The sequence below is a fragment of the Streptomyces albidochromogenes genome (genome assembly GCF_005981925.1).
Taxonomy (GTDB): Bacteria; Actinomycetota; Actinomycetes; order Streptomycetales; family Streptomycetaceae; genus Streptomyces; species Streptomyces albidochromogenes.
In genome coordinates this window covers 1-56,158 of record NZ_VBVX01000002.1, presented here as the reverse complement: position 1 = coordinate 56,158, position 56,158 = coordinate 1, and the positions used below count along the sequence as shown (strand labels likewise).

Annotated in this window: 50 protein-coding genes and 1 tRNA gene (1 of these 51 cut by a window edge); 18 read left to right on the top strand and 33 right to left on the bottom strand. The window is 71.3% G+C overall.

Going from position 1 to position 56,158, the window contains the following annotated elements:
- Positions 1 to 165: the 3' portion of a LacI family DNA-binding transcriptional regulator gene (locus tag E2E34_RS00655; RefSeq protein WP_244315450.1), read on the top strand. Its footprint begins 807 nt before the window's first position; the window shows 165 of its 972 coding nt (coding positions 808–972); its start codon lies off the left edge, out of view; the stop codon is at positions 163 to 165.
- Between the two features lie 71 nt (positions 166 to 236).
- On the opposite strand, the gene prcA is transcribed toward E2E34_RS00655, so the two are convergent.
- The 5 genes from prcA to arc all read right to left on the bottom strand — a co-directional run bounded on the left by prcA (position 237) and on the right by arc (position 5,898).
- Positions 237 to 983 carry a proteasome subunit alpha gene (prcA, locus tag E2E34_RS00650; protein ID WP_138899918.1) on the bottom strand — a complete coding sequence of 249 codons (747 nt, stop codon included), beginning with the start codon at positions 981 to 983 and terminating at the stop codon, positions 237 to 239.
- 53 nt (positions 984 to 1,036) lie between these two features.
- Positions 1,037 to 1,882 carry a proteasome subunit beta gene (gene prcB / locus E2E34_RS00645; RefSeq protein ID WP_138899917.1) on the bottom strand — a complete coding sequence of 282 codons (846 nt, stop codon included), beginning with the start codon at positions 1,880 to 1,882 and terminating at the stop codon, positions 1,037 to 1,039.
- A gap of 147 nt (positions 1,883 to 2,029) precedes the next feature.
- Entirely contained in the window at positions 2,030 to 2,248 is a 219-nt protein-coding gene (locus E2E34_RS00635) for a ubiquitin-like protein Pup (RefSeq protein ID WP_069929576.1), read from the bottom strand.
- Positions 2,249 to 2,373: 125 nt separating this feature from the next.
- Positions 2,374 to 3,885, bottom strand: coding sequence for a depupylase/deamidase Dop (gene dop, locus E2E34_RS00630; protein ID WP_341870200.1), 1,512 nt, complete (start codon positions 3,883 to 3,885; stop codon positions 2,374 to 2,376).
- 246 nt (positions 3,886 to 4,131) lie between these two features.
- Positions 4,132 to 5,898, bottom strand: a complete 1,767-nt coding sequence (gene arc / locus E2E34_RS00625) for a proteasome ATPase (protein ID WP_138899916.1) — start codon at positions 5,896 to 5,898, stop codon at positions 4,132 to 4,134.
- A gap of 241 nt (positions 5,899 to 6,139) precedes the next feature.
- Here arc and E2E34_RS00615 point away from each other — a divergent pair, with 241 nt between their 5' ends.
- Positions 6,140 to 6,460, top strand: coding sequence for a ferredoxin (locus E2E34_RS00615; RefSeq protein ID WP_138895647.1), 321 nt, complete (start codon positions 6,140 to 6,142; stop codon positions 6,458 to 6,460).
- A 4-nt stretch (positions 6,461 to 6,464) separates the two neighbouring features.
- Here the strand turns inward: E2E34_RS00615 and E2E34_RS00610 are convergent, their stop codons facing one another.
- From E2E34_RS00610 to E2E34_RS00600, 3 genes are all read right to left on the bottom strand, one after another.
- Positions 6,465 to 7,037 (bottom strand): hypothetical protein, encoded by a 573-nt coding sequence (locus E2E34_RS00610; protein ID WP_138899915.1) that lies wholly within the window; start codon positions 7,035 to 7,037, stop codon positions 6,465 to 6,467.
- A gap of 176 nt (positions 7,038 to 7,213) precedes the next feature.
- Entirely contained in the window at positions 7,214 to 8,122 is a 909-nt protein-coding gene (locus E2E34_RS00605; protein ID WP_138894557.1) for a tRNA (adenine-N1)-methyltransferase, read from the bottom strand.
- Between the two features lie 68 nt (positions 8,123 to 8,190).
- The gene (locus E2E34_RS00600) at positions 8,191 to 9,414 is read right to left on the bottom strand and encodes a site-2 protease family protein (RefSeq protein ID WP_138899914.1); all 1,224 of its coding nucleotides are present in this window, start codon (positions 9,412 to 9,414) and stop codon (positions 8,191 to 8,193) included.
- A 166-nt stretch (positions 9,415 to 9,580) separates the two neighbouring features.
- Between E2E34_RS00600 and E2E34_RS00595 the strand changes: the two genes are divergently transcribed.
- The gene (locus tag E2E34_RS00595; protein WP_138899913.1) at positions 9,581 to 10,474 is read left to right on the top strand and encodes a RecB family exonuclease; all 894 of its coding nucleotides are present in this window, start codon (positions 9,581 to 9,583) and stop codon (positions 10,472 to 10,474) included.
- 14 nt (positions 10,475 to 10,488) lie between these two features.
- Positions 10,489 to 11,160 (top strand): response regulator, encoded by a 672-nt coding sequence (locus tag E2E34_RS00590; RefSeq protein WP_138894555.1) that lies wholly within the window; start codon positions 10,489 to 10,491, stop codon positions 11,158 to 11,160.
- A 77-nt stretch (positions 11,161 to 11,237) separates the two neighbouring features.
- On the opposite strand, the gene E2E34_RS00585 is transcribed toward E2E34_RS00590, so the two are convergent.
- From E2E34_RS00585 to metH, 4 genes are all read right to left on the bottom strand, one after another.
- Positions 11,238 to 12,827 (bottom strand): ABC transporter substrate-binding protein, encoded by a 1,590-nt coding sequence (locus E2E34_RS00585; protein ID WP_138899912.1) that lies wholly within the window; start codon positions 12,825 to 12,827, stop codon positions 11,238 to 11,240.
- Between the two features lie 71 nt (positions 12,828 to 12,898).
- The gene (locus E2E34_RS00580) at positions 12,899 to 14,500 is read right to left on the bottom strand and encodes an ABC transporter substrate-binding protein (RefSeq protein ID WP_138899911.1); all 1,602 of its coding nucleotides are present in this window, start codon (positions 14,498 to 14,500) and stop codon (positions 12,899 to 12,901) included.
- Positions 14,501 to 14,998: 498 nt separating this feature from the next.
- Complete coding sequence (locus E2E34_RS00575; RefSeq protein WP_138899910.1) at positions 14,999 to 15,700, bottom strand: HAD family hydrolase; 702 nt, start codon at positions 15,698 to 15,700, stop codon at positions 14,999 to 15,001.
- 98 nt (positions 15,701 to 15,798) lie between these two features.
- Positions 15,799 to 19,314 carry a methionine synthase gene (gene metH, locus E2E34_RS00570; RefSeq protein WP_138899909.1) on the bottom strand — a complete coding sequence of 1,172 codons (3,516 nt, stop codon included), beginning with the start codon at positions 19,312 to 19,314 and terminating at the stop codon, positions 15,799 to 15,801.
- 239 nt (positions 19,315 to 19,553) lie between these two features.
- Between metH and E2E34_RS00565 the strand changes: the two genes are divergently transcribed.
- The 5 genes from E2E34_RS00565 to E2E34_RS00545 all read left to right on the top strand — a co-directional run bounded on the left by E2E34_RS00565 (position 19,554) and on the right by E2E34_RS00545 (position 25,735).
- Positions 19,554 to 20,318, top strand: a complete 765-nt coding sequence (locus E2E34_RS00565; RefSeq protein ID WP_138899908.1) for an IclR family transcriptional regulator — start codon at positions 19,554 to 19,556, stop codon at positions 20,316 to 20,318.
- A gap of 244 nt (positions 20,319 to 20,562) precedes the next feature.
- Entirely contained in the window at positions 20,563 to 21,351 is a 789-nt protein-coding gene (locus tag E2E34_RS00560; RefSeq protein ID WP_138899907.1) for an MIP/aquaporin family protein, read from the top strand.
- Positions 21,352 to 21,392: 41 nt separating this feature from the next.
- Positions 21,393 to 22,919, top strand: a complete 1,527-nt coding sequence (glpK, locus tag E2E34_RS00555; RefSeq protein WP_138899906.1) for a glycerol kinase GlpK — start codon at positions 21,393 to 21,395, stop codon at positions 22,917 to 22,919.
- Between the two features lie 15 nt (positions 22,920 to 22,934).
- A complete protein-coding gene (locus tag E2E34_RS00550) occupies positions 22,935 to 24,548 on the top strand; it encodes a glycerol-3-phosphate dehydrogenase/oxidase (protein WP_138899905.1) in 1,614 nt (537 codons plus the stop codon).
- 188 nt (positions 24,549 to 24,736) lie between these two features.
- A complete protein-coding gene (locus E2E34_RS00545; RefSeq protein WP_138899904.1) occupies positions 24,737 to 25,735 on the top strand; it encodes a PAC2 family protein in 999 nt (332 codons plus the stop codon).
- A gap of 138 nt (positions 25,736 to 25,873) precedes the next feature.
- Here E2E34_RS00545 and mshC read toward each other — a convergent pair whose 3' ends face one another.
- The 4 genes from mshC to E2E34_RS00525 form a co-directional block, all read right to left on the bottom strand.
- A complete protein-coding gene (gene mshC, locus E2E34_RS00540; RefSeq protein ID WP_138899903.1) occupies positions 25,874 to 27,103 on the bottom strand; it encodes a cysteine--1-D-myo-inosityl 2-amino-2-deoxy-alpha-D-glucopyranoside ligase in 1,230 nt (409 codons plus the stop codon).
- Between the two features lie 92 nt (positions 27,104 to 27,195).
- A complete protein-coding gene (locus E2E34_RS00535; RefSeq protein ID WP_138899902.1) occupies positions 27,196 to 28,035 on the bottom strand; it encodes an SCO1664 family protein in 840 nt (279 codons plus the stop codon).
- Positions 27,999 to 28,589, bottom strand: coding sequence for a DUF3090 domain-containing protein (locus E2E34_RS00530; protein ID WP_138894543.1), 591 nt, complete (start codon positions 28,587 to 28,589; stop codon positions 27,999 to 28,001). The genes E2E34_RS00535 and E2E34_RS00530 overlap by 37 nt, the downstream gene beginning before the upstream one ends.
- A gap of 107 nt (positions 28,590 to 28,696) precedes the next feature.
- Positions 28,697 to 29,383, bottom strand: coding sequence for a histidine phosphatase family protein (locus E2E34_RS00525; protein ID WP_138899901.1), 687 nt, complete (start codon positions 29,381 to 29,383; stop codon positions 28,697 to 28,699).
- A gap of 59 nt (positions 29,384 to 29,442) precedes the next feature.
- On the opposite strand from E2E34_RS00525, the gene E2E34_RS00520 reads away from it, so the two are divergent.
- On the top strand, positions 29,443 to 30,435 hold the full coding sequence (locus E2E34_RS00520; protein WP_138899900.1) for a magnesium and cobalt transport protein CorA: 993 nt from the start codon (positions 29,443 to 29,445) through the stop codon (positions 30,433 to 30,435).
- 170 nt (positions 30,436 to 30,605) lie between these two features.
- Here E2E34_RS00520 and E2E34_RS00510 read toward each other — a convergent pair whose 3' ends face one another.
- Together E2E34_RS00510 and E2E34_RS00505 are read right to left on the bottom strand one after the other, a co-directional pair.
- The gene (locus tag E2E34_RS00510) at positions 30,606 to 31,394 is read right to left on the bottom strand and encodes a ferritin-like domain-containing protein (RefSeq protein WP_138899899.1); all 789 of its coding nucleotides are present in this window, start codon (positions 31,392 to 31,394) and stop codon (positions 30,606 to 30,608) included.
- Between the two features lie 242 nt (positions 31,395 to 31,636).
- Positions 31,637 to 32,686, bottom strand: coding sequence for an LLM class F420-dependent oxidoreductase (locus E2E34_RS00505; RefSeq protein ID WP_138899898.1), 1,050 nt, complete (start codon positions 32,684 to 32,686; stop codon positions 31,637 to 31,639).
- A 143-nt stretch (positions 32,687 to 32,829) separates the two neighbouring features.
- Here E2E34_RS00505 and E2E34_RS00500 point away from each other — a divergent pair, with 143 nt between their 5' ends.
- Positions 32,830 to 33,813 (top strand): aldo/keto reductase, encoded by a 984-nt coding sequence (locus E2E34_RS00500; RefSeq protein WP_138899897.1) that lies wholly within the window; start codon positions 32,830 to 32,832, stop codon positions 33,811 to 33,813.
- On the top strand, positions 33,810 to 36,323 hold the full coding sequence (locus E2E34_RS00495; RefSeq protein WP_138899896.1) for an ATP-dependent DNA helicase: 2,514 nt from the start codon (positions 33,810 to 33,812) through the stop codon (positions 36,321 to 36,323). The genes E2E34_RS00500 and E2E34_RS00495 overlap by 4 nt, the downstream gene beginning before the upstream one ends.
- A 52-nt stretch (positions 36,324 to 36,375) precedes the next feature.
- On the opposite strand, the gene E2E34_RS00490 is transcribed toward E2E34_RS00495, so the two are convergent.
- On the bottom strand, positions 36,376 to 37,071 hold the full coding sequence (locus E2E34_RS00490; protein ID WP_138899895.1) for a hypothetical protein: 696 nt from the start codon (positions 37,069 to 37,071) through the stop codon (positions 36,376 to 36,378).
- Between the two features lie 47 nt (positions 37,072 to 37,118).
- Here E2E34_RS00490 and E2E34_RS00485 point away from each other — a divergent pair, with 47 nt between their 5' ends.
- Positions 37,119 to 37,307, top strand: a complete 189-nt coding sequence (locus E2E34_RS00485; protein WP_018535088.1) for a DUF5703 family protein — start codon at positions 37,119 to 37,121, stop codon at positions 37,305 to 37,307.
- A gap of 72 nt (positions 37,308 to 37,379) precedes the next feature.
- Here the strand turns inward: E2E34_RS00485 and E2E34_RS00480 are convergent, their stop codons facing one another.
- The 3 genes from E2E34_RS00480 to E2E34_RS00470 form a co-directional block, all read right to left on the bottom strand.
- Complete coding sequence (locus tag E2E34_RS00480) at positions 37,380 to 38,198, bottom strand: chaplin (RefSeq protein ID WP_138899894.1); 819 nt, start codon at positions 38,196 to 38,198, stop codon at positions 37,380 to 37,382.
- A gap of 145 nt (positions 38,199 to 38,343) precedes the next feature.
- Positions 38,344 to 38,577 (bottom strand): chaplin ChpH, encoded by a 234-nt coding sequence (chpH, locus tag E2E34_RS00475; protein WP_138896169.1) that lies wholly within the window; start codon positions 38,575 to 38,577, stop codon positions 38,344 to 38,346.
- A 179-nt stretch (positions 38,578 to 38,756) separates the two neighbouring features.
- Complete coding sequence (locus E2E34_RS00470; RefSeq protein ID WP_138899893.1) at positions 38,757 to 40,091, bottom strand: M20/M25/M40 family metallo-hydrolase; 1,335 nt, start codon at positions 40,089 to 40,091, stop codon at positions 38,757 to 38,759.
- A 137-nt stretch (positions 40,092 to 40,228) separates the two neighbouring features.
- On the opposite strand from E2E34_RS00470, the gene E2E34_RS00465 reads away from it, so the two are divergent.
- Positions 40,229 to 40,316, top strand: a tRNA-Leu gene (locus tag E2E34_RS00465).
- Positions 40,317 to 40,355: 39 nt separating this feature from the next.
- Here the strand turns inward: E2E34_RS00465 and E2E34_RS00460 are convergent.
- From E2E34_RS00460 to E2E34_RS00445, 4 genes are read right to left on the bottom strand one after another with little or no spacing between them, the layout of a single operon-like run.
- Entirely contained in the window at positions 40,356 to 40,988 is a 633-nt protein-coding gene (locus E2E34_RS00460) for an MBL fold metallo-hydrolase (RefSeq protein ID WP_138899892.1), read from the bottom strand.
- Complete coding sequence (locus tag E2E34_RS00455; RefSeq protein ID WP_138899891.1) at positions 40,985 to 42,073, bottom strand: S-(hydroxymethyl)mycothiol dehydrogenase; 1,089 nt, start codon at positions 42,071 to 42,073, stop codon at positions 40,985 to 40,987. Before E2E34_RS00455 ends, E2E34_RS00460 begins: the two co-directional genes overlap by 4 nt.
- A gap of 58 nt (positions 42,074 to 42,131) precedes the next feature.
- On the bottom strand, positions 42,132 to 43,781 hold the full coding sequence (locus E2E34_RS00450) for an amidohydrolase (protein ID WP_138899890.1): 1,650 nt from the start codon (positions 43,779 to 43,781) through the stop codon (positions 42,132 to 42,134).
- A 38-nt stretch (positions 43,782 to 43,819) separates the two neighbouring features.
- Positions 43,820 to 45,295 carry an APC family permease gene (locus E2E34_RS00445; protein WP_138899889.1) on the bottom strand — a complete coding sequence of 492 codons (1,476 nt, stop codon included), beginning with the start codon at positions 45,293 to 45,295 and terminating at the stop codon, positions 43,820 to 43,822.
- Between the two features lie 100 nt (positions 45,296 to 45,395).
- Here E2E34_RS00445 and E2E34_RS00440 point away from each other — a divergent pair, with 100 nt between their 5' ends.
- Positions 45,396 to 46,154 carry a TetR/AcrR family transcriptional regulator gene (locus tag E2E34_RS00440; protein WP_138899888.1) on the top strand — a complete coding sequence of 253 codons (759 nt, stop codon included), beginning with the start codon at positions 45,396 to 45,398 and terminating at the stop codon, positions 46,152 to 46,154.
- Between the two features lie 124 nt (positions 46,155 to 46,278).
- Here E2E34_RS00440 and E2E34_RS00435 read toward each other — a convergent pair whose 3' ends face one another.
- The 3 genes from E2E34_RS00435 to E2E34_RS00425 form a co-directional block, all read right to left on the bottom strand.
- Positions 46,279 to 47,739, bottom strand: a complete 1,461-nt coding sequence (locus E2E34_RS00435; RefSeq protein ID WP_138899887.1) for an amino acid permease — start codon at positions 47,737 to 47,739, stop codon at positions 46,279 to 46,281.
- Entirely contained in the window at positions 47,736 to 48,473 is a 738-nt protein-coding gene (locus tag E2E34_RS00430; RefSeq protein WP_138899886.1) for a FadR/GntR family transcriptional regulator, read from the bottom strand. Before E2E34_RS00430 ends, E2E34_RS00435 begins: the two co-directional genes overlap by 4 nt.
- A gap of 98 nt (positions 48,474 to 48,571) precedes the next feature.
- Positions 48,572 to 49,273, bottom strand: coding sequence for a FadR/GntR family transcriptional regulator (locus E2E34_RS00425; RefSeq protein WP_138899885.1), 702 nt, complete (start codon positions 49,271 to 49,273; stop codon positions 48,572 to 48,574).
- Between the two features lie 136 nt (positions 49,274 to 49,409).
- Here E2E34_RS00425 and E2E34_RS00420 point away from each other — a divergent pair, with 136 nt between their 5' ends.
- Both E2E34_RS00420 and E2E34_RS00415 read left to right on the top strand, forming a co-directional pair.
- A complete protein-coding gene (locus E2E34_RS00420; RefSeq protein WP_138899884.1) occupies positions 49,410 to 49,928 on the top strand; it encodes a gluconokinase in 519 nt (172 codons plus the stop codon).
- Between the two features lie 7 nt (positions 49,929 to 49,935).
- Positions 49,936 to 51,333, top strand: coding sequence for a GntT/GntP/DsdX family permease (locus E2E34_RS00415; protein WP_138899883.1), 1,398 nt, complete (start codon positions 49,936 to 49,938; stop codon positions 51,331 to 51,333).
- On the opposite strand, the gene E2E34_RS00410 is transcribed toward E2E34_RS00415, so the two are convergent.
- From E2E34_RS00410 to E2E34_RS00395, 4 genes are all read right to left on the bottom strand, one after another.
- Entirely contained in the window at positions 51,319 to 51,966 is a 648-nt protein-coding gene (locus E2E34_RS00410) for a cytochrome b/b6 domain-containing protein (protein WP_208765104.1), read from the bottom strand. The genes E2E34_RS00415 and E2E34_RS00410 overlap by 15 nt on opposite strands.
- Complete coding sequence (locus E2E34_RS00405; RefSeq protein WP_138899933.1) at positions 51,950 to 52,615, bottom strand: molybdopterin-dependent oxidoreductase; 666 nt, start codon at positions 52,613 to 52,615, stop codon at positions 51,950 to 51,952. The genes E2E34_RS00410 and E2E34_RS00405 overlap by 17 nt, the downstream gene beginning before the upstream one ends.
- Before the next feature lie 131 nt (positions 52,616 to 52,746).
- Positions 52,747 to 54,300, bottom strand: coding sequence for an APC family permease (locus tag E2E34_RS00400; protein ID WP_138899932.1), 1,554 nt, complete (start codon positions 54,298 to 54,300; stop codon positions 52,747 to 52,749).
- Between the two features lie 59 nt (positions 54,301 to 54,359).
- Positions 54,360 to 55,310: a hypothetical protein gene (locus E2E34_RS00395; RefSeq protein WP_138899882.1), complete on the bottom strand. Its 951-nt coding sequence runs from the start codon at positions 55,308 to 55,310 to the stop codon at positions 54,360 to 54,362.
- 246 nt (positions 55,311 to 55,556) lie between these two features.
- On the opposite strand from E2E34_RS00395, the gene E2E34_RS00390 reads away from it, so the two are divergent.
- A complete protein-coding gene (locus E2E34_RS00390; protein ID WP_138899881.1) occupies positions 55,557 to 55,985 on the top strand; it encodes an ASCH domain-containing protein in 429 nt (142 codons plus the stop codon).
- The last annotated feature ends 173 nt before the right edge of the window (positions 55,986 to 56,158 follow it).

Below are 56,158 nucleotides of genomic sequence, written 5' to 3'. Positions count from 1 at the left end.
CTCGCGACCGCCGTGGAGCCGGAGCTCACGACCGTACGACTGCCCGCCGAGCGGGTCGGCGAGCGGGGCATGGCGGCGCTGCTCGCCGTACTGGACGGACGGCCGCCCGCGAGCGGCGACATCCCCGTGGAGCTGATGGTCCGCGGTTCCACCGCGCCCGCCTGACGCACCGTCGGTCATGCCGGTGCCCCGGACCGCTGGCGCGGGCCGGGGCACCGGACATGGCGGCGCGGTCGCTACTCCTCGGTGTCCGACGGGGTGTCGGTGGGCGTGGCCGCGTCGCCGTCCGCCTCCAGCAGGCGGGCGAGCTGACGGCCGACGATCCGCTTGAACTTCCGCTCCTGCGGGCGCGTGCGGTCGAGGACCGCCACCTCGAGCCGCTCGGCGGGGATCTCCCGCTCGGTGCCGTTGGTGTCCCGGGACAGGGCCTGCACGGCGAGCTTGAGCGCCTCCGCCAGCGTCATCCCGTCCCGGTGGCGCTGGTCGAGAAAGCTGCTGATCTGCTCCGCGTTGCCGCCGACCGCGACCGAGCCGTGTTCGTCGACGATCGAGCCGTCGTGGGGCAGCCGGTAGATCTGGTCGCCCTCGGGGCGGGCCCCGACCTCGGCGACGACCAGCTCCACCTCGTACGGCTTCTCGGCGTTGCTGGAGAAGATCGTTCCCAGCGTCTGCGCGTAAACGTTGGCGAGGCCACGGGCCGTCACATCTTCGCGGTCGTAGGTGTATCCGCGCAGATCGGCGTACCGGACGCCACCGATGCGCAGGTTCTCGTACTCGTTGTACTTGCCGGCGGCGGCGAAGCCGATCCGGTCGTAGATCTCGCTGAACTTGTGCAGCGCGCGGGACGGGTTCTCGCCGACGAATACGATGCCGTCGGCGTACTGCAGCACGACAAGGCTGCGACCGCGGGCGATGCCCTTCCGGGCGTATTCCGCCCGGTCGGCCATGGCCTGCTGGGGTGAGACATAGAACGGCGTCGACACCGGCTATCCGTCCCTTTCTGTCGTTGTCACGTTGATTCCGAGGACAGGAGCCGTCAGAGGAGCGCGGCCCGGGGACCGTCGGGCTGTTCCAGCCGCCGCTCCAGGATGGAGCGGGCGAGCTCCGAGGACTCCGCCTCGGTGAGCCGCCGGAAGCCCTCTTCGGTGATCACGGTGACGATCGGGTAGATCCGGCGGGCCACGTCCGGGCCGCCGGTCGCCGAGTCGTCGTCGGCGGCGTCGTACAGCGCCTGGACGACCAGCGTGGTGGTCTGCTGTTCCGTCAGGTCGTCGCGGTAGAGCTTCTTCATCGAGCCGCGGGCGAAGATGGAGCCGGAGCCCGTCGCCGCGTAGCCCTGCTCCTCGGAGCGGCCGCCCGTCACGTCGTACGAGAAGATGCGGCCCTTCTCGCGGTCGACGTCCCAGCCCGCGAAGAGCGGGACGACGGCCAGGCCCTGCATCGCCATGCCGAGGTTGCTGCGGATCATCGTCGAGAGCCGGTTCGCCTTGCCCTCCAGGGAGAGCTGGGCGCCTTCCACCTTCTCGAAGTGCTCGAGCTCCAGCTGGAAGAGCCTGACCATCTCCACCGCCAGGCCGGCGGTCCCGGCGATGCCCACCGCCGAGTACTCGTCGGCGGGGAACACCTTCTCGATGTCACGCTGCGCGATCATGTTGCCCATGGTGGCCCGCCGGTCGCCGGCGAGCACCACGCCGCCGGGGAACGCGGCGGCGACGATCGTCGTGCCGTGCGGAGCCTCGATGACGCCCTTGACCGGCGGCATGACGCGCCTTCCCGGCAGCATCTCGGGCGCATGGTCGCCCAGGAAGTCCATGAACGACGACGAGCCCGGCGTCAGGAAGGCTGCCGGCAGACGCCCGGTGCTACGAGGGTTGGCTTCCACGCGTTTCCTTCCGGATAGGCGGCGGCCCGCCGCTGGGAGGCCGGGCCGATCTTGCGAACTGTGCAGGGACGATACCCCTACGGCGGCCGGTCATCCGTCCCGGTGTGCCGGACCTCGGTCCACGGCCACCGGGACGGACAACCGGCTCTACTCGCCGCCCTTTTGGACGAAGGAGCGCACGAAGTCCTCCGCGTTCTCCTCGAGCACGTCGTCGATTTCGTCGAGTACCGAGTCGACGTCGTCCGACAGCTTCTCCTGACGCTCCTTGAGGTCCTCGGAAGCCTGCGCGTCCTGCGCGGTCTCCTCGGCCTCCCCGGTGGAACGCGTCGCCTTCTGCTGTCCGCCGTCGGTGTCCTTGGTCGCCATCTCTACCTCACCCCGCTCGCTCGGTTCGATGTCCTTGATCAGACCCTACAAGCGGGGTCTGACATCCGCGCCGTACTTTCACAACGCGTGGGGACCATCTCGATGATTCCCACCCGGCGCCCCTTTCAGCCGCCCGAAAGCACGCGGACCAGGTCTTCCGCCGTCCTGCACCGGTCGAGGAGCTCCTTGACGTGATTACGTGTACCGCGCAACGGTTCCAGCGTGGGCACGCGCTGGAGCGAGTCCCGGCCCGGCAGATCGAAGATCACCGAGTCCCAGGAGGCCGCCGCGACGTCGTCCGCGTACTGCTCCAGGCAGCGGCCGCGGAAATACGCCCTGGTGTCCTCAGGCGGCTTCGTCGAGGCCCGCAGCACCGTGTCCTCGTCCAGCAGCCGCTTCATCTTCCCGCGGGCCGCCAGACGGTTGTACAGGCCCTTCTCGGGGCGAACGTCGGCGTACTGGAGGTCCACGAGATGGAGCCTGGGGGCGTCCCAGTCCAGGCTGTCGCGCCTGCGGTAGCCCTCCAGGAGCTCCCGCTTGGCGATCCAGTCCAGCTCCCCCGACAGGCTCATCGGGTCGTTCTCCAGGCGGTTCAGCACGTCCTCCCAGCGCCCCAGGACGTCCTTGGTCTGGTCGTCCGCGTCGACGCCGAACCGCTCCTCGACGTATTTGCGCGCCAGTTCGAAGTACTCCATCTGCAGCTGGACAGCGGTGAGTGTCCGGCCGCTGCGCAGGGTGATCAGCCGCTGAAGCGACGGGTCGTGCGAGACCTGGTGCAGGGTGCGCACCGGCTGGTCGATCGCCAGGTCGACATTGATGAAGCCGTCCTCGATCATGGACAGCACCAGGGACGTCGTGCCCAGCTTGAGGTACGTCGAGATCTCGGAGAGGTTCGCGTCGCCGATGATGACGTGCAGCCTGCGGTACTTCTCCGCGTCGGAGTGCGGCTCGTCCCGGGTGTTGATGATGGGGCGCTTGAGCGTGGTCTCCAGGCCGACCTCGACCTCGAAATAGTCCGCGCGCTGGCTGATCTGGAAGCCGTGCTCGTGGCCGTCCTGGCCGATGCCCACCCGGCCGGCGCCCGTGACGACCTGCCGGGACACGAAGAACGGCGTCAGGTGGCGCACGATGTCCGAGAAGGGGGTCTCCCGCTTCATCAGGTAGTTCTCGTGCGTGCCGTAGGACGCGCCCTTGTTGTCGGTGTTGTTCTTGTAGAGGTGGATCGGCTGGGCGCCGGGCAGCTGGGCCGCCCGCTCCGCGGCCTCAGCCATGATCCGCTCGCCGGCCTTGTCCCACAGGACCGCGTCCAGTGGGTTGGTCACCTCCGGGGAGCTGTACTCGGGGTGCGCGTGGTCGACGTACAGCCGCGCGCCGTTCGTGAGGATGACATTGGCCAGGCCGATGTCCTCATCGGTGAGCTGACTGTTGTCGGCGGCCTCCCGGGCGAGGTCGAAGCCTCGCGCGTCCCGCAGCGGATTCTCCTCCTCGAAGTCCCAGCGGGCGCGGCGCGCCCGGTGCATCGCCGCCGCGTAGGCGTTGACGATCTGGGACGAGGTGAGCATGGCATTGGCGTTGGGATGGCCGGGGACGGAGATCCCGTACTCCGTCTCGATGCCCATTACTCGCCGTACGGTCATGCGGCCCTCCTTGCCCGGCGTCGCCCCCGGACGGGGGCGGCACTCAAGTACCGCTTCTTCTCCGGTGCGTGTGCGGTGCCCGGCCCCGCACTGCGCGACTCGGCGGTACCGAAGAGCCTAGAACGCCTCTGCGCTGGTGGGGAGATCAATTCCGTCATTGCTCTGGTGTGGTCGGTGTGGCGGCCGGGGTGGCTGGAAAGCAGCCGGCTGCGGATGCCCGGGGGGCACCCGCAGCCGGTCTGCGATCTAGAGGTACTGACCGGTGTTTGCCACCGTGTCGATGGAGCGACCGGTGTCCGCGCCCTGCTTTCCGGTGACGAGCGTACGGATGAATACAATCCGTTCGCCCTTCTTTCCGGAGATTCGAGCCCAGTCGTCCGGGTTGGTGGTGTTCGGCAGGTCCTCGTTCTCCTTGAACTCGTCCACGCATGCCTGGAGGAGGTGGGAGACCCGCAGACCCTTCTGGTTCTGGTCGAGGAAGGCCTTGATGGCCATCTTCTTGGCCCGGTCGACGATGTTCTGGATCATCGCGCCGGAATTGAAGTCCTTGAAGTAAAGGACTTCCTTGTCGCCGTTCGCGTACGTGACCTCGAGGAAGCGATTCTCCTCGGACTCGGCGTACATCTGCTCGACGACCGACTGGATCATGCCGTGGACCGCGGCCTCCCTGGAGCCGGTGTGCTCGGCCAGGTCGTCCGCGTGCAGCGGCAGGGTGGAGCGGAGGTACTTCGCGAAGATGTCCTTCGCCGCCTCCGCGTCCGGACGCTCGATCTTGATCTTGACGTCGAGCCGGCCGGGCCGCAGGATCGCGGGGTCGATCATGTCCTCGCGGTTGGAGGCGCCGATGACGATGACGTTCTCCAGGCCCTCCACACCGTCGATCTCGGCGAGCAGCTGCGGAACGATGGTGTTCTCCACGTCCGAGCTGACACCCGAGCCACGGGTGCGGAAGAGCGACTCCATCTCGTCGAAGAAGACGATGACGGGAGTGCCCTCGCTCGCCTTCTCCCGGGCACGCTGGAAGACGAGGCGGATGTGCCGCTCGGTCTCACCGACGTACTTGTTGAGGAGCTCGGGGCCCTTGATGTTGAGGAAGTAGCTCTTCCCCGCGGGCTGGCCGGTCACCTCGGCGACCTTCTTGGCAAGGGAGTTGGCGACGGCCTTCGCGATCAGCGTCTTGCCGCAGCCGGGCGGACCGTAGAGCAGGATGCCCTTCGGCGGCCGCAGTTCGTGCTCCTTGAAGAGGTCGGGGTAGAGGTACGGAAGCTCGACCGCGTCACGGATCATCTCGATCTGGCCGCCCAGACCGCCGATCTTGTCGTAGTCGACGTCCGGGACCTCTTCGAGGACGAGCTCCTCGACCTCGCTCTTCGGGATGACTTCGTAGACGTAGCCGGACCTGGGTTCGAGCAGCAGGGCGTCGCCGGGGCGGATGGTGACGTCCAGCAGCGGCTCGGCGAGCCGCACCACCCGTTCCTCGTCGGTGTGCCCCTGCACCAGGGCGCGCTCGCCGTCCTCAAGGATCTCCTTGAGGGTGACGATCTCCCCGGCACGCTCGTACGCCATGGCCTCGACCACGTTGAGGGCCTCGTTGAGCATGACCTCCTGGCCACGCCGGAGCTCTTCGAGCTCCACGCTGGGGCTGACGTTCACCCGTAGCTTGCGGCCACCGGTGAAGATGTCGGCCGTGCCGTCCTCGTTCGCCGTGAGGAAGACACCGAAGCCGGCCGGCGGCTGCGCGAGCCGGTCGACTTCCTCCTTGAGGGCCACGATCTGGTCGCGGGCCTCACGGAGCGTATTGGCGAGCCGCTCGTTCTGAGCGGACACGCCGGCCAAGTTGGTCTGCAGCTCGACGATCCGCTCTTCGAGAATCCTCGTATGACGCGGAGAGTCGGCGAGCTTGCGGCGCAGGACGGCGATTTCCTGCTCGAGATAGGCAACCTGGCCGGCGGGGTCCTCAGACCCTCGCCCCGGCCGGATGCCGCGGTTGATGTCGTCGTCGTGGGCTGCCACGGTCCTCACCTCCTCCAAGGGGAGCTGGACGCTTCCTGACCCTACCTGGGCGGGTGCGGGTTGAAACCCCTAGATCACAAAGACTGCGGGGTGTGTCCGATCTTCACCCTTGCGTACTCCCTCACACCAGGGGAATACCCACCCATCAACATCGGAAAGCGGCCGGTTGTATCGTCGAAGTGTTCAACACCCGTCAGGGCTGGCTCCAATTGCTACAACCGCGCAGGAAACGGCAGGAGATATGACCGTGCAGCAGAAGGCTCCCACCGACGACGGCGCACAGACCGGCGACCCGCTCGAGGTGTGGATCGACCAGGACCTCTGCACCGGCGACGGCATCTGCGTCCAGTACGCCCCCGACGTCTTCGAGCTCGACATCGACGGGCTGGCGTACGTGAAGAGCCCCGGCGACGAGCTGCTGCAGAGCCCCGGCGCCACAACGCCCGTGCCGCTGCCGCTTCTCCGGGACGTGGTCGACTCGGCCAAGGAGTGCCCGGGCGACTGCATCCACGTACGCCGTGTCGCGGACCAGGTCGAGGTCTACGGCCCCGACGCGGAGTGACCGCTCACATACTGCGCGCGTCCGGCAGTACGGTCCGGGCGAACTTGCCGCCCCGCCACTGCCACTTGACCGTCTCCCGCCGGTCCGGGCAGCAGCGCGGCACCTCCGGCGAGGAGTAGCCGAGCAGCGTGGCCCGGACCGCGCCGCCGCGTACCGCGAAATCGGTGACGCCCGCCCCGTCGGCCGGGTCCACCAGCGTCGCCACCACCCGCGACGACGGCCCGGTGAGTACGAAGACCCCGCTCGGCGGGGTGCCGATGCCCGACACGCAGCGCACGACCGCCACGGTCTCGGGCCGGCCGTCGCCGTCCAGGTCGCCGGAGCCCTTCTCCACCACGGCGGGCTTCTCTCCGCGGCAGTCCAGCGGGTACGCCGCGCCCGACGCGTCGGGGGCGGGGGCCGCGGCTGCCTTCACCTGCCCGGCAACCGCCGCGGGCGTCTGGGAGGCGGTGGCCGCCTCGGGCTGGAGCAGGCCGGCCGCGGCGACGACCGCGGCCATGGCGGCGGCGGTGGCGAGCCAGTGCACCGGGCGGGGCCGGGCGTGCGCGAGGTCCAGGGCGGCGGCGGAGGTCTGCACGCGGGGTGTCTCCTGGGGCTGTACCGGTGGGGTGGCGAGCATCGTGCCACACGTCACAGTCCGGCGGAACCTCGGGGTCCGTACCGGTGGGGCAAACATCCGGTAACGGAAAAGCGCCGCCGCCGAGTTCCCCGGTCGGTCGGGGAACTCGGCGGCGGCGCTGGCTCGTTGCCGGTTCAGCCCCGGGAGGCGGAACCGCTCTCGCTGCCGGGACCCGTGTAGTCCTCGCCGTACGCGCCCTTGGCGGGGCGGCGGCGGCGCAGCGGGGGCTCCACCCCGTCCGCCAGGCGGCGGGCGGTGAGGAGGAAGCCGGTGTGGCCGATCATCCGATGGTCGGGGCGCACGGCCAGGCCCTCGACGTGCCAGTTGCGGATCATCGACTCCCAGGCGGTCGGCTCCGCGAAGCAGCCGATCTCCCGGATGGACTCGACGGTGCGCGCCAGCTGGGTGGTGGTGGCCACGTAGCAGCAGAGGATGCCGCCGGGCACGAGCGCCTTGCGGACGACCTCGAGGCACTCCCAGGGCGCGAGCATGTCCAGGATCACCCGATCGACGTCGGTGTCGGTCAGGTTGTCCTGGAGGTCGCCGACGGTGAGCTGCCAGGCGGGGTGCGGACCGCCGAAGTAGCGCTCCACGTTCTGCGTGGCGATCTCGGCGAAGTCCTCGCGGCGCTCGTAGGAGTGCAGCATGCCCTGGTCGCCGATGGCGCGCAGCAGGAAGCTGCTCAGCGAGCCGGATCCGACCCCCGCCTCGACGACGCGGGCGCCGGCGAAGATGTCGGCGAAGGCCAGGATCTGGCCCGCGTCCTTGGGGTAGACCACGGCGGCGCCGCGGGGCATGGACAGGACATAGTCGGGGAGCAGGGGGCGCAGCGCGAGGTAGGCGACGTTTCCCGTGGTACGGACAACACTGCCCTCGGGAGCACCGATCAGCTCGTCGTGGGGGAAGGAACCCTTGTGGGTGTGGAAATTCTTCCCGGCCTCGAGCGTGAACGTGTAGTGGCGTCCCTTGGGGTCGGTGAGCTGGACCTGGTCCCCGACCTGGAAGGGGCCGCGACGGCGGGCGGCACCGGTCGGTTCGGACATGTGACCAGCCTACCGGTCTTTCGGGGGCCCGATTCGCCGCGGTACGCCGTCGGAGGGGGCGCGGGCGTCTACTGCGGGCGGGCCATGGCCGACACGAAGGCGCGCTCCACGTCGGCGGTGGACAGCACGCCGTAGATCTCGCCGGTCTCCTCGACCACCAGGTACTCCGTCGCGGGGGCGGCCCGCAGACGCTCCAGCAGGGCCTCGCCCGCCAGCTCGGCCGCGATCTTCATGTCCTCGGTGAGGTCCTGGGCGAGTCCGCTCACCGCGACCCACGGCCTGCGGTGCTCCGGTACGCCGACGATCGCCGTCTCGCGGACCACGCCGGTGGGCTCCCCCTGGCCGTCGACGACGACCAGGGCGCGGGCCCCGGCCGCGTTGGCACGGCGCAGGGCCTCGGACAGCGGGGTGGCGGACTCGACGGGGACGGCGCGGCGGGTGAGTGTACGGGCGCGCAGGTCGGGGAGGTGCTCGCGCAGCCGGGCCATGCGCAGGCTGTTGCCGGCGCCGGTCCAGATGATGGCGGCGAGGATGGCGGCGAGCAGGGCGTCGGTGACGGTCTCCATGCCGCCGATGTCCTCGGTGGAGTTGCCGAGGGCGCCGGTGTGGGTGAGCAGCGGGAGGCCGATGAGGACGGCGACGGCGAGCGCCCGGCCGACCCAGGCGGCGGCGATGGTGCCGCTCATCGGCTTGCCGGTGATCTTCCACACGACGGCCCGGAGCATCCGGCCGCCGTCCAGCGGGAGGCCCGGCAGCAGGTTGAAGGCCGCCACGATGAGGTTGGAGATCATCAGGCCGGCCAGCAGGACGCCGGGCACCGTGCCGGGCTCCACGATCCGCATGCCGGCGTAGAAGACGCCGCCCAGGACGAGCGAGAGCAGCGGGCCGACGAAGGCGAGGACGAACTCGCGCCCCGGGGTCTCGGACTCCTTCTCGATCTCCGAGACCCCGCCGAAGAACTGGAGCTGGATGCGGCGCACCGGCAGCTTGAAGCGGAGCGCGGCGACGGTGTGGGCCAGCTCGTGGACCAGCACGGAGGCGTAGAAGGCGACGGCGAAGAAGAGGGAGACCAGGTAGCGGAGGTTGCCCAACTCCGGCAGGACGCGGTCGAGCTGGCCGCCGAAGACCCAGGTGATGAGGGCGGCGACGAGGAACCAGCTGGGGGCGACGTAGACCGGCACGCCGAACGGGCGGCCCATGAGGAGGCCGCCGCCCGGCTCGCGCGGGCGCTGCGGCTTGCCGCCGCTCCCGCCGCTCTCGCCGCGCTTGTCGCGCTCGCCGCTCTCGTTCACAGGGGCCCTTCGTTCGCAGGCGTCCTCGCGCCGCGTCCGCCGGCCACGCAGCGCGAGAGGGGTCTGCCGTCGATGGTATGCGGACTGCCCCGCCGGGCTCCGCCTCGGCTCCCCTTTTGCGGCCATTGATGCCGGGTCTGTCAGTGCGGGGTCTTAGGGTCGTGGCATGACTACGAGTTCCGGTCGGGCCGACGCTGCCCAGCGCCCCACGTCGCTCTCCCCCTCGCGGGCGAGCGATTTCATGCAGTGCCCGCTGCTCTACCGGTTCCGGGTGATCGACAAGCTGCCGGAGAAGCCGAGCGAGGCGGCGACCCGGGGCACGCTGGTGCACGCCGTGCTGGAGCGGCTCTTCGACGTACCGGCGACGGAGCGCACGGCGGGGCGGGCGAGGGCGCTGGTGCCCGGTCAGTGGAACCGGCTGCTGGAGTCGAAGCCGCAGCTCACAGAGCTGTTCGCGGAGGATCCGGAGGGTGAGCGGCTGTCCCGCTGGCTGGTGGAGGCCGAGGAGCTGGTCGAGCGGTGGTTCACGCTGGAGGACCCGACGCGGCTGGAGCCGGCCGAGCGGGAGCTCTTCGTCGAGACGGAGCTGGAGTCGGGACTGCGGCTGCGCGGCATCATCGACCGGGTGGACGTGGCGCCCTCCGGTGAGGTGCGGATCGTCGACTACAAGACGGGCAAGGCGCCCCGGGCCGAGTACGCCGATGGCGCGCTGTTCCAGATGAAGTTCTACGCGCTGGTGATCTGGCGGTGGAAGGGCGTGGTGCCGCGCCGGCTCCAGCTGGTCTACCTCGGCAGTGGCGACGTGCTGACGTACGACCCGGTCGAGGCGGACCTGGAGCGGGTGGAGCGCAAGCTGCTCGCCCTGTGGGAGGCCATCAAGGAAGCCACCGAGACGGGTGAGTGGCGCCCGCGCCCGACGAAGCTCTGCGGCTGGTGCGACCACCGGGCGGTGTGCCCGGAATTCGGCGGCACTCCCCCGGCGTACCCGCTGCCCGTGCAGCTGACGGTGCGCCCGGCCGATTCGGCCGAGGGCGGCCAGGGCAGAATGGACGCGGTCTAGAGAAGGAGTCCTCCGTGGCTATCCGCGTCCTACTGGTCGACGACCAGCCCCTGCTGCGCACCGGCTTCCGGATGATTCTGGAGGCCGAGCAGGATCTCGCGGTCGTCGGTGAGGCCGGAGACGGTCTCCAGGCGCTCGACCAGGTGCGGGCGCTCCAGCCCGATGTCGTCCTGATGGACATCCGGATGCCCCGGATGGACGGTGTGGAGGCGACGCGTCAGATCACCGGCCCCGGCAAGGACGGCCCGGCGAAGGTGCTCGTGCTGACGACGTTCGACCTCGACGAGTACGTCGTGGAGGCGCTGCGCGCCGGGGCCAGCGGCTTCCTGCTGAAGGACGCGCCCGCCACCGAGCTGGTGCAGGCGATCCGGGTGGTCGCGGCGGGCGAGGCGATGCTGGCGCCGAGCATCACGCGCCGGCTGCTCGACAAGTACGCCGACCACCTGCCGTCGGGCGAGGAGCAGGTGCCGGACACGCTGCACACCCTCACCGAGCGCGAGGTGGAGGTGCTGAAGCTGGTGGCCCGCGGGCTGTCCAACGCGGAGATCGCCGCCGACCTCTTCGTGAGCGAGACGACCGTGAAGACGCACGTGGGGCATGTGCTGACGAAGCTCGGGCTGCGCGACCGCGTGCAGGCCGCGGTGTACGCGTACGAGAGCGGCCTGGTCAGGCCGGGCGCCCAGTAACACCCGCACGGCGTGAAGCCGGGCCCGGCCCGGAGGGGCTGGGCCCGGCTTCACGCGTTTCGGCCGACGGCGTGGGCTCAGCCCTTGCTGATCTCCCAGAACCGGAAGACGGTCGACGCGTCCAGGGTCCACTCCAGGCCCGAGATGTCGTCGTACGCCACGGCGTACTGCTTGCCCTGCCACAGCGGGATGATCGGCACCTCGTCGGCGACGATGTCCTGGAGCTTGTTGAAGTCCTCCTCCGCCATGGGACGGTCGGTCGCGGCGGCGGTGTCGGGGATGATCCCCTCGGTGATCCTGCGGTTCTCGTAGTTGTTGGCGAGGACGTTGTCCTTGCCGAAGAACGGCAGGGTGAAGTTGTCCGGGTCCGGGTAGTCGGGGACCCAGCCCTTCACGTACACGCCGTACTTGCCGGCCGCGATGTTCCGCTCGTACTCGTTGATCTCGACCGACTCGACCGTCGCGTCGAACAGCCCGCTCTTGTTGAGCTGCTTGGCTATCGCCTTGAACTCCTCGACGGTGGCGGGGCCGTAGCGGCTGGGCGTGGCCCAGAGGGTGAGCTTCACCTTGTCCGTGATGCCCGCGCCGCGCAGGGCCCGCTGGGCCTTGGCGGGCTGCGGGCTGCCGCCGTAGGTGTCGAAGAACGCGGTGTTGTGGGCGCCGATGCCGCTCGGGATGATCGAGTACAGCGGGGTGGCGGTGGACTGGTAGACGTCCCGCACCAGGGCGTCGCGGTCGATGAGGAACGCCATGGCCTTGCGCACGGCGGGCTTGCCGACGACCGGGTCGTTCACGTTGAAGACCAGGTGCTGGACCTCGGCGCTGGAGCCCTCGACGACCTCGATGCCCTTCTCGCGGTGGGCGGTGGAGGTCTCCAGGTCGGCGATGTCGTCGGCCGTGAGTCCTCGGTAGGCGACGTCGACGTCGCGCTCCTTGAGGGAGGCGGCCAGCGCCTTCTGGTCGCCGTGGAAGAACTTCATGGTGACGCCGTCGTTCTTCGTCTCGGCGGTGCCCTGGTAGTTCTCGTTGACCGAGAAGGACGCGTCGGCCCGGCCGAAGGAATCGAGCTTGTACGGGCCCGAGCCGACCGCCTTGTTGTCCGTGCGCAGCTTGTCGAAGGCGTACTCGCGGTGGTCGACGATGGAGCCGGCGCCCGAGGCGATCTTGCTCGGGAAGGTGGCGTCCGGCACCTTGAGGCGGAAGACGATGTTCTTCGCGTCCGGCGTCTCGATCCTGTCGATGGAACCGAGCATGACCGCGGCGGGGCCGGCCTTGTCGTTGATCTTCAGCGAGCGTTCGAAGGAGTACTTGACGTCCTTCGTGGTCAGCTCGTTGCCGTTGCTGAACTTCAGACCGTCGCGCAGGGTGCAGCGGAAGACCGTGCTGCCGCCCTTGTCGAAGTCGCAGGTCTTCGCGGCCTCGGGCTGCGGGGAGGTGCTGCCCTTGGGGAAGCTCAGCAGCGACTGGAAGACGTTGTTGAACAGCAGCCAGGAGCCCGGGTCGTAACCCGATGCCGGGTCGGTGGCCAGCACCTCGTCCGACATTCCGATGACCACACCGCCCTCAGTGCCCCCCGGGCCGCCCTCTTCGGTGCCACAACCGCTGAGCAGCCCCGCCGCCAGTCCCGCCGCGAGCGGGGCCGTCAGCCACTGGTTACGCCTTTTCACGGATCCTTGCCTCACAGATTCAATGAATTACCCACCGGCGGCGCGGTCTTCGCCGCCGGATACTGCCGGCGTCAGGAGACGCCGCGGCCCAGCTCCCACAACTGCAGGTCGGCCGAGGAGTTGATGGCCCACTCGACGCCGGTGATGTCGTCGCGCGCGGCGACGTACTGCTTGCCCTGCCACAGCGGCAGCACCGGCACGTCGTTGGCGACGATCTCCTGGATGCGCTCGAACGGCCCGGCGGCCGAGGCCCGGTCGGCCGCGCGGCGCGACTCGGGGATGAGCTTGTTCCTGGCTTCGCTGCTCACGTACGGGGAATTGAGGAAGTTGTCCTTGTCCAGGAACGGCGCCACGTAGTTGTCGGCGTCCGGGAAGTCCGGGAACCAGCCCATGCCGTAGACGGCGTACTCGCCGCGCTTCTGGCTGTCACGGAACTTCGACCACTCGGTTCCCTCGATGTCGACGTCGAAGAGGCTCGTGGCGTTGAGCTGCTCCTGGAGCACCTCGAACTCCTTCTTCGTCGCCGGGCCGTAGTGGTCGGTCGTGTAGTTCAGCGTCAGCTTCACCGGCGTGGTGATGCCGGCCGCCTTGAGGATGCCGGCGGCCTTGGGCCGGTTCGGCTCGCCGTACTTGTTGAAGAACGCGTTCTGGTGCCCGGTGATGGTGTTCGGGATGAGCGAGTACAGCGGCTCGGCCGTGGCGGGGTAGACCTTGCTCGCGAGGTCCCCGCGGTCGACGACGGCGGCCAGCGCCTGGCGCACCGCCTTGCTCTTGACGGTGGAGTCGTCGGTGTCGAAGCCGAGGTAGCGGATCTCCAGGCCGGGCATCTCGACGAGGTCGATGCCCTCGGCCGGGTTCTCCGACAGGTCCTTGATCTGCTCGGGCTGGAGGGTGCGCGTCATCATGCTGATGTCGCCGTCCTTCAGCGCCTTCTCCATCGACTCGGTGTCGGTGAAGGACCGCAGCTCGATCTTGTCGTTGCGGAGCTTCAAGTCGCCCTTGTACTCGGGGTTCTTGGTGAAGACGGCCTTGACGACCCGGTCGCCCTCGGTCTCGGTCTCCAGCGTGTACGGGCCCGAGCCGTCGGCGGCGAAGCCGTCCCGGAGCCTGTCGGCCTCGTACGTGTCGGAGTCGACGATGGCCGCGGCCGGCGTGGCGATCTTGTACGGGAACGTGGCGTCCGGCGTCTTGAGGTGGAAGACGATCTCGTGGTCGCCGTTGGTCTCGATGGTGTCGATGTTCGACAGCAGCGCGACCGGACCGTTGTTGTTCTTGATCTTCAGGACGCGCTCGACGGAGAACTTCACGTCCTCCGCGGTGAGGGCGTCGCCGTCGGCGAACTTCAGCCCGCTGCGCAGGGTGCAGCGGTAGCTCTCGTTCTGGGTGTCCGTGAAGCCGCACTTGGAGGCCGCGTCCGGCACCGGCTCACCGCCGCCGCGCGGGACGTGCATCAGCATCTGGACGGTCTGTCGCAGAACGTTCCAGGCGCCGGCGTCGTAGGCGAACGCCGGGTCGAAGGGCGCGGGAGCGTCCTTCGTCGCCACGAACTGGTCCGTGGTGCCCACGACGATGGCGTCACCGCCCTTCCCGCCGACGTCCACGCCGCCGCAGGCGGCCAGCGCGGGCGCGAGCAGGCCGATCACGGCCGGCAGCACCAAAGTCTTGCGGTTCATCCTGGACGTTCTCCCTCATCCGGCACTGAGTTTTCAGCGGTGTACGGGATACTCCGCCGCGCCGCCCGGTCGGGGCGGAGCGATCGGGCCGGGATCAGAGCGATCGGTTCTGTGGTACCAGCAACTGGTTGAGCGCTGGAGCACATGGGGGTGCGGCGAAGTTCTCGAGTTGAGATTAGTGGGAATCACCCGAGGGGCCGGACCGGGCCGCTGCCCACCGTTACCGCTCGGTGATCATGGAACCGGGCGGCTCGGCGCGGTGGGGCGGGAATGTTTCGTACACCACTCCACCAATCAGGACACAAAGGCGTCAAACAAGGGCGCACGGAAGCCCTTTGACGCCAAGGAGCACCCCTGCGGGCAGCACGGAGCGTGACCAAGGTCACCATATGAATAGTTTTGATCGAGTGTGCATTTCTATTTCCGTGTGTCACGGAAAATGCACGGTCCAATGCCGAGAGTTTCCGCCTGATAGCGAAAGCACGCTCGGTGAACGGATCAGTTCGGCCGGGTGATCAGAGTCGTCAGAAAAGCGAGATCGACTTCTTCGAGCGACCCCACGACCACCCGGCCGCGCGCGGGCGCGATCGGGGCCACGGACGGCACCGCCACCACCCGGCAGCCGGCGGCCTCGGCGGCCGCCACCCCGGTCGCGGTGTCCTCGACGACCGCGCATCTCCAGGGATCGGCGCCGAGCCGGGCCGCGGCGTGCAGGTACGGGTCGGGGTGAGGCTTGGTACGGGGCACCTCGTCGCCCGCCACGGTGAGCGTGAACATGTCGCGGCCCAGCGTCTCCAGGACCCGGTCGATGATGCGCCGGTGCGAGGCGGAGACCAGCGCGGTGGGCACCTCGTGCGCCGCGAGCTCGGCGAGCAGCCGGGCCGCCCCCGGCATCAGCGGCACGCCGCGACCGATGCGCTTCTCGAAGCGGTCGTTCAGCAGCACCGTGAGCTCGGGCAGCGTGATGTCCGCGCCGGTCACCTCGATGAGATAGCCCGCGCTGCGCGTCATCGGCCCGCCGACCACCACGTCGCGCCACGCCTCGTCCAGCACATGGCCCAGGTCCGCGAAGACCTCTGCCTCGACCTCCCACCAGAAGCCCTCGGTGTCCACGAGGGTGCCGTCCATGTCGAGGAAGACGGCCTGCAGTGCGGAGCCTTCGGCCGTACGGGTACTGGGCGCGGGGACGGTACTGGTCATCCGGGCACACCTCCTGAAGGGACGAGAAGGCCGGCCGTCTCCCCAGGGGGGAGGCGACCGGCCTGCGCTGGACCGACCAGTGTACGACTCGTCCGGGTCTAGCGCGCGTTGAAGTACTTCGCCTCGGGGTGGTGGATGACGATCGCGTCGGTGGACTGCTCCGGGTGCAGCTGGAACTCCTCCGACAGGTGGACGCCGATCCTCTCCGGCTGGAGGAGGTCCGCGATCTTCGCCCGGTCCTCCAGGTCGGGGCAGGCGCCGTAACCGAGGGAGAAGCGCGCGCCCCGGTACTTCAGGGCGAACATGTCCTCCATCGCCTCGGGGTCCTCGCCGCCGAAGCCGAGCTCGGAGCGGACCCGGGCGTGCCAGTACTCGGCGAGGGTCTCGGCCAACTGCACCGACAGCCCGTGCAGTTCGAGGTAGTCGCGGTAGGAGTTGGCCTCGAAGAGCCTGGCGGTCTCCTCGCCGATGCGGGAGCCGACCGTGACCACCTGGAGGCCGACCACATCGGGCTCGCCGGCCTCCTCCGGGCGGAAGAAGTCGGCCAGGCACAGCCGGCGGCCGCGCCGCTGGCGGGGGAAGGTGAAGCGGGTGCGCTCGGAACCGTCCTCGCCCAGCAGGATCAGGTCGTCGCCCTTGGAGTGGCAGGGGAAGTACCCGTAGACGACGGCCGCTTCGAGGAGGTTGTTGGACTGCAGGTGGTCGAGCCAGCCGCGCAGGCGCGGACGGCCCTCAGTCTCCACCAGCTCCTCGTAGGTGGGCCCGTCGCCGTTGCGGACCTGCTTGAGGCCCCACTGCCCCTTGAAGAGCGCGCCCTCGTCGAGCCAGGGCGCGTACTCCTTGAGCTGAATGCCCTTCACCACCCGGGTGCCCCAGAAGGGCGGGGTGGGGACCGGGTTGTCGGTCGCGACGTCGGAGCGCACGGAACCCTCCGGCTCCTCGACCTCCAGGACGGCCGTGTCCTTCTTCGCCACACGGCGCTGCTTGAGCTCGGGAAGGGCCGCGCCGGGCACGCCGCGCTTGACGCCGATGAGGGCGTCCATCAGGCGCAGTCCCTCGAACGCGTCGCGGGCGTAGCGGACCTCGCCCTCGTAGATCTCGTGCAGGTCCTGCTCCACGTACGCCCGGGTCAGTGCCGCGCCGCCGAGGATGACCGGGAAGTCCGCGGCCATCTTGCGCTGGTTGAGCTCCTGAAGGTTCTCCTTCATGATCACTGTGGACTTGACGAGCAGGCCGGACATGCCGATGACGTCGGCCTTGTGCTCCTCGGCGGCCTCCAGGATCGCGGAGACGGGCTGCTTGATGCCGAGGTTGACGACCGTGTAGCCGTTGTTGGACAGGATGATGTCGACGAGGTTCTTGCCGATGTCGTGGACGTCGCCGCGGACGGTGGCGAGCACGATGGTGCCCTTGCCCTCGTCGTCCGTCTTCTCCATGTGCGGCTCCAGATGAGCCACCGCCGTCTTCATCACCTCGGCGGACTGGAGCACGAACGGCAGCTGCATCTGGCCGGAGCCGAACAGCTCACCGACGACCTTCATGCCCGCCAGGAGGGTGTCGTTGACGATGTCCAGGGCAGGGCGGCTCTGGAGGGCCTCGTCGAGGTCGGCCTCCAGGCCGTTCTTCTCGCCGTCGATGATGCGGCGCTGCAGGCGCTCGTCGAGCGGGAGGGCCATCAGTTCCTCGGCGCGGCCGGCCTTCATCGACTTCATGTTGACGCCCTCGAAGAGGGCCATGAGCTTCTGGAGCGGGTCGTAGCCCTCGGCGCGCCGGTCGTAGATCAGGTCGAGCGCGACCTTGACCTGCTCCTCCTCCAGGCGGGCGATCGGCAGGATCTTCGAGGCGTGCACGATCGCCGAGTCCAGGCCGGCCTTGACGCACTCGTCGAGGAAGACGGAGTTCAGGACGACACGGGCGGCCGGGTTGAGGCCGAAGGAGATGTTGGACAGGCCCAGGGTGGTCTGCACGTCTGGGTGACGCCGCTTGAGTTCGCGGATCGACTCGATCGTGGCGATGCCGTCCTTGCGGGACTCCTCCTGGCCGGTGCAGATGGTGAAGGTCAGGCAGTCGATGAGGATGTCCGACTCGTCGATGCCCCAGGTGCCGGTCAGGTCCTCGATCAGCCGCTCGGCGATGGCGACCTTGTGCTCGACGGTACGGGCCTGGCCCTCCTCGTCGATGGTCAGCGCGATCAGGGCGGCGCCGTGCTCCTTGGCGAGCGCGGTGACCTTGGCGAAGCGGGACTCCGGGCCGTCGCCGTCCTCGTAGTTGACGGAGTTGATGACCGCGCGGCCGCCGAGCTTCTCCAGACCCGCCTGGATGACGGCCAGCTCGGTGGAGTCCAGCACGATGGGAAGGGTGGAGGCGGTGGCGAAACGGCCGGCCAGTTCGGCCATGTCGGCCACGCCGTCGCGGCCCACGTAGTCGACGCACAGGTCGAGCATGTGCGCGCCCTCGCGGATCTGGTCGCGGGCCATCTCCACGCAGTCGTCCCAGCGGGCTTCGAGCATGGCCTCGCGGAACTTCTTGCTGCCGTTCGCGTTGGTCCGCTCGCCGATCGCCATGTAGGCGGTGTCCTGGCGGAAGGGGACCGACTGGTAGAGGGAGGCGGCGCCCGGCTCGGGGCGCGGCTCGCGCTGCGCCGGGGTGAGGTCGCGGGTGCGCTCGACGACGGCGCGCAGGTGCTCGGGCGTCGTGCCGCAGCAGCCGCCGATGAGGGACAGGCCGTAGTCGTGGACGAACGTCTCCTGGGCGTCGGCGAGGCCGACGGGACCGAGCGGGAAGTGGGCGCCGTCCTTGGTGAGCACGGGAAGGCCCGCGTTCGGCATGCACATCAGCGGCGTACGCGAGTGGCGGGCCAGGTAGCGCAGGTGCTCGCTCATCTCGTCCGGACCGGTCGAGCAGTTCAGACCGAGCAGGTCGATGCCCAGCGGTTCCAGGGCGGTCAGGGCGGCGCCGATCTCGGAGCCGAGCAGCATGACGCCGGTCGTCTCGAAGGCGAGCGAACAGATCAGCGGCACCTGGATGCCCAGGGCATCCATCGCCCGGCGTGCGCCGATCAGGCTCGACTTCGTCTGCAGCAGGTCCTGGGTGGTCTCCACGATCAGGGCGTCGGCGCCGCCGGCGAGCAGGCCCTCGGCGTTCTGCTGGTAGCCGTCCCGCAGGACGTCGTACGCGATGTGGCCGAGCGAGGGCAGCTTGGTGCCGGGGCCGATCGAGCCCAGGACCCAGCGCTGGCGGCCGTCCTTGGCGCCGAACTCGTCGGCGACCTCGCGGGCGATGCGCGCGCCGGACTCCGACAGCTCGAAGATGCGGTCGGCGATCTCGTACTCATTGGCCGCCGAGTGGTTCGCGCCGAAGGTGTTCGTCTCGACGCAGTCGACGCCGACGGCGAAGTACTCCTCGTGGACCGAGCGCACGATGTCGGGCCGGGTGATGTTGAGGATCTCGTTGCAGCCTTCGAGGTTCTCGAAGTCCTCGAGGGTGGGGTCCTGCGCCTGGAGCATGGTGCCCATCGCCCCGTCGGCGACCACGACCCGGCTGGCGAGTGCTTCGCGGAGGGCGTCGGCGCGGCTGCTGTGGCTGGCAGGCGTGGGGGTCGGCAACGAGGCCATGGATCTGCTCCCTGGAGTGCGACGGCTGTCGGCTTTGCGCCCTCCCGGCGGACGGCGCACCTGGCCAGCGTAGCCGCGACCCCGCCTGCGGCGTGAAGGCGTCCCACGAGGCGGACGGTGGCGCGTGCGGGCCGTGTTCTGATGGCTCACGGTCGCCGGGCGGGCCTCGGACGGTGACACCCAGTCGGCATGAGCCGATAGTGTTCAGCATTGTCGAACCGAGGTGGAGGTGGCCGAGCGTGGCGAAGAACATCCAGTCGCTCGAGCGGGCGGCGGCGATGCTGCGCCTGCTCGCCGGGGGCGAGCGCAGGCTCGGCCTGTCCGAGGTGGCCTCGTCCCTCGGTCTTGCCAAGGGTACGGCGCACGGCATCCTGCGCACCCTCCAGGCGGAGGGTTTCGTCGAACAGGACCCGGCGTCGGGCCGCTATCAGCTGGGCGCCGAGCTGCTGCGCCTGGGCAGCACGTATCTGGACGTGCACGAGCTGCGGGCCCGCGCGCTGGTGTGGACCGACGACCTGGCCCGCTCCAGCGGCGAGAGCGTCTATCTGGGCGTGCTCCATCAGCAGGGCGTCCTAATCGTTCACCACGTCTTCCGCCCGGACGACAGCCGGCAGGTGCTGGAGGTCGGGGCGATGCAGCCGCTGCACTCCTCCGCGCTGGGCAAGGTGCTGTCGGCGTACGACCCCGTGGCGCACAACGAGGTCGTCGAGAACGAGCGCAAGTCCTTCACCCCGCACACCGTCACGGACGCGGTGGACTTCGAGGCGGTGCTCGACCTGACCCGCGCGCGCGGCTGGGCCGCCGACGTGGAGGAGACCTGGGACGGGGTGGCCTCGATCGCCGCCCCCATCCACGACCGCCGGCGGATGCCGGTCGGCGCGGTCGGCATCACCGGCGCCGTCGAGCGGATCCGTGAGGGCGGGGACCTGCGCACCGACCTGGTGGCGGCCGTACGGGACTGCGCCCGCGCGGTGTCGCGGGACCTGGGCGCCAGCCGCTTCTGAGGCGGACTCCGCCGCCTCCTGGGAGGCTGGTAACGATCGGGATACCGGTCACGGAACTCTTGACGCGCGTCTTAACCGAGGGCAAAACTGCCGTTCATCGGTCGGCAATGCCGAACACCTACCGGCAATACGCGCTAGAGTGTGGCAACGCCAAGGGACCGGTCAGGCCCTCACCGAGGGCGCGGACCATCCGGAGGGACCCGGGGTTCGCCTTTCCCCTGGACGAAGGACAAAGGAGTCGCGGGTGTCCAGCTCCGACATCTTCATCGGCGAGATCATTGGTACCGCCGTACTCATCCTGCTCGGCGGTGGCGTCGTGGCCGCCGTCGTGCTCAAGCGCTCCAAGGCGCAGAACGCCGGCTGGCTCGCCATCACCTTCGGGTGGGGCTTCGCCGTCATGACGGCCGTCTACATGACCGGCACGCTGTCCGGCGCCCACCTCAACCCGGCTGTCACGGTCGGTATCGCGATCAAGGACGGCGACTGGAGCAACGCTCCGGTCTACTTCGCCGGCCAGATACTCGGCGCCATGATCGGCGCCGCCCTGGTCTGGATCGCGTACTACGGCCAGTTCCAGGCCCATCTCACGGACCCGGAGATCCTCGCGGAGCAGCCGGCCGAAGAGGGCATGGTCGACCAGAAGGCCGCCCCCAAGGCCGGCCCCGTCCTCGGCGTCTTCTCCACCGGTCCCGAGGTGCGCAACGTCTGGCAGAACCTCGCCACCGAGATCATCGGCACCGTCGTGCTCGTTCTCGCGGTGCTCACCCAGGGCCTCAACGACAGCGGCAAGGGCCTCGGCGTGCTCGGCGCGCTGATCACCGCCTTCGTCGTCGTCGGCATCGGCCTCTCCCTCGGCGGCCCGACCGGCTACGCGATCAACCCGGCCCGTGACCTCGGGCCGCGCATCGTGCACGCCCTGCTCCCGCTGCCGAACAAGGGCGGCTCCGACTGGGGCTACGCCTGGATCCCGGTTGTAGGCCCGCTGGTCGGCGGAGCGCTCGCCGCGGGTATCTACAACATCGCGTTCGCCTGAGCCGACCGGCCGACCCTCCAACAGACCTCCGGGAGCACACCGTGACCGACGCACACACCACCGGCCCGTTCATCGCGGCCATCGACCAGGGCACCACCTCCAGCCGCTGCATCGTCTTCGACAAGGACGGCCGGATCGTCTCGGTCGACCAGAAGGAGCACGAGCAGATCTTCCCGAAGCCGGGATGGGTCGAGCACGACGCGGGCGAGATCTGGACCAACGTCCAGGAAGTCGTCGCCGGCGCGATCAGCAAGGCGGGCATCACGCCCGCCGACGTCAAGGCGATCGGCATCACCAATCAGCGCGAGACCACGCTGATGTGGGACAAGAACACCGGTGAGCCCGTCCACAACGCCATCGTGTGGCAGGACACCCGCACCGACGCCCTCTGCAAGGAGCTCGGCCGCAACGTCGGCCAGGACCGCTTCCGCCGCGAGACCGGCCTGCCGCTCGCGTCGTACTTCGCGGGCCCCAAGGTCCGCTGGCTGCTCGACAACGTCGAGGGCCTGCGCGAGCGCGCCGAGGCCGGCGACATCCTCTTCGGCACCATGGACTCCTGGGTCATCTGGAACCTGACGGGCGGCACCGAGGGCGGCGTGCACGTCACCGACGTCACCAACGCCTCGCGCACCCTCCTGATGAACCTGCACGAGATGCGCTGGGACGAGAAGATCCTCCAGTCGATGGACATCCCGGCCGCCGTGCTGCCGGAGATCCGCTCCTCCGCCGAGGTGTACGGCGTCGCCAAGGCGGGCCCGCTGAAGGGCGTGCCCGTCGCGTCGGCGCTGGGCGACCAGCAGGCGGCCCTGTTCGGCCAGACCTGCTTCGCCCAGGGCGAGGCCAAGTCGACGTACGGCACCGGCACCTTCATGCTGATGAACACCGGCGACACGCCCGTCAACTCGTACAACGGCCTGCTGACGACCGTCGGGTACCAGATCGGCGACCAGAAGCCCGTCTACGCCCTCGAAGGCTCGATCGCCATCACCGGCGCGCTCGTCCAGTGGATGCGCGACCAGATGGGCCTGATCAAGTCGGCCGCCGAGATCGAGACGCTGGCCTCCTCCGTCGAGGACAACGGCGGCGCGTACTTCGTACCGGCCTTCTCCGGCCTCTTCGCCCCGTACTGGCGTCCCGACGCCCGCGGTGTGATCGCCGGCCTCACCCGGTACGTCACCAAGGCGCACATCGCCCGTGCCGTCCTGGAGGCCACGGCCTGGCAGACCCGCGAGATCAGCGACGCCATGACCAAGGACTCCGGCGTCGAGCTGACGGCCCTCAAGGTCGACGGCGGCATGACCTCCAACAACCTGCTGATGCAGACGCTCTCGGACTTCCTGGACGCACCGGTCGTGCGCCCGATGGTCGCCGAGACCACCTGCCTCGGCGCCGCCTACGCCGCCGGCCTCGCCGTCGGCTTCTGGTCCGGCACCGACGAGCTGCGCGCCAACTGGCGCAGGGCCGCCGAGTGGACCCCCCGCATGGACGCGGCCACGCGGGACCGCGAGTACAAGAGCTGGCTCAAGGCCGTTCAGCGGTCCATGGGCTGGCTCGACGACGAGAGCTGACGAGGAGTTACCAACATGACCACCCTGCAGAGCGTCCCGGCCCTCGGGACGCGCCCGGCCGACGGCTGTGCCACGACGAGCCGCGCCGAAACCCGGGAACACCTTTCCAAGGCGACGTACGACCTCCTGGTGATCGGCGGCGGCATCCTGGGCATCTCCACCGCCTGGCACGCCGCCCAGTCGGGACTGCGGGTGGCCCTGGTGGACGCCGGCGACTTCGCCGGCGCCACCTCCTCCGCCTCCTCCAAGCTGCTCCACGGCGGACTGCGCTATCTGCAGACCGGCGCGGTCAAGCTGGTGGCGGAGAACCACTTCGAGCGGCGCGCCGTCTCCCGTGACGTCGCGCCGCACCTCGCCAACCCGCTGACCTTCTACCTCCCCGTCTACAAGGGCGGCCCGCACGGCGCGGCCAAGCTGGGCGCGGGCGTCTTCGCCTACTCGGCGCTGTCCGCCTTCGGGGACGGCGTCGGCCACGTGATCAGCCCGGCGAAGGCCGCGCGTGCGGTGCCCGAGCTCCGTACCGACGACCTCAAGGCCGTCGCGGTCTACGGCGACGACCAGATGAACGACTCGCGCATGGCCCTGATGACGGTCCGTGCCGCCGTCGCCTCGGGCGCGACCGTCCTCAACCACGCCGAGGTCACCGGCCTGCGCTTCACCAACGGCCGGGTCACCGGCGCCGAGCTCAAGGACCGCCTGGACGGTGCGGAGTTCGGCGTGACGGCCCGTCTGGTGCTCAACGCCACCGGGCCGTGGGTCGACCACCTGCGGAAGATGGAGAACCCGAACGCGGCGCCCTCGATCCGGCTCTCCAAGGGCGCGCACCTGGTGCTCAAGCGCACCGCCCCCTGGCGGGCCGCGCTGGCCACGCCGATCGACAAGTACCGCATCACCTTCGCGCTGCCGTGGGAGGACCAGCTCCTGCTCGGCACGACCGACGAGGAGTACGAGGGCGACCCGGCGGACGTCGCGGTCACCGAGAAGGACATAGCCCAGATCCTGGACGAGGCCGCCTTCTCGATCCGCGACCAGCAGCTCTCCCGCGACCTCATCACGTACTCCTTCGCGGGTCTGCGGGTGCTGCCGGGCGGGCCCGGTGACACCTCCAAGGCCAAGCGCGAGACGGTCGTCACCGAGGGACGCGGCGGCATGCTGTCGGTGGCGGGCGGCAAGTGGACGACGTTCCGTCACATCGGCCGCACCGTCATGAACAAGCTCGCCGCCCTGCCCGGCCACCCGCTGGGCGAGGACATGGAGCCGGTCTCCCGGCTGCCCAGGAAGCTGCCGCTGCCGGGCATCTCCAACCCGAACGCGGTCGCGCACCGGCTGCTCGTCGACGGCGGTACGCCCGGTCCCCGGATGGCCGCCGACACCGCCCGCCACCTGGCCACTCACTACGGCTCGCTGTCCTTCGACATCGCGCGCCTGGCCAACGAGGACCCGGCGCTGGCCGAGCGCGTCCACCCGGACGCGCCGGAGATCTGGGCGCAGGTCGTCTACGCCCGCGACCACGAGTGGGCCGAGACGGCGGACGACGTACTGCGCCGCCGTACAACGTTGACAATCCGCGGCCTGGCCACGGACGAGGTCCGCGCCAAGGTGGAGGACGTGCTGGGCCGCAGGGCCTGAGGCGGGCACACGGGGGGACGGGTAAGGGGCAGCCGCCCGGGCGGCTGCCCCTTACCCGTCCTGCGGGACACGGCGGTTGATCCGGCGGGCGCAGGGCACGCTTCCCGCATGCGCATCAGGCGTCACCGCGCCTGGTGGAAGCCGTAAGGTTGATGCGTGCACAAGGGAACGTCGAAAGGGGGCGCTGGGTGATCGAGCTCGAGGGGGTTCCCGAGCTGATCGACCCGGTCATGGTGGCCGCGTTCGAAGGCTGGAACGATGCCGGCGACGCCGCCTCCACCGCGGTCGCGCATCTGGAACGGGAGTGGAAGGGCGAGGTCTTCGCGGCGCTCGACGCCGAGGACTACTACGACTTCCAGGTCAACCGGCCCACGGTGTTCCTCGACGGTGGGGTCCGCAAGATCACCTGGCCGACCACACGGCTGTCCGTGGTGCGCATCGGCGGCGACAAGCCCCGTGACCTGGTGCTGGTCCGCGGCATCGAGCCGTCGATGCGCTGGCGTTCGTACTGCAACGAGATCCTCGGCTTCGCGCACGAGCTGGGCGTCGAGATGATCGTGATCCTGGGCGCGCTGCTCGGCGACACCCCGCACACCCGGCCGGTGCCGGTCAGCGGTGTGACGTCGGACGCGGACCTGGCGCGGACCATGGATCTGGAGGAGACCAAGTACGAGGGTCCCACGGGCATCGTCGGCATCCTCCAGGAAGCCTGTACGCACGCGGGGGTACCCGCGGTGAGCCTGTGGGCGGCCGTGCCGCACTACGTGTCGCAGCCGCCGAACCCCAAGGCCACGCTGGCGCTGCTCAACCGCCTGGAAGACCTCATCGACCTGCGGATCCCGCTCGGCGAACTGCCCGAGGACGCCCGGGCGTGGCAGGTCGGCGTGGACCAACTGGCCGCCGAGGACAGCGAGGTGGCGGAGTACGTCCAGTCGCTGGAGGAGGCGCGGGACACCGCGGAGCTCCCCGAGGCGTCCGGCGAGGCGATCGCGCGCGAGTTCGAGCGGTATCTGAGGCGGCGTGACGGCGGTCCCGGCCCCGGGCACGCGACGGACGGGAGCGAGGGCACCGGTACCTACCTGCGCGACAGCTCCGGCGGCCGTGCGCGGCCCCCGAAGCCACCGCGCGCGGAGCCGGCCGAACCCCCTCAGGGCACGGACGAGGCGGACGACTCCCCGGAGGAGTAGCGCGTACGAAGCGACGCGGCGGCGGGGCGGTGCCATCGGGCGCCGCCCCGCCGTCGCGTCGCGGTGTCCGGCGCCGAGCGCTGCCGCCCCCGGCCCTCCTGGAAGAGGGCCGGGGGCGGCAGCGCTGCGAGAAAGCGGCTACAGAGCCACGCCCAGCAGTGCGTCGACGGCGCGCGAGACGACGCCGGGGGCGCCTTCGTCCGTACCGCCCTCGGACGCCTGGAGGGCGGCCCAGCGGTCCACGGCGGCGAGCGCGGCCGGGGCGTCGAGGTCGTCGGCGAGCGCCTCGCGGATCTCGTCCACCAGGGCGTCGGCGGGCGGCCCGTCGGGGCGGGAGACGGCCGCGCGCCAGCGTCCGAGCCGCTCCACGGCGTCCTCCAGCACCTGGTCCGTCCACTCCCAGTCGGCCCGGTAGTGGTGCGCGAGCAGCGTGAGGCGGATCGCGGCCGGGTCCACGCCGTCGCGGCGCAGCTTCGACACGAAGACCAGGTTGCCCCTGGACTTCGACATCTTCTCGCCGTCCAGGGCGACCATTCCGGCGTGCACGTACGTCTTGGCGAACGGGTGCTCGCCGGTCAGCGCCTGGGCGTGGGACGCGCCCATCTCGTGGTGCGGGAAGGCGAGGTCGGAACCGCCGCCCTGCACGTCGAAGCCCATCCCCAGGTGGTCCAGGGCGATGGCGACGCACTCGATGTGCCAGCCGGGCCTGCCGCGGCCCAGCGAGGCCCCGTCCCAGCTCGGCTCGCCCTCACGGGCGGCCATCCAGAGCATCGGGTCGAGCGGGTTCTTCTTGCCGGGGCGCTCGGGGTCACCGCCGCGCTCGGCGGACAGCAGCCGCATCGCGTCGGCGTCGAGCCCGGAGACCTTGCCGAAGTGCGGGTCGGCCTCGACGGAGAAGTACACGTCCCCTTCGAGCTCGTACGCCGCGCCCGCGTCCCGCAGCCGCTCGATGAGCGGCACGATGCCGGGTATCGCTTCGACGGCGCCGATGTAGTGGCGCGGGGGGAGCATCCGCAGGGCGGTCATGTCCTCGCGGAACAGCGCGGTCTCGCGCTCCGCGAGTTCGGTCCAGTCGTGTCCGTCGCGGATCGCCCGCTCGAGCAGCGGATCGTCGACGTCCGTGACGTTCTGGACGTAGTGAACCTGCCGCTTGGTGTCGAGCCACACGCGCTGTACGAGGTCGAACGCGTTGTAGGTCGCCGCGTGACCGATGTGGGTCGCGTCGTACGGCGTGATGCCGCAGACATAGATTCGGGCGACGGGACCGGGGTCGAGGGTGATCGACCCACCGGTCGCGGTGTCGTGGATCTGGAGGTCGCGGCCCTTGCCGGGCAGGGCGGGGACCTCAGAAGCGGGCCAGGCATGCATGCCTTGAGCGTAACCGGACGCACGTTCCGGATACGAACCGGATACGAAATCGTGTCCGGTGAGCCACTCTTGCGCGAACCCGCCCGGCGTGCCTAGACCGGCGGCCAGGGGATGGCCGGCCAGTCGCCGCTCGGCTCCGGGTGGCGCCCGGTCTCCCGCAGCGCCGCGACCCGCCCGCGCAGCGCCTCCAGCTCCGCCGCGGTGATCAGTTCGGCCATCCGGGTGGCGAGCGGGCGCCCCGGGGCCAGTTCCGCCGCCAGCCGGGCCAGCACCTCGACCGCCTCGGCGGTCAGCGGCTCGCCCGCCCAGCCCCACAGCAGTGTGCGGAGCTTGTCGTCCGCGTTGAAGGTGACCCCGTGGTCGATGCCGTACAGCTGCCCGCCCGGGGCCGGCAGCAGGTGACCGCCCTTGCGGTCCGCGTTGTTGATGACCGCGTCCAGCACCGCCAGCCGGCGCAGCCGCGGATCGTCGGCGTGCACGAGCAGCGCCGTGCGCCCCTCCCCCACCTCGGCGTACGCGATCGCCTTCCAGCCCTCGGCCGGCTCCTCGTCCTCGACCAGGGCCAGCAGTCCCGCGTCGGGCCCCTCCGGGGCCGTCTCGATCCACAGCTGGCACATGCCCTCGCCGTACGGCCCGTCCCGCAGCACGGTCGGCGGCACGAGCCCCCACCCGGTCGCCTCGGAGATCTCGTACGCCGCCACCTCGCGGCGGGCGAGCGTGCCGTCGGGGAAGTCCCACAGCGGCCGCTCACCGGCGACGGGCTTGTAGACGCAGGACGCCGACACGCCGTCGTGCTCGATCCCGCAGTACAGCACGGCGTTGGACGCCTCGCGCACGCGTCCGCGCACCGTGAGGCTGCCCTTCGCCAGCACGGTGAGCAGGCCGTCGGGCGGAGTCACGCCCCGCGGCGGTATCCGTTCTGGCGCGGACATACGTGTCCCTCCGGGTCGAGCGGCAGGCTGCACAGCGGGCACGGCGGGCGGCCGGCGTTGACGACGTCGAGGGCGCGCTTGGCGAAGGCACGGGCCTGCGCGCCGCTGAGCCGGACCCGCAGCATCGGCGGTCCGTTCTCCTCGTCCTGGAGCAGTCGTTCCTCGGCCTCCGCGAGGTCCTCCTCGGTCTCCACGTCGAGCTCGACGAGGGCCTGCGCCTCGACGATCATGCGCTGTTCCTCGCCGTCCCAGGCGAGCGCCATCGTGCCGACGCGGAACTCCTCCTCGACGGGGGCGTCGAGGGGGGCGCTGTCGGTGACGTCGGCCGGGGCCACGGCCGGCACGGGGGCGTTGCCCCCGGTGCGGCGTACCACTTCGTCGAGCAGCTCGTCGATCCGCTCGGCGAGCGCCGCCACCTGGGTCTTCTCCAGGGCGACGCTGGTGACACGGCCGGCCGCGGATGCCTGGAGGAAGAACGTACGGCGTCCAGGCAGCCCGACCGTACCGGCGACGAAGCGGTCCGGCGGGTCGTAGAGGAATACCTGACGGGACACGTCCTGTCTCCCTTGAGATCGTCGATCCCGCAGCCGGCGGGGACGCCGGTGTCGAAATCGTCTGTATGCGCGGTCGTGGGGCGCGTCCACCCTACTGCGCGGAGCGATCACGGTGCGCCCGCGCCGCCCCCTACGGCCGCGTCCCCGTCGCCGCCGTTGTCGCGCGGCGCCAGCGAGGAGAGGTCGCCGGTGTCGCCGAGCCGCACGAGAAATGGCCGCAGCCCCGTGTACCGGATGGCCGTCAGGGAACACGGGTCGACGTGAATCCGCTGGAAGAGGTCGAGATGAAGCCCGAGCGCGTCCGCTACGACGGACTTGATGATGTCCCCGTGAGAGCACATGAGATACACGGCGTCCTCGCCGTGCTCGGCCTCGACGCGCGCGTTCCACTCCCGTACGGCGTCGACCGCGCGGGCCTGCATGGCCCGCATCGACTCACCGCCCGGAAACGTCACGGAGGAGGGGTGCTGTTGCACGGCGGCCATCAGCGGCTCGTCGGAGAGCTCGGCGAGCTTGCGGCCCGACCAGTCGCCGTAGTGGCACTCCCCGATCCGCTCGTCGGTGTGCGACGCCAGTCCGGGGCGCGCGTCGAGCAGCGGCTGGAGGGTCTGGCGGCAGCGTTCGAGCGGGCTGGTCACGACGGCGGCGAGCGGCACGCCGGCCAGCCTGCCGGGCAGCGCCGCCGCCTGTGCGGCGCCGCGCTCGTCGAGCGTGACGCCCGGCGTCCAGCCGGCGAGCAGTCCCGCGGTGTTGGCGGTGGAACGTCCGTGGCGTACGAGGATCAGCGTGGCCATGTCGGCCAGCCTAGGCGGAATGCGGCTCCGGGGTGTGCCGGGGTCCGTACCGGGGGAGGATGCGCGCCGTGATCGTCGACTGTGCCATTTACCGTGAAGGGTGCCGCACCGAGGGCCCTTCCGACTTCTCCGACGCGCTCGCCGACGCGCGGTCGACCGGGGACGCCTTCCTGTGGATCGGGCTGCACGAGCCGACCGAGAAGGAGTTCGATCTCGTGACGACCGAGTTCGGGCTGCACCCGCTGGCCGTAGAGGACGCCCTGCGCGCCCACCAGCGGCCCAAGCTGGAGGTGTACGACGACTCGCTCTTCGCGGTGCTGAAGCCGGTGATGTACGAACCGGAGAGCGACACCGTGACGACGGGCGAGCTGATGGTCTTCGTGGGCGACTCGTTCGTGGTGACGGTGCGGCACGGCGAGGGAGCCCCGCTGGCGGCCGTACGCGACCGTCTGGAAGCCGAGCCGCAGGTGCTGCGGCACGGTCCGACCTCCGTCCTGTACGCCGTCAGCGACGCGGTCGTCGACCACTACATAGAGGTCGGCGCGGAGCTGCAGACCGACCTGGAGGAGCTGGAGGCGGAGGTCTTCGCCCCGGTCGGCCGCGACGCGACGAACACCGCCGCGCGGATCTACACCTTCAAGCGGCAGGTGCTGGAGTTCCGCCGTGCGACCGGGCCGCTGGCCCAGCCGATGCTGCGGCTGTCGAGCCCCGGCCTGCCGTTCGTCGACGAGCACGCCCAGCCCTTCTTCCGGGACGTCAGCGACCACCTGACCCGCGCGAACGAGCAGGTGGACGGGCTGGACCGGCTGCTGTCGGACATCCTGTCCGCGCATCTGGCGCAGATGAGCGTCCGGCAGAACGACGACATGCGGAAGATCTCGGCGTGGGCGGCGATGGCCGCCGTACCGACCATGGTCGCGGGCGTGTACGGCATGAACTTCGACCACATGCCGGAGCTGCGGTGGGTGTGGTCCTACCCCGCCGTCATCCTGCTGATGGTGCTGTGCGAGGTCGGGCTGTTCCGGCTGTTCAAGAGCCGCGGCTGGCTCTGACGCCGCCGCGGCGCGGCGGCGCGGCGGCGCGGCGGCGTACGGAACGACCGTTCAGACGACTCCGACGTGAGCCGCGGCTGGCTCTGACGCCGCCGCGGCGCGGCGGCGCGGCGGCGCGGCGGCGCGGCGGCGCGGCGGCGCGGCGGCGCGGCGGCGTACGGAACGACCGTTCAGACGACTCCGACGGCCGACGTGGCCGGGCCTCCCAGCGCGTCGCGCCGTTCGGGCGTCGTCAGGCTCACCATGCGCCGCCAGCCGCCGAGGCGCTCGTAGGCGTACATGGCGTGGATGCCCGCGGCGAGCGCGGCGGACTTGGGCTTCGGCCACTTGAGGATGCGCCCCATGTGCGCCATGACGGCGAGGCTGACGTCGCGGTAGACGCGGCACTCCTCCAGGGCGCACTCGCGCAGGACGCGCAGGATGGTCCGACCGTGGCCGGCGCGGGCCAGCCGGAGCAGCTCCTCGTGGCAATACGCGAGGTGGTTCTCCTCGTCGTCGCAGATCATCCTGATCGGCCGGCCCACCTCGGGGTGGTCGCCGAAGTACTTGACCAGCATGTCCATCTGGTCGGCCGCCCGCTGCTCGGTCACCCGGCTGTGCGAGAGGTAGACGAGGATGTCCTCCTCGGTCAGCGGCTCGTCGCGGCGGAGCTTGTCGTGGGCGAGGCCGATGCCGCGCTGTTCGAGCAGCATCGTGTAGTCGGTCCCGGGCGGGACGGGGACCGGGTCGAGCCCCCGCTTCTTGAGCAGGGCGTTGAACAGCCGGCCGTGCTTGTCCTCGTCCGCGCCGTGCCGGGTGATCTTGGGGGCGAGGTGTCTCATGCCGTCGGGCACGAGGGCCGCGATGCGGCCGTTCTCCCAGCCGCCCTGGGTCTCGCCGCTCGCGGCTATGGAGCAGAAGAGCTGGAAGGAGTCGTCGTCGTCGAGGATTTCCTGGAAGAGACTTCGGGCCGACAGCATCAGTGCTTACCTCCGTGTACCTCCGGGCAGGCGTCCGCAAAGAACAAGTCAAGAGCGGTACGGGAGGGCAGGCAACAGGGGCGGCGGTCAACTGCGCCGTACGAATGAACCCCGCGGTGGTACGGGCGCGTAACCCCAGCGGGCCCGGCGGCGTTGTTGTGCATGACGGCCGTGGCGGGGAAGACCCCCGAGCCCCCACCACGGCCGCAGACTTTCTCTCCGCCGCCGCGCCCCGCGCGGGACTACGCCAGACCGGCGCGCTCCAGGGCGTCGGTGCCGGCCCGCAGGGCGGTGATCCGCTCGTCGAGCGTGAAGCCGGCGGGGGCCAGCGTCAGCGTCGTCACCCCGGCCTCGGCGTACGCCTGCATCCGCTCGGCGATCCGCTCCACGGAGCCCAGCAGGGCCGTCTGGTCGATCAACCGGTGCGGGACGGCGGCGGCGGCGCCGGTCTTGTCGCCGGACAGGTACTTGTCCTGGATCTCGGCGGCTTCCTTCTCGTAGCCCATGCGCTGCGCGAGCTGGTTGTAGAAGTTCTGCTTGCGGCTGCCCATGCCGCCGACGTACAGGGCGGTGTACGGGCGGAACATGTCGGCCAGCGCGGCCACGTCGTCGCCGACCGCGAGCGGAAGGGTGGGGCAGACGTCGAAGCCGTCCATCGTCTTCCCGGCCTTCTCGCGGCCCGCGCGGATGTGGCGGAGCGCGGTGTCCTCGATGTGCTCGGCGGACGGGAAGATGAGCAGCGCGCCGTCGGCGATCTCGCCGGTCTGCTCCAGGTTCTTGGGGCCGATGGCGGCGATGTAGAGCGGGATGTGCTCGCGCTGCGGGTGGACGGTGAGCTTCAGCGGCTTGCCCGGCCCGTCGGGCAGCGGCAGCGTCCAGTGCTCACCCTCGTACGACAGGCGCTCACGGGTCATGGCCTTGCGGATGATCTCGACGTACTCGCGGGTGCGGGCCAGCGGCTTGTCGAACTTGACGCCGTACCAGCCCTCGGAGACCTGCGGGCCCGAGACGCCGAGGCCCAGGCGGAAACGGCCCCCGGAAAGGGAGTCGAGGGTGGCGGCGGTCATCGCGGTCATCGCGGGCGTACGGGCCGGGATCTGGAAGATCGCGGAGCCGACGTCGATGTTCTCGGTCTGGGCGGCGACCCAGGAGAGCACGGTGGCGGCGTCCGACCCGTAGGCCTCGGCGGCCCAGCAGACGTCGTAGCCGAGCCGGTCCGCTTCCTGGGCGACGGCCAGATTGTCGCCGTCCATCCCCGCGCCCCAGTAACCGAGGTTGATGCCGAGCCGCATGCCGCTCCCCTTACTGATCAGTAACGTCCCTGTTGCCGGGGACTCTAGCGCGCGGGGCGGCGATCCGTCAGGGGGCGCACGCGTCCACCGGACTTGTCCACAGGTCTCCTGCCCGCGGGCCCGCGGCCAGTAATCTCGCGGCCATGGAGCAGAGGCATCTCGGCCGCACGGGCCTGCGCGTATCGAGGATCGGGCTCGGCACCCTCACCTGGGGCCGGGACACCGACGAGCACGACGCCGCCGACGTCCTGAAGACCTTCTGGGACGCGGGCGGCACGCTCGTCGACACGGCGGACGTGTACGGCGACGGGGAGGCGGAGTACCTGCTCGGGCAGCTCATGGAGCGGCTCGTGCCGCGGCGGGACCTGGTCATCGCCACGAAGGCGGGCAGCGTGCCCGATCCGGACCGGCGCTTCGACGGGTCGCGCGGCCACCTGCTGGCGGCGCTCGACGCGTCGCTGGAGCGGCTCGGCACGGACCACGTGGACGTGTGGCAGGTGCACGCCTTCGACGCGGCGACACCGCTGGACGAGACCCTCCAGGCGCTCGACCTGGCGGTGGCCAGCGGACGGGCGCGGTACGCCGGGGTGTCCAACTTCTCCGGCTGGCAGCTGGCGAAGGCCGCGACCTGGCAGCTCGCGGCGCCCGGGGTACGCACCCGGCTGGCCAGTACCCAGATGGAGTACTCCCTGCTCCAGCGCGGTGTGGAACGGGAGGTGCTGCCCGCCGCGCTCGACCTGGGCGTGGGACTGCTGCCCTCGTCGCCGCTCGGCCGGGGCGTCCTGACGGGCAAGTACCGGCGCGCGGTCCCGCCGGACTCGCGCGGCGGGTCGCAGCACCTGGCCGGGTTCGTCGCGCCGTACCTCGACGAGGCGTCGGGCCGCATCGTGGACGCGGTCGCGACGGCCGCCGACGGGCTCGCCACGACCCCGTTGCAGGTGGCCCTCGCGTGGGTCCGCGACCGGCCGGGCGTGGTCGCCCCGATCGTGGGGGCGCGCAACGCGCAGCAGCTCGCGGCGGCGTTGTCAGTGGAGGCGCTTAGTCTTCCAGACGAGATCCGCCGGGCGCTCGACGACGTGTCGGCGCCCGTGCACCGCTATCCCGACCAGGACTGGAGCACGCTGTGACCGCGCTTCCCCGGGGGGCAACCCCCGGATCCCCGGCCGACGACCGCGACGCCGCGGCGCCGGCCACCGAGCCGGCCCCCACGCCGGCGGTCCCGGCGCAGGGCCCCGCCGGGGACGTCGAGAAGCCCCGCACCGGGCCGCTGCCCGCCACCGGGGCCGACGCCCCGGGCGACGCGGACGCGGCGGAGCACCCGAAGGACTTGACCGAGGACGCAGGTACCGACGTGCAGCACGACGAGAACACCCCCGAGCCCGCCGCCGGCCCCGCGCCGGCCGGCGGCGACAGCTCCGACGACCGTCCGGCCGGGGAGGCGCGGGCGCCGGGCGGAGCCGACGCCGCAGCCCCGGACGCCGGGACGCCGTCCGGCGAGGCTGACGGCGCGGCGCAGGCTTCGGGTCCGGTGGCGGGCGCGGAGGACGAGGAGGGCGCGGAGGCGATCGGCGCCGGTCCGGACGCCGAGTCCGGGCAGGCCGCCGCCGGGGCGGAGGCGGGGCCCCAGCTGTCCGAGGCGGAGGCGGAGCTCGCCGCCCAGCGGGCGTTGCGGGAGCGGATCGAGCGGCGCAAGGCCGAGAAGACCGCGCCCGTCGAGGCCGGTGCCAAGCTCAGCGGCCAGGCGGCCGATCTGCTGGCCGCGGTACGGGCCGTGGAGAGCGGCGCCAGGGCAGGGGACACGCCCTTCGCGCCGGCGCCCCCGCCGCGCCGCGTCGCGCCCGCTCCCCCGCCCGGCCCCGGTGCGGGTCCGGCGGTGGCGCCGCCGGCGGAGCGGGCGGCCGTCGCCGCACCCGAGGCGGTGGCATCGGTACGGGCCGTGCTGGCCGAGGGCGGGGCGCCGGAGGCTCTGGCCGCGTCCGTCGCCGGCGTACTCGGGGAGCAGGCCGGACAGGTCCTGCGCGACGACCCGTGGCAGCTGCTGTCCGTGCCGGGGGTGCGGCCGGAGCAGGCCGACGGATTCGCGCGCGCCCTGCTCGGCGCGGAGTGCGGGCCCGGCGACGAACGCCGCGGCGCCGCGCTCGTCGGCTGGCTCCTGGAGCGGGCGGCGGTCCAGGGCCACACCGTCCTGGAGTCCGGCGCCGTCCGCAAGGCACTGGCGGAGCACAGGGTGCCCGACCCGGACGAGGCCGTGGAGCACGCCGTCTCCGAGGGCGTCGTGCTGGTCTTCCAGGACGGCGCGGTGGACGAGGCCGCCGACGGCGAGGAGCCGGTGGAGGTGCTGCTGGGGCTGGAGCGGTACGCCCTCGCCGAGGAGAGCCTCGCCGACGGCCTCGCCCGGCTGGCCAGTACGTTCGCCGACGAGGGGTCCGGCGCCTGGGACGCGGGCTCCGCCCCGCCCTCCGCCACCGAGCTGATCCGCGCCGTCGCGTCGAACGGCCTGGTCGCCCACAGCGGCGGTGAGGCCGCCCGCGCCGAGCCGGCCGCCCTGGTCGCCGTGGCACGGGGGCTCGGCCTGCGGGCGTACGCCGCCTCGCACAGCGCGGACGGCCGCCGCCGTCTCGGCGCCGCCCTCGACGACGCCTCGGCGTCGGTGACCGTCTCCGGTCTGCTCGCCGGCGTCGAGGGGCCCGGCCGGGACGCGGAGGGCGCGCTCGCCCTCGACCTGCTGGTCGTGCTGGACGCGCCGCAGCTGGACGTGGAGAGCGCCGCGGTGCTCGTGGAGTCGCTGGCGGACGGCACCCGGCTCGTGCTCAGCGGCGATCCGGGCGTGCTGCCCTCCGCGGGGGCGGGCCGGGTCTTCGGGGACCTGCTGGCCGCCCGCGCGTGCCCGGTGATCGTGTCGCGTACGCCGGACCCCGGCCCGATCGGCGAGCTGGTGTCCGGCATCGGGATCGGGGAGCTGAACCAGGTCGAGGCGCCCGGCAAGGAGGTGGTGATCGTCCCGGTCCGCGACGCGGGCGAGGCCGTGCACCGCAGCGTCCAGCTGGTCGCGGACTCCGTGCCGCGCGCCTTCGGGGTGTCCCCCGCCCAGACCCAGGTCATCACCCCCGGTCACGGAGGTTCCGCCGGCACGCGCGCGCTGAACGCGGCGCTCAAGCAGCGGCTCAATCCCGGCCCGGGCCGGTTCGGCGGCTTCGACCCCGGCGACCGGGTCGCGTACGTCCCGGCCCCCGGCAGGACGCTGCCCGCCACGGTGGTGTCGGCGGACGCCGAGGGGCTGCACCTCGACTGTGAGGGCACGCCCGTCGTCGTACCCAAGGAGCGGGTGGAGACGGCGGTGCGGCACGCCTGGGCGCTCACCGCGCACCAGGCGACCGGGATGCGGTGGCCCGCGGTCGTGGTCGTCCTGCCGGGCGACGCCGCCCCGGCCCTGAGCCGCCCGTGGATCTACACGGCGTTCAGCCGCGGGGAGCGCCACCTGTCGGTGGTGCACGGCGTCGACCAGGCGCTGCCGCGCGCTGTGGCCGAGATTCCGGACCGGCCGCGTACGACGCGCCTGCGCACCCTGCTCCAGCCACCGGTCCAGCCCCGCGCGGAGGAGGCCACGGAGGCGGACGCCGGGCAGAGCGCGCCCTGACGGGGTCCTGAAGAGGCCGGAGCCGGGCGGGCCCGGCTCCGGCCGGTCCCGCTCAGCCGTGGCCGGGGCCGTCGGCCTCGTCGAACTCGTCGTCGAAGACCGAGCTGACGTCGAAGCGGCACACCACCCGCTGCGTGTCGGCCTGCTCGAACGGGGCGTTGAGCCACTCCCCCGGTTCGGGCAGTTCGTCCACGGCGGCCACCCACAGCGTGGAGTCGCCCTCCTCCAGACCGAACTCCTTGTGCCGGGAAGCGATCTCATCGGGTTCGTACTCGCCGAAGAGCACGCCGAGAGCGGCGTGGACGCTGCCCCCGACGATGGCCACGGCGTTGCCGCGCTCCTCGGCGTCGACGTCGGTGTCCAGCTCGACCTCGATCGCCGGGGCGTCGACGTCCGGGTCGAGATCGGCGATGCGCTGTGCCTGGGCGAGCAGCCGCTGGGTCTCGACCACCGCGTAGTCGCGGCGGATCAGGACGCTCAGCGCGTTGGGCTCCTCGGGCCCCGCGTAAGGGGGCAGAGAGTCGTCGGATCCCGGAATCTCGAAGGGGGTGACCTCGTCGTAGCGGTCGTAGAGCCGCTCGTCGTACGCCTCGGCGGCCGCGGCAAGCTCGTTGAACGCGTCGTAGACGGCAGGGTCGTCGTCCCCGGTGCGGCGCTCGACCGCCTCGAGGTGACGGTCGAGCGCGACTTTGACCGCCTCGGCGGCGGCGCGTACCTCGGCAGCGGTGGGCTGCGCAGCATCAGACATAGTGCAGACGCTATCCGTACCGGGGCTCTGCCCGCACAATAGATGCGATGCCGGAATACGAATTTGTCGACGTGTACGTCCCTCGCGGGGTTTCCCGCAAGGAGGCGACCCGTCTGCTGACCGACCATGCCGAGTACGGACACTGGGAGTTGGACCGACTGAGTCTGCGCCGGGACGGCAGCCGCCGCGTGCGGCTGCGCAGGCGCATCATCCGACAGGTGCGCGCCACCTGGTGAAGACGGAGCGGGCCCCGCGATCGCGGGGCCCGCTCCGTTTCCGGTGCCGGCCGCACCAGCACTTTTCCCGCCTTACGCCGCGGAACGCGACCGGCGGTACAGCACCGCGCCGGCCAGCAGGAGTCCCGCGCCGGCCGGGATCACGACGCCGAGCGGAGCGCCGGAGCCCGTCTGCGCGAGGGCGTCGGTGCCCTGCGGCTGGGTGACGGTCTGGGTGTCCGGGCCGTCGTGGCCGCCCGGCTCGTCCCCGGTGCCCGGCTCGTCAGGGTCCGCGGGCACGCCGGGCTCGGAGGGCTCGGCCGGCTCACCGGGCTTGCCCGGGTGCGTGGGCTCGGTGGGCTCGGTGGGCTTACCCGGCTCTCCCGGCTTGCCCGGTTCCCCCGGCTTCCCCGGTTCCCCCGGCTTACCGGGCTCGACCGGCTTCCCCGGCTTGCCCGGAGGGTTGTGGGGGCCGGTGGAGTCGTTGGCGCAGTCGTTGCCGGTGGCCGCGTTGCCGAGGCCGACGACGGTGACGTTGTTGCCGCAGGCGTTCACCGGCACGTGGACCGGTGCCTGGACGTGGTTGCCCGAGCCGACTCCGGGAGAATCGCTCGCGCGCCCCCCGGCCGTCGATCCGCCGCCGTGGTTCTTCCCGGGCTTCGTGCCGTGCGAGTCGTTGACGCAGCTGTTGCCCATGGCGGGATTCAGCACGCCGACCACGTTGACGGTGTTCCCGCACACATTGACGGGGACATGCACGGGCGCCTGCACGGAATTCCCGGACAGGACGCCGGGAGAATCCGACGTGGAGCCTCCGGCCCCCGAACCGGCGTGCGCGTTGCCGCCGCCGATGGCCAGCAGGCCACTCGCGGCCGCCACGGTGATCAGGCTTTTCCTGGCTACCTGACGCATTGGTACGTTCCTCTGCCTTGTGCCTTCTCCGAATGCCCGCGGGACGTCGGTGCCGCCGCGGGACGAATGCCCAGCGGCCCCGGAGTGCATGGAGCGCACTCCGGGGCCGCCCGGGACTCAGACCCTTACGGGTGCATGCACAACGTCACTTGTTGACGCAGGTGTTGCCGAAGGCGGGGTTCAGCAGCCCGATCACGGAGACCGTGTTGCCGCACGCGTTCACCGGCACGTGGATCGGGACCTGGACAACGTTGCCCGAAATCACGCCGGGGGACTTGACAGCAGCACCCTGGGCACCCGAGTCGGCGACGGCCATGCCCGCGCCGGCGAGAACCAGACCACCAGTGGCAGCCGCAGCAGCGACGACCTTCTTGATCATTACTTTTCCTCCTTGTTGGCAACCAATGCGGTCCCAGCCGCGGACCGCACACCTTGTAACGAAGGGAAAGCAATGGGGCTACTAGCCTATGGTTCCTTTCACTCTTTTCAGTCAAATAGCACGTCCGGCCGATTAGTTGGAAAGTCGTTTCAGTACTTGTCGGTTCGGCGGCCGCCTGTTCAGCAGTTGTCCAGGAAGCGGTCCAGGACCCGTACGCCGAACTTCAGCCCGTCGACCGGGACCCGCTCGTCCACGCCGTGGAACATCCCGGCGAAGTCCAGCTCGGGCGGCAGCTTCAGCGGCGCGAAGCCGAAGCAGCGGATCCCCAGGTCGTCGAACGACTTCGCGTCGGTGCCGCCGGAGAGCATGTACGGGACGGCCCGCGCGATCGGGTCCTCCGCCCTGAGCGCCACCTGCATCGCGTCGACGAGGTCCCCGTCGAAGCTGGTCTCCAGCGCCTTGTCGCCGTGCACGTCCTCGCGCCGCACGCGCGGGCCGAGGATCCGGTCGAGATCGGCGAGGAACTCGTCCTCGTACCCCGGCAGGAAGCGCCCGTCGACGTGCGCGGTCGCCTGCCCGGGGATCACGTTCACCTTGTAGCCCGCGCCGAGCATGGTCGGGGCGGCCGAGTTGCGCAGCGTGGCGCCGATCATCTTCGCGATGCCGCCGAGCTTGGCGAGCGTCGCGTCCATGTCCTCGGGGTCGAGCGGGGTGCCGAGCGCGTCGGAGAGCTCGTCCAGGAAGGACCGTACGGTCTTGGTCACCCGCACCGGCCACGTATGCCGCCCGAGCCGCCCGACGGCCTCGCACAGCTCGGTGATCGCGTTGTCGTTGTTGGTCATCGAGCCGTGGCCGGCCGTGCCGTCGACGGTGAGCCGCATCCAGTGCATGCCCTTCTGGGCCGTCTCCACGAGATACAGGCGCAGGTTCTCGTTGACGGTGAAGGAGAAGCCGCCGACCTCGCCGATCGCCTCGGTGACGCCCTCGAAGAGGCCCGGGTGCTTGTCGACCAGGTACCGGGCCCCGTACGTGCCGCCGGCCTCCTCGTCGGCGAGGAAGGCCAGCACGATGTCGCGCGGGGGCTTGCGGCCGCTGCGCATCCGGTCGCGGACGACCGCGAGGGTCATCGCGTCCATGTCCTTCATGTCGACCGCGCCCCGGCCCCAGACGCAGCCGTCCGCGATCTCGCCCGCGAAGGGGTGGTGCGTCCAGTCCTGCGCGTTCGCCGGTACGACGTCGGTGTGCCCGTGGATGAGCAGCGCGGGCTTCGAGGGGTCCTCGCCCTCGATCCTGGCCACGGTGGAGGCGCGCCCCGGGTGGGACTCGAAGATCTGCGGTTCGAGCCCGACCTCGGCGAGCTTCTCCGCGATGTACTCCGCGGCGGCCCGCTCCCCGGGCCCCGAGTGGTCTCCGTAGTTGCTGGTGTCGATCCTGATCAGGTCCCGGCACAGACCGGTGACCTCGTCCTCGCCCGCTGCCCGCCCGTCCCGGCCGGCCGCCTTCGACTCGCTCACGCTGCTTCCTCCCACTGGCGTTGCTGGTGGTCCCCCTCATCCTCCCGCTGCCCCACCAGGGGGTGTGATCAGGGGGTCTGAATGTTTGCTATGGTTTTCCACGTCGGAACGGCCCTGGGCCGCGAGACAGACACCTTGTCCGGGTGGCGGAATGGCAGACGCGCTAGCTTGAGGTGCTAGTGCCCTTTATCGGGCGTGGGGGTTCAAGTCCCCCCTCGGACACCACCGAAGAACCCCCAGTCGACCTGGGGGTTCTTCTGTTTCTCAGTGCCCTCTGTTGATCCACTCCTCCAGGTGCGGGGCCTCCGTGCCGATGGTCGTGCCGTCGCCGTGACCGGTGCGTACCTCGGTGTCGGGCGGCAGGGTGAGCAGCCGGTCGCGGATCGAGTCGACGATCGTCGGGAAGTCGGAGAAGGAGCGGCCCGTCGCGCCGGGGCCTCCCTGGAACAGGGTGTCGCCGGTGAAGACCGTGTGCAGGCCGGGGGCGTACAGGCAGACGGCGCCGGGGGCGTGGCCGGGGGTGTGCAGGACCGTGAGGTCCGTGCCGGCGACGGTCAGGGTGGCGCCGTCCGCGAGCTCACCGTCGGGCGCGCGGTCCGGGTGGGTCCGCTTCCACAGCGGCAGGTCGTCGGGGTGCAGCAGGATCGGGGCGCCGGTGGCCTCGGCGAGGGCGGGGGCCGCGTCGATGTGGTCGTTGTGGGCGTGCGTGCAGACGATGGCGCGGAGCCGGCGGCCGCCGAGCGCGGCGGCGATGGCGTCGGCGTCGTGGGCCGCGTCGATGACGATCGCCTCGGTGTCGTCGCCGACGATCCAGACGTTGTTGTCGACGTCCCAGGTGCCGCCGTCGAGGGAGAAGGTGCCGGAGGTCACCAGGTGGTCGATGCGTGCTGAGGTCATGCGAACTCCACCACCGAGCGCAGTACGTCGCCCTCGTGCATGCGCGCGAACGCCTTCTCGACGTCGCCGAGCCCGATGGTCTCGGTGACGAAGGCGGCGAGGTCGATGCGGCCCTGCTGGTGCAGGTCGACGAGCATCGGGAAGTCGCGGGAGGGCAGGCAGTCGCCGTACCAGGAGGATTTGAGGGAGCCGCCGCGGCCGAAGACGTCGATGAGCGGCAGGTCGAGTCGCATGTCGGGGGTCGGGACGCCGACGAGGACGACGGTGCCGGCCAGGTCCCGGGCGTAGAAGGCCTGCTTGTACGTCTCGGGGCGGCCCACCGCCTCGATGACGACGTCGGCGCCGAATCCGCCGGTGAGCCCGCGGATCGCCTCGACGGGGTCGGTGGAGCGGGAGTTCACGGTGTGGGTGGCGCCCATGGTGCGGGCGGTCTCCAGCTTGCGGTCGTCGATGTCCACCGCGATGATCTTCGCCGCGCCCGCGAGCCGGGCTCCCACGACGGCTGCGTCGCCGACGCCGCCGCAGCCGATGACGGCGACCGAGTCGCCGCGGCCGACCTGCCCGGTGTTGAGGGCGGCGCCGATGCCCGCCATGACGCCGCAGCCGAGCAGGCCCGCCACGGCGGGCGAGACCGCGGGGTCGACCTTCGTGCACTGGCCGGCCGCGACCAGCGTCTTCTCGGCGAACGCCCCGATGCCGAGCGCCGGGGACAGCTCGGTGCCGTCGAGAAGGGTCATCTTCTGGCGGGCGTTGTGCGTGTCGAAGCAGTACTGGGGGCGGCCGCGCAGGCAGGCGCGGCAGCGGCCGCAGACGGCACGCCAGTTGAGGACGACGAAGTCGCCGGGGGCGACGTCGGTGACGTCACCCCCGACCGACTCGACGATGCCCGCCGCCTCGTGGCCGAGGAGGAAGGGGAAGTCGTCGTTGATGCCGCCCTGCTTGTAGTGCAGGTCGGTGTGGCAGACGCCGCACGCCTGGATCCGCACGACGGCCTCGCCGGGCCCCGGGTCCGGGACGAGGATCGCCTCCACCCGCACCGGTTCGTTCCTCCCCGGTGCGATTACCCCTCGGACCTGCTGTGTCATGGGCGAACTTCCTTCCGCGCGCGTCGGTTACGGGCACCGTAACCGCACCGTACTCGCTCTACAGACCCGCGTCGTAGACCAACTGCCCGGCCACGTAGGTGCGGGCCACCCGGGTCTCGGCGATCTCCTCGGGCGGCGCGGCGTACGGGTCGCGGTCCAGGACCACCAGGTCGGCGAGAGCGCCGGCGCGGACGCTGCCGGTGTCGTCGAGGTGGTTCACGTGGGCGGAGCCCGCCGTGTACGCGGCGAGGGCGTCGGTGAGGCCGATGCGCTGGTCCGGGAGGAACACGGGGGCGGAGCTTCCGGGTTCGACGCGGTTGACGGCGGTGTGCACGCCGAGCAGCGGTTCGGGGCTGCTGACGGGCCAGTCGCTGCCGGCCGCGAGGGTGGCGCCGGAGCGCAGCAGGGCGGCGAAGGGGTACTGGTGGCCGGCCCGTTCGGGGCCGAGGAAGGGGATGGTCAGCTCGTCCATCTGAGGTTCGTGGGCGGCCCACAGTGGCTGGATGTTGGCGGTGGCGCCCAGGTGCCGGAAGCGGGGGACGTCGTCGGGGTGGACGATCTGGAGGTGGGCGAGGTGCGGGCGGGTGTCGCGCCATCCGTTGGCGGCGCGGGCGGCCTCGACGGCGTCCAGGGCGTCACGGACGGCGCGGTCGCCGAGGGCGTGGAAGTGGCACTGGAAGCCGAGGGCGTCCAGGGCGGTGACGTACCGGCGCAGGTCGGCGGCGGCGATGAAGCTGGTGCCACGGTTGGCCGTGGGGCAGCCGCAGCCGTCCAGGTACGGGGTGAGGAGGGCGGCGGTGCCGGTCTCGGCGACTCCGTCCACCATGATCTTCACCGTTCCGGCGCGGAACCGGCCGTGGCTCAGTTCCTCGCGGCGCGCCACGAGTGCGGGTATCTGCTCGGCGCCGCGCTCGCGGTCCCACCACAGGGCGCCGGTGACGCGGGCGGTGAGCGAGCCGTCGCGGGCGGCCGTGAGGTAGGCGTCGGCGGGGTCGTCCATCGATCCGAAGGTGCCGACGATGGCGTCCTGCCAGGCGGTGACGCCGTACGAGTGGAGCAGCCGCTGGGCGCGCAGGAGGGCGGCGAGCCGGTCGGCAGGCGTGGAGGGCGGGGTGTGGCGGGCGACGAGTTCCATGGCGCCCTCCTGGAGGAGGCCGGTGGGTTCGCCGGTGCCGTCGGCGGCGCGTTCGATGCGGCCGTCGGCGGGGTCGGGGGTGGTGCGGTCGATGCCGGCGAGGGCGAGGGCGCGGCTGTTGCACCAGGCGCCGTGGTGGTCCCGGTTGGGGAGGTAGACGGGCCGGTCGGGGACGACCGCGTCGAGCAGGTCCTTGGTGGGGCTGCCGCCCGCGAACGCCTCCATGGACCAGCCGCCGCCCGTGATCCACTCCCGGTCGGGGTGGGCGTCGGCGTACGCCCGTACGGCGGCGAGCGTCTCGGTGGCCGTACGGACGGAGGTCAGGTCGCACTGGGCGAGCTCCAGGCCGGCCGCGACGGGGTGGACGTGGGCGTCCTGGAAGCCGGGGAGGAGCAGTTTCCCGGCGAGGTCGACGACTTCGGTCCCGGGGCCCACGAGGTCGCGTACCTCGTCGTGGCCCACCGCGGTGATCCGGCCGTCGGTGACGGCGACCGTGGTGGCGCGGCTGCGGGCGGCGTCCAGGGTGAGGACGGGGCCGCCGGTGAGGACCAGGTCGGCGGGGCGGTGGCGCATGGTGCGGATTCCTTCGGTAGATGCGGGTGGACGGACGGTCAGGCGGTCAGCGGGACCGCGTCGGGGTCGGTGCCGCGTCCGGTGACGAAGTACGGGGACTTGCGCACCCACTTCGCCCAGGCCGCGGCCATGATCCCGCTCAACAGCATCGCGGCGGGGCAGGCGAGCATGAACCAGCCGTTGCCGGGGCTGACTTCGAAGTGGTCCGCCGAGGTGTAGAAGGTCCAGCAGAGGTAGCCGCCGAGGGCGAGCAGGACGGCCGCGCTGAGCACCGGGACGACAACGGTGAGCGGTCGCGCGCGGAAGCGCGCGGCGGCGGCGAGCGCGGTGAGGGCGTAGTAGAGGGAGACGACGACGCCGATCGCGTTGACGGAGGCCAGGACGACGTCGCCGATCTTCGGCAGGACCAGGGAGAGGACCGCGACGGCGGCGGCGATCGCGCCGATGGCGAGCGTGCCGGCCGCCGGTGTCCCGTGGCGGGGGCTGATCCGCGCCCAGAGCGGGCCCATCGTGCGGTCGCGGCTCATCGCGAACATGCCGCGCACGGTGGGGATGACGCCGGCCTGGAGCGAGGCGACGGCGGAGAAGGTGAGCGCGATCAGCGGGAGTGCGGCGAGCGGCTGGTCGGCGAGCCGGTCGCCGAGGAAGGCGAGGCCCTGGGCGCCGTTGCCGGCCAGTTCGTCCTGGGACAGCACGCGCTGGAAGGCGAACGAGCCGAGGAGGAAGAGGCCCAGCATGGTGAAGAGCGTGATCAGTCCGGCTTTGGAGGCGTCCGCCGGGTCGCGCACCTCCTCGTTGACGCTGAAGGAGGACTCGAAGCCCCAGTAGCAGAAGACCGACAGGATCAGTCCCTGGGCGAGGGCCTGGCCGGAGGGGATGGTGAAGGGGTTCAGCCAGTCGAGGCTGAAGGGGTGCGGGCCGACGACGAGTCCGTAGCCGCAGAAGGCGAGCAGGACGGCGTACTCGAAGACGAGCAGGTACTTCTGGAGGTTGGCGGCGGAGCGCAGGCCGGTGACGGCGGTGAGCGTGACGGCGACAAGGACGAGGATGCCGAGCGCGGTGGACTGGGCGGTGGAGTCGGGGTCCAGGGTGAGCCCCGCCGCGGCGTCCAGGCCCGCGAGGCGGGCGAGCTGGAGGAGCGCGGAGCCGGTGACGGCGGTCGTGTAGGAGAGGAAGACGACCGTGGCGACGAGGCCGATCCAGCCGACGAGGAAGCCGAGCCAGGGGCTGAGGGAGCGCCCCACCCAGACGTAGCCGCTGCCCATGTTGGGTTCGGACCGGTTGAGCCGGGCGTAGGCGCTCGCGATGCCGAGGACGGGCAGGAAGGCGAGCACCATGATGATCGGCAGGTGCAGGCCGACGACGCCCGCGGTGACGCCCAGGCCGATGCCGATGCTGGTGGTGGCCGCCGTGCTGGACGCGGCGATGGCGAAGCCGTCCATGACGCCGAGGGTCCGGGTGAGGGTGGACCGCGGGGGTGGTTCGCTGCCGTACGGCGTCTTCGGCGGTGTCATCGCTCGCTCCTTCACCGGGGGGCCGTGACGGCCCCGATGGCGGCACATCGAACTCCGCGGGGGCTTCCCAGGTCAACGGTGTTGTCATAACGTGCGGGCCATGAGCGAGCGAGTGGTGCCGGAGGAGGGGCGGCGGCGCAGGCGGCCCACCAAGCAGGGCACGGTGCTGTCGGAGCAGCTGATCGTGGACACGGCGCTGCGGCTGATCGGGGAGCACGGGGCGGGCGCGCTCACGGTGCGGCGGCTCGGGGCGTCGCTGGGGGCCGATCCGAGCGCGCTCTACCGGTACTTCCGGGACACGGACGACCTGCTGCTCGCGGTCGCCGACGAGCTCATCGGGCGTACGCTGCGGCGCTTTCGGCCGACCGGCGCGTGGCGGGCCGATCTGCGCACGCTGGGGCTGATGATGCACGCCGACTACCAGGCGCATCCGCAGGCGGCTCTGCTGACCTGCGCGCGGGTGACGGGGCGGGCGTACGAGATCCAGGCGGTGGAGACGATCCTCGGGATCCTGCGCTCGGCGGGCTTCCCGGACGCGGAGGCGGTACGGGTCTACCACGTCTTCGTGGACCAGACGCTGTCGTTCGCGGCGCTGGACGCGGCGACGCTGGCGCTGCCGACGGGGGCGCGGAAGGCGGAGGAGGGGGCCTGGCGGGGGACGTACGCGCGGCTGCCGGCCTGGAGCCATCCGCACATCGCCGCGACCGCTCCGGTGCTGGTGGCGGAGATGGGGCGCAGCGGTTACCCGGCGGCGCTGGAGATGGTGCTGGCCACGGCCCAGGCGCGGCTGGGGGCGGTCCGCTCCCCCGGCCCGCCGCCTCCCACAGGCCCTGCGGGCGCGGGGCGCGGGCCGGGGTGACGCGGGCGAGCGGGCGCCCCGAGAACGCCCGCGCCGACGCGGCTCCTAGAGGAGCCGCGTCGGCGCGGGGAGAGCCGGGTGGCCCTCAGAGCCGGTCCGGCGCGCGGGGGCGCGTGCGGTGGGCTCAGAGGGTTTCGCGCCGGTCCGCGATGGCGGCCACGCGCCCCCGGACCATGTACCAGCCGCCGACCAGCGCCGCCGCGATCAGCGGGAGGCACATCACGGTCGTCCGGCCGACGCCGCCGCCCCACCACATAAGGACGATCACGGAGGCGAGGAAGAACAGCGTGACGATCTGCGTGTACGGGGCCCACGGGAGGCGGTACGCGGGGCGGGTGACCCGGCCGTCCTTCGAGCGGTGCCAGAACAGCAGCGAGCAGAGCATGATCATGCCCCAGGTGCCGAGGATGCCGATCGACGCGAAGTTCAGGACGATCTCGAAGGCCTCGCCCGGCATGACGTAGTTGAGGCCGACGCCCAGGACACCGAAGCCGGCGGTCAGCAGGATGCCGCCGTACGGCACCTGGCCCTTGTTCATGCGGCCGGTGAACTTTGGGGCGGAGCCGGAGAGCGCCATCGAGCGCAGGATGCGGCCGGTGGAGTACAGGCCGGAGTTCAGGCTGGAGAGGGCCGCCGTCAGGACGACGAGGTTCATGACGTCCGCCGCGCCGGGCACGCCGAGCTTGTTCATGACCGTGACGAAGGGGCTCTCGTCGCCGGAGTACGCCGTGTACGGGAGCAGCAGCGCGAGCAGGATGACGGAACCGACGTAGAAGAGGCCGACGCGCCACATGATCGAGTTGATCGCCTTCGGCATGATCTTCTCGGGGTTCTTCGTCTCGCCCGCGGCGACGCCGCACAGCTCGACCGACGCGTAGGCGAAGACGACGCCCTGGATGACCAGGAGCATCGGCAGCATGCCGACGGGGAACAGGCCGCCGCCGTCGGTGACGGTGGAGAAGCCCGGCGTGTGGCCGTCGAGCTGGTGCTGGGTGGCGACCAGGTAGATGCCGATGGCCATGAAGACGACCAGGGCGGCGACCTTGACGATGGCGAACCAGAACTCCATCTCGCCGAAGTACTTCACCGAGATGAGGTTCGCGGTGAGGACGACGGCGAGGGCGATCAGCGCGAGGATCCACTGCGGTACGTCGCTGAACATGGCCCAGAAGTGGGCGTAGGTGGCCGCCGCTGTGATGTCCGCCACGGCGGTGGTCGACCAGTTGAGGAAGTACAGCCAGCCGGCGGCGAAGGCGCCCTTCTCGCCCATGAACTCGCGGGCGTACGAGACGAACGCGCCCGAGGACGGCCGGTAGAGCACGAGCTCACCGAGCGCGCGGACCACGAAGAAGGCGAAGACGCCGCAGACGGCGTACGCGATGGCCAGCGAGGGGCCCGCTCCGGCCATGCGGCCACCGGCGCCGAGGAAGAGGCCGGTGCCTATCGCTCCGCCGATGGCGATCATGTTGATGTGGCGGGACTTCAGGTCCTTGCTGTAGCCCGCGTCACCCGCGTCGACATGTGGGGATGTCGACACGGGATCGGCGGGACCGGCGGGGGCCGCAGGGAGGATGCGGTCGCTCATGCTGTTTCTTCGCCTTCATTTGGGGGGTGCTGTGCGGTACCGGGCCGCACGAGGGTGTTGAGGGTGATCTCGACGTGTTCGAGGTGAGCGGCCATGGCCTGCACCGCCGCTCCCTCGGATCCGCCGACGATCGCCTCCACGAGGGCCCGGTGCTCGAGGTCCGACTGGCGTCGCCGGTTCCCGAGTTGGTTCAGGAAGGTGGACTGCCGGGCGAGGGCGTCCCTGATCTCTTCGATGATCTTGCGGAAGACAGGGTTGCCCGACGCCTGCGCGACGCAGATGTGGAAGAGCGTGTCCAGCGCCACCCAGGCGGTGGGGTCGGACTCCTGCTCCATCTTCCCGATCAGGCGCGTCAGCAGGTCCACGTCGTCCCGCGTGCGCCGGACAGCAGCGTAACCCGCGACGGGGATCTCTACGTGCCGTCGCACTTCGAGCAGGTCACGGGCGCTGTACGACCCGAAGATCGGGTTCTGGTCCGGGCCGCCGGCCGCGACGTAGGTGCCCTTGCCGGCCCGGGACACCGTGAGGCCGAGCGCCTGGAGTGCGCGCAGTGCCTCGCGGACGACGGAGCGGCTCACCTCGAAGCGCCTGCCGAGCTCGGCCTCGGTGGGGAGCTTCTCGCCGACGGCGAGCTCTCCCCGCTCTATGGCGTCCCGGAGGTGGCTGAGGACGGCTTCCATCGCGCTGATGCGCCGGGGGGTGCCGCCACCTGTCCGGCTGTCTGACAAGACCATGCGGAGAATGCTCGGAGGTCGGACACGCAAGCGTCAAGAGTGTTCAAAGAGTTGATTTAAAGCAAACGAAAGGATAATGGGGCGGACATTCCGGGCGCTCACGGAGCCAGGACGTCGAGCTCCTGGAGCGCGCCGACGGCGATCTCGCGGGTCAGCCGCTCCGCCCGCGCCGCGTCTCCTTCCCTTACCGCTTCGGCGACTTGGACGTGCAGCGTGACGGCGGCCGGGTCGGGGTCCTCGAACATCACCCGGTGCCGGGTGCGCCCGCTGAGCACCTCCGCCACCACGTCGCCGAGCCGGGCGAACATCTCGTTGCCTGATGCACGCAGTACGACGCGGTGGAACGCGATGTCGTGCACGAGGTACGCGTCGAGCTGCCGGCCCCGCGAGGTCGCGACCATGCCGAGCGCCTCCTCGGTGAGCGCCGCGCACTGCTCCGGCGTGGCGAACCGCGCGGCGAGTCCGGCCGCCACCGGCTCCACGGCGGAGCGCAGCACGGTCAGCGAGCGCAGCTGGCGGGGCCGGTCGGCGCCGGCCAGCCGCCACCGGATGACCTGCGGGTCGTAGACGTTCCACTCCTCGGTGGGGCGCACGGTCACGCCCACCCGGCGGCGCGACTCGACGAGGTGCATCGACTCCAGGACCCGGACCGCCTCGCGGACCACCGTGCGGGAGACGTCGAAGCGCTGGGCGAGCTCGTCCGTACGCAACACGCTGCCGGGCGGGTACTCACCGGCGGTGATGGCGGGACCGAGGCTTTCCAGCAGCTGGGCGTGCAGCCCCCGGGCCTGGTTGGTCATGGGGCTCAGCGTACGGGGCGGGCGTCGGGAGCAAAAAGTACGACGTTTATGTCACAGCCTCTTGAATACGTCGTACCTAATGGGTTTCAGTAGCGCGACGGACCGATGTCGATGAAGACAGCGAGGCATTCCACTCATGAACAGCCCCCACGTCGTCGTGGTGATGGGCGTGGCAGGGACCGGAAAGACCACCATCGGTCCCCTGCTCGCCGGCCGGCTCGGCGTCCCGTACGCCGAGGGCGACGATTTCCACCCGCCGGCCAACATCGCCAAGATGTCCGCCGGTACCCCGCTGGACGACGCGGACCGTTGGCCCTGGCTCGACGCGATCGGCGCGTGGGCACACGGCCGCTCGGGGCTCGGCGGCGTCGTCAGCAGCTCCGCCCTCAAGCGCGCCTACCGCGACCGGCTGCGCGCGGCGGCCCCCGGGGCGGTGTTCCTGCACCTCACGGGCGACCGGGAGCTGATCGAGGCGCGGATGCGCGAGCGCAGGGGGCACTTCATGCCGACCGCCCTGCTCGATTCGCAGTACGCCGCCCTCCAGCCGCTCCAGGACGACGAGGCGGGCGTGTCCGTGGACGTCTCGGGGTCGGTCGAGGACATCACCGAACGAGCCGTCGCGGCCCTGCGCCGGCTCGACGACTTCAGGGAGTAGAGCCACCGTGACCAGTCTCAGCGTCGAGACGCTGGCAGCGGGCGCCGTCGAGCCGATCACCTCGGCGGGCAACGCCCAGCTCGGAATAGCCGTCCTCGCCGGCATCGCCGTCATCGTCCTGCTCATCACGAAGTTCAAGCTCCACGCCTTCCTGGCGCTGACCATCGGGTCGCTGGCGCTCGGGGCGTTCGCGGGCGCCCCGCTCGACAAGACGATCGCCAGCTTCTCCACGGGTCTGGGCAACACGGTCGCCGGCGTCGGCGTGCTCATCGCGCTCGGCGCGATCCTCGGCAAGCTGCTGGCCGACTCCGGCGGCGCGGACCAGATCGTCGACACGATCCTGGCGAAGGCGAGCGGCCGTGCGATGCCCTGGGCGATGGTGCTGATCGCCAGCATCATCGGGCTGCCGCTCTTCTTCGAGGTCGGCATCGTGCTGCTGATCCCCGTGGTCCTGCTGGTGGCCAAGCGCGGGAACTACTCGCTGATGAGGATCGGCATCCCGGCGCTGGCCGGCCTGTCCGTGATGCACGGCCTGATCCCGCCGCACCCCGGGCCGCTGGTCGCCATCGACGCGATCGGGGCCAACCTGGGCATCACGCTGGGGCTCGGTGTGCTCGTCGCGATCCCGACCGTGATCATCGCGGGGCCGGTCTTCTCGAAGTACGCCGCCCGCTGGGTGGACATCCCGGCGCCGGAACGCATGATCCCGCAGCGCCCCTCGGAGGACCTGGAGCGCCGCCCCGGCTTCGGGGCGACCGTGGCCACCGTCATGCTGCCGGTCGTGCTCATGCTGGCGAAGGCGCTCGTGGACATCGTGGTCGACGACCCCGAGAACGCAGTGCAGCGGGTCACCGACGTCATCGGCTCGCCGCTGATCGCCCTGCTCGCCGCCGTACTGGTCGGGCTGTTCACGCTGGGCCGCGCCGCCGGGTTCACCAAGGACCGGATGTCCTCGACCGTCGAGAAGTCGCTCGCCCCGATCGCGGGCGTGCTGATGATCGTCGGCGCGGGCGGCGGCTTCAAGCAGACGCTCATCGATGTGGGCGTCGGCCGGATGATCCTGGACTTCTCCGAGGACTGGGCCATCCCGACGCTGCTGCTGGCCTGGCTGATCGCCGTCGCCATCCGGCTCGCGACGGGGTCCGCCACCGTCGCCACCATCTCGGCGGCGGGTCTGGTGGCCCCGCTGGCGGCGGACATGTCGGCGTCCCACGCGGCGCTGCTGGTCCTCGCGGTCGGCGCGGGCTCGCTCTTCTTCAGCCACGTCAACGACGCGGGGTTCTGGCTGGTGAAGGAGTACTTCGGCATGGACATCGGCCAGACGATCAAGACCTGGTCGGTGATGGAGACGATCATCTCGGTGGTCTCGCTGGGCTTCGTCCTGCTGTTGTCACTCGTTCTCTAGGTCCCGTCGGTGGTGGAACTCCCGTGCCCACAGCGGGTGTTCCACCTCCGCCCACGCGCGGTCGACCGTCCCGGTGCGCATGCCGCGCCGGGACTCCGGCCGCGCCAGGGCCATCGCGACGTGCCCGGCGATCACGACGCCCATGGCGAGGGCGAGCCAGTCGTGGACGAAGGTGGCGCTCGTCCGCCAGACCAGCGGAGCCAGGCCCGTGAACCACATCAGCAGCCCGGTGCCGAGCATCACGAGCACCGCCCCCGCCAGCCAGCCCGCGTACAGCTTCTGCCCCGCGTTGAACTTCCCGGCGGGGCGGGACGCGTGGCGCGTGTCCCGGCGCAGCGCCGCCTTCAGCCACCGCCGGTCGTGCGGACCGAAGCGGTTGAGCCGGCCGAGGTCCGCGCGCACCGCCCGGGAGGCCAGGCCGAGCAGGAGCGGCGCCGGGATCAGCAGCCCCGACCACTCGTGCACGGTGACCACCAGGTGGCGCCGGCCGACGAGTTCGGCGAGCTGCGGGACGTACAGGCAGGCCGCCGTCGCGACGCACAGCAGTGTCAGCCCCGCCGTGGCGCGGTGCACCCAGCGCTCGGCGCGGGTGAAGCGGCGCAGCCGGGCCGGCGGTTCAGACCGTGGGGGCATCGTCGCGTCCGTTGGAGCGGCCGACCCAGGCGTCGACGTCGTATCCGCGCTTCTCCCAGTACCCGGGCCGCACCTCGGAGGTGACGGTGATGCCGGAGAGCCACTTCGCGGACTTGTAGAAGTACATGGGCGCGACGTACAGCCGCGCCGGGCCGCCGTGCGCGTGGCCGAGCGGCTCGTCGCGCATGCGCAGCGCGACCAGTACGTCCGCGCGACCGGCCTGCCGGAGGGTGAGGCTCTCGCTGTACGTACCGTCGAAGCAGGTGAAGCGGACGGCCTTCGCCCCGGGCCGTACCCCCGCGGCGGCCAGCAGCGCCGACAGCCGCACCCCCTCGAAGGGGGTCCGCGGGACCCGCCAGCCGGTGACGCACTGGACGTCGCGGACCAGGCGCGTCTGCCGCATCGCCCGCAGGTCGTCGAGCGTGTACGTCGCGGGCCTGTCCACCAGCCCGTCGACCGTCAGCCGGTAGGTGTCCGGGCCCTTGCGGGGCACGGAGGAGGCGACCGAGTAGTAGCGGAAGCCGCCGCCGTTGGGCAGCAGGCCGGTCAGGCCGGTGGGGTCCTTGTCCGCGGCCGCGCCGAGGAAGGATTCGAGCCCCTTCTGGAGGTACGGCGCGGTGGCCAGACCGGCGGCGCCCAGGCCCAGCATGCCGAGGACGAGCCGGCGGCCGACGGGTGCGCCGCCGTCGGCCGGGCCGGTCGGTGGTGGAGGTGTCACAGGACAATTCGAACACCCGCGGCCGCCGAGGGCCAGCGACCGCGGGGCCCCGTCCGTTTCCGTCACATCTCGCCGGCCTGCTTCTCCAGCTGGAACGCCTCGTTGCCCAGGCCGATCCGGGCGTGCACCTCGGGCTTCGCCGAGCGGAGCACCGCCCCGTACACCAGCCCGCCGACGAGCGCGGCGCCGATCACGCTCGGCAGGATCCAGCTGAGCGCCGAGCCGGGACCCGCGCCCACGAGCACGTCGAAGTCCCGCACCGTGTAGAAGGCGATGACCAGCAGGGCCACCGCGGCGATGCCCGAGGCCACCAGGCGTCCGGCCTGCGCCCGGCCGGCTCCCCGGCGTACGAAGAAGGCGATGACGGCGACGGAGGCGGCGGCCATCAGCAGGATGACGCCGAGCGCGCCGACGTTGCCCATCCAGGTGAACAGGTGCAGCACGGGCACGGTCGGGTCGCCGGCCGGCTTGTCGTCGCTGAACGCGAAGGCGAGGACGACGGCGAGGGAGAGGCCGGACTGGAGCAGCGAACCGGCGGCGGGGGCGCCGCTCGTCTTGTTCGTACGGCCGAAGGAGGCCGGCAGCAGGCCCTCGCGGCCCATGGCGAACGCGTACCGCGCGACGACGTTGTGGAAGCTGAGCAGCGCGGCGAACATGCCGGTCACGAAGAGGATGTGGAGGACGTCGGTGAAGGTGGAGCCGAGCCGGCTCTCGGTGAGCGCGAAGAGGAGTCCGGGCCCCTGCTCCCCCGCCACCTCGACGATCCGGCCGGGGCCGGCGGCGACGCTGAGCGCCCAGGCGCTGAGGGCCAGGAAGAGCGCGGCGTAGCCGACGGCGAGGAACATCACGCGCGAGACGACGATCTGCGGGCGGCTGGTCTCCTCGGCGTACACCGGGGCCTGCTCGAAGCCGACGAAGGCGGCGATGCAGAAGCAGAGCGCGGTGCCGAGGCCGGCGCCGGTGAGGGTTTCGGGGTTGAAAGCTTGGAGGGACAGGCCCTCCTTGGCCGGTTCGGCGATCGCCGCCACGTCGAAGATGACGACGAGCGCGCACTCGACGACGAGCAGGACGCCGAGCACCTTGGCGTTGAGGTCGATCTTGAGCCAGCCGAGCGCGCCGACGACCAGCACGGCGACGAGGGCGGGGACCCACCAGGCGAGGGTGATGTCGAGGTAGGCGGCGAAGATCCCGGAGATCTCGAAGCCGAGGATGCCGTAGATGCCGACCTGCATGGCGCTGTACGCGACGAGGGCGACCAGGGACGCTCCGGCGCCGGCGGTCGGGCCGAGGCCGCGGGCTATGTAGGCGTAGAAGGCGCCGGCGTTGTGGACGTGGCGGCTCATCTCGGCGTACCCGACGCTGAACAGCATCAGGACCACGCCGAGGATGACGAAGAGCAGGGGCTGGCCGACGATCCCCATCACGCCGTATGTAGTGGGCATGACACCTGCGACGACCATGAGCGGGGCGCTCGCGGCCAGTACGGACAGCAGGAGCCCGGTCGTGCCGAGACGGCCGGCGCGCAGAGCGCGTTCCTGCCCCTTGTACGTGAGGATCTCGCCGCTGTCCGCGGCTTGTCTGCTTCTCTCGCTCGTGCTCGAACTGCCCGTCGACATGGCGGGGTGGTCCCTTCGCTTCGGTGAGGTGGCGTTGGCCTTGGCCTGGACGTGCTGGGTCATGCGATCCCGAGCGCGGCACTGCGCGCGGCGCGGAAGGCCCGGTGCGGGTCGCGGTCGGGGTACGACCACGGGGCTTCGGTGGCGTGGGGGCCGATGCGGTTGAGGAGGGCGGCGGCCTCGGCGGGCCTGCCCTCGCAGAGCTTCGCGTGGGCCAGGTAGTTGAGGTCGATGTGCCGGCGCGGGTGGCCTTCGTGCTCCCACTCCAGCCACCAGTCGAACGCCGCCTTCATCACCTGGCGGGCGCGGCGGCCCGACCAGTGCGCGGAGGCCGCCGGGTCCATCGGTTCCTGGCCCGCGAGGGCGAGGGCGCGGTAGCGCTCGGCGTGCGCCACCACGGGCAGGACGGCGAGCGGGGAGTCGGCGGGTGCCTGCTCGGCGGCCCAGGCGGCGAAGTCGTACACCTCGTGCAGCGGGTCGTTGCCGGTGTCCGGGCGGCGTTCGGCGAGGCGGGCGGCCATCAGGTGGTGGGCGTGGTGGTGCTCGGGGTGGCGCAGCCGCACCTGGTCGAAGAGCTGGGTGACCTCTTCCTCCGTACCGAGCGAACGGGCCAGGAGCAGCAGGCCGAGCCACGGCGTCGGGTCGGCCGGCGAGCGGTCGGCGGCGCGGCGGCAGGCTTCGCGGGCGCGGCCCTCGGACTCCTTGCCGCGCAGCGCGCCGAGGACGGCGGCGCAGGCGATGAGGGTGACGGCGTCGGCGCTCTCGGGCTCGGCGAGCAGCCAGTCGCCGGCCCAGGCGGCGGCGCCGTTGGCCTGGGCGAGTACGACGAGACGGTGGCCGCGGCGGTCCCAGTCGTCGCCGGTCGCGGCGAGCAGGGAACGCGCCCTGGTCCAGCGCCCTTGGGCCAGCTGCCCACGTACGGTGACGAGTTCGGCGTCGTCGAGGGCGGCGTCGAACGAGGGGTCGCCGCGGCGGCGCGAGCGGCCGAGGGGTGGCGGAGGTGGGGGCATCCGCGGGTCCTCCACGGCGCAGTGTGCGAGCGTTTGATCACGCACAGCAAAGCGGTAGGGGGTACTCCACGTCAAGGGCGGTCTAAACCAACTTTCGGCCGACATGCGGTAGTTGAAAGGGCACCCACCTGCGCCGACCCGCTCACCGACCCGCTCGGCGCGCAGGGCCGGGCCGCGTCCGCCCGCCCGCTCGGCGGCCCGCACGGCCGTCCGGGAGGCCCGCCGCGCAGGGCCTAGGCTGACCCCATGTCCGCACACTCATCGCTTCCGCCGTGCCTCCTGGCCTTCCCCGGACCGTTGCGGGACCGGCTGGTCGCCGCCGTGCTGTCCGGGGAGAAGGTCTCGACCACCGGGCTGCTCGCCGAGTACGAGGCCGAGCAGGAGGAACTGCCCCCGGTCGGCGAGCGGTCGGTCGTGATCGACTCCGACGGCCGCGAGGTGGCGGTGATCGAGCTGACCGGCGTACGGGTCCTCGCGCTCGGCGACGTGGACCTGCGCCACGCGCTGGACGAGGGCGAGGGCTACACCTCGGTGGCCGAGTGGCGCGCGGGGCACGAGAGGTTCTGGCACAGCGAGGAGATGCGCGAGGCGCTGGGCGACCCGGAGTTCACCGTCGACGACACGACCATGATCGTCGCGGAGCGCTTCCGGGTCGTGGAGCGCCTGGAGACCTGACCTGAGGGCCCTCGGGGACCGGCGGGGCCGTGGAGGCCGCGGGTCTCCCGGAGACCCGCGGACCCCTGGCGGCGGGGGCCCTACGCCACGGCGCGCGCCGCGGCCCGGCCCGCCGTGCGGCCGGAGAAGAGGCAGCCGCCGAGGAACGTTCCTTCCAGGGAGCGGTACCCGTG

What these genes read in the sequence shown, in the direction of transcription:
- E2E34_RS00635 (WP_069929576.1), bottom strand. Translation starts at nt 2,248, where the DNA reads ATGGCGACCAAGGACACCGACGGCGGACAGCAGAAGGCGACGCGTTCC.
- dop (WP_341870200.1), bottom strand. Translation starts at nt 3,885, where the DNA reads ATGACCGTACGGCGAGTAATGGGCATCGAGACGGAGTACGGGATCTCC.
- E2E34_RS00615 (WP_138895647.1), top strand. Translation starts at nt 6,140, where the DNA reads ATGACCGTGCAGCAGAAGGCTCCCACCGACGACGGCGCACAGACCGGC.
- E2E34_RS00605 (WP_138894557.1), bottom strand. Translation starts at nt 8,122, where the DNA reads ATGTCCGAACCGACCGGTGCCGCCCGCCGTCGCGGCCCCTTCCAGGTC.
- E2E34_RS00595 (WP_138899913.1), top strand. Translation starts at nt 9,581, where the DNA reads ATGACTACGAGTTCCGGTCGGGCCGACGCTGCCCAGCGCCCCACGTCG.
- E2E34_RS00580 (WP_138899911.1), bottom strand. Translation starts at nt 14,500, where the DNA reads ATGAACCGCAAGACTTTGGTGCTGCCGGCCGTGATCGGCCTGCTCGCG.
- E2E34_RS00575 (WP_138899910.1), bottom strand. Translation starts at nt 15,700, where the DNA reads ATGACCAGTACCGTCCCCGCGCCCAGTACCCGTACGGCCGAAGGCTCC.
- metH (WP_138899909.1), bottom strand. Translation starts at nt 19,314, where the DNA reads ATGGCCTCGTTGCCGACCCCCACGCCTGCCAGCCACAGCAGCCGCGCC.
- E2E34_RS00550 (WP_138899905.1), top strand. Translation starts at nt 22,935, where the DNA reads ATGACCACCCTGCAGAGCGTCCCGGCCCTCGGGACGCGCCCGGCCGAC.
- mshC (WP_138899903.1), bottom strand. Translation starts at nt 27,103, where the DNA reads ATGCATGCCTGGCCCGCTTCTGAGGTCCCCGCCCTGCCCGGCAAGGGC.
- E2E34_RS00535 (WP_138899902.1), bottom strand. Translation starts at nt 28,035, where the DNA reads ATGTCCGCGCCAGAACGGATACCGCCGCGGGGCGTGACTCCGCCCGAC.
- E2E34_RS00525 (WP_138899901.1), bottom strand. Translation starts at nt 29,383, where the DNA reads ATGGCCACGCTGATCCTCGTACGCCACGGACGTTCCACCGCCAACACC.
- E2E34_RS00520 (WP_138899900.1), top strand. Translation starts at nt 29,443, where the DNA reads ATGCGCGCCGTGATCGTCGACTGTGCCATTTACCGTGAAGGGTGCCGC.
- E2E34_RS00510 (WP_138899899.1), bottom strand. Translation starts at nt 31,394, where the DNA reads ATGCTGTCGGCCCGAAGTCTCTTCCAGGAAATCCTCGACGACGACGAC.
- E2E34_RS00505 (WP_138899898.1), bottom strand. Translation starts at nt 32,686, where the DNA reads ATGCGGCTCGGCATCAACCTCGGTTACTGGGGCGCGGGGATGGACGGC.
- E2E34_RS00500 (WP_138899897.1), top strand. Translation starts at nt 32,830, where the DNA reads ATGGAGCAGAGGCATCTCGGCCGCACGGGCCTGCGCGTATCGAGGATC.
- E2E34_RS00490 (WP_138899895.1), bottom strand. Translation starts at nt 37,071, where the DNA reads ATGTCTGATGCTGCGCAGCCCACCGCTGCCGAGGTACGCGCCGCCGCC.
- E2E34_RS00485 (WP_018535088.1), top strand. Translation starts at nt 37,119, where the DNA reads ATGCCGGAATACGAATTTGTCGACGTGTACGTCCCTCGCGGGGTTTCC.
- E2E34_RS00480 (WP_138899894.1), bottom strand. Translation starts at nt 38,198, where the DNA reads ATGCGTCAGGTAGCCAGGAAAAGCCTGATCACCGTGGCGGCCGCGAGT.
- chpH (WP_138896169.1), bottom strand. Translation starts at nt 38,577, where the DNA reads ATGATCAAGAAGGTCGTCGCTGCTGCGGCTGCCACTGGTGGTCTGGTT.
- E2E34_RS00460 (WP_138899892.1), bottom strand. Translation starts at nt 40,988, where the DNA reads ATGACCTCAGCACGCATCGACCACCTGGTGACCTCCGGCACCTTCTCC.
- E2E34_RS00455 (WP_138899891.1), bottom strand. Translation starts at nt 42,073, where the DNA reads ATGACACAGCAGGTCCGAGGGGTAATCGCACCGGGGAGGAACGAACCG.
- E2E34_RS00450 (WP_138899890.1), bottom strand. Translation starts at nt 43,781, where the DNA reads ATGCGCCACCGCCCCGCCGACCTGGTCCTCACCGGCGGCCCCGTCCTC.
- E2E34_RS00445 (WP_138899889.1), bottom strand. Translation starts at nt 45,295, where the DNA reads ATGACACCGCCGAAGACGCCGTACGGCAGCGAACCACCCCCGCGGTCC.
- E2E34_RS00440 (WP_138899888.1), top strand. Translation starts at nt 45,396, where the DNA reads ATGAGCGAGCGAGTGGTGCCGGAGGAGGGGCGGCGGCGCAGGCGGCCC.
- E2E34_RS00435 (WP_138899887.1), bottom strand. Translation starts at nt 47,739, where the DNA reads ATGAGCGACCGCATCCTCCCTGCGGCCCCCGCCGGTCCCGCCGATCCC.
- E2E34_RS00430 (WP_138899886.1), bottom strand. Translation starts at nt 48,473, where the DNA reads ATGGTCTTGTCAGACAGCCGGACAGGTGGCGGCACCCCCCGGCGCATC.
- E2E34_RS00425 (WP_138899885.1), bottom strand. Translation starts at nt 49,273, where the DNA reads ATGACCAACCAGGCCCGGGGGCTGCACGCCCAGCTGCTGGAAAGCCTC.
- E2E34_RS00420 (WP_138899884.1), top strand. Translation starts at nt 49,410, where the DNA reads ATGAACAGCCCCCACGTCGTCGTGGTGATGGGCGTGGCAGGGACCGGA.
- E2E34_RS00410 (WP_208765104.1), bottom strand. Translation starts at nt 51,966, where the DNA reads ATGCCCCCACGGTCTGAACCGCCGGCCCGGCTGCGCCGCTTCACCCGC.
- E2E34_RS00405 (WP_138899933.1), bottom strand. Translation starts at nt 52,615, where the DNA reads ATGCTGGGCCTGGGCGCCGCCGGTCTGGCCACCGCGCCGTACCTCCAG.
- E2E34_RS00400 (WP_138899932.1), bottom strand. Translation starts at nt 54,300, where the DNA reads ATGTCGACGGGCAGTTCGAGCACGAGCGAGAGAAGCAGACAAGCCGCG.
- E2E34_RS00395 (WP_138899882.1), bottom strand. Translation starts at nt 55,310, where the DNA reads ATGCCCCCACCTCCGCCACCCCTCGGCCGCTCGCGCCGCCGCGGCGAC.
- E2E34_RS00390 (WP_138899881.1), top strand. Translation starts at nt 55,557, where the DNA reads ATGTCCGCACACTCATCGCTTCCGCCGTGCCTCCTGGCCTTCCCCGGA.